This window comes from Pantoea sp. JGM49, from assembly GCF_018257655.1.
In the GTDB taxonomy this organism is placed as follows: Bacteria; Pseudomonadota; Gammaproteobacteria; order Enterobacterales; family Enterobacteriaceae; genus Pantoea; species Pantoea communis.
In genome coordinates this window covers 1-57,671 of the sequence record NZ_JAERJM010000007.1, presented here as the reverse complement: position 1 = coordinate 57,671, position 57,671 = coordinate 1, and the positions used below count along the sequence as shown (strand labels likewise).

General features: G+C 55.0%; 52 protein-coding genes and 4 tRNA genes (1 of these 56 running past the window's edge). 42 read left to right on the top strand and 14 right to left on the bottom strand.

Translation table 11 applies throughout. The annotated features are described in order from the left end of the window. The 9 genes from rffA to JK231_RS13780 form a co-directional block, all read left to right on the top strand. On the top strand, positions 1 to 180 hold the end of the coding sequence (gene rffA, locus JK231_RS13820) for a dTDP-4-amino-4,6-dideoxygalactose transaminase (protein ID WP_211728847.1). The gene continues 951 nt to the left of window position 1, outside the view; the window shows 180 of its 1,131 coding nt (coding positions 952-1,131); its start codon lies beyond the left edge, outside the window; the stop codon is at positions 178 to 180. Continuing rightward, positions 180 to 1,433, top strand: a complete 1,254-nt coding sequence (gene wzxE / locus JK231_RS13815) for a lipid III flippase WzxE (protein WP_211728846.1) — start codon at positions 180 to 182, stop codon at positions 1,431 to 1,433. Before rffA ends, wzxE begins: the two co-directional genes overlap by 1 nt. Then, positions 1,430 to 2,500 carry a TDP-N-acetylfucosamine:lipid II N-acetylfucosaminyltransferase gene (locus JK231_RS13810; protein WP_211728845.1) on the top strand — a complete coding sequence of 357 codons (1,071 nt, stop codon included), beginning with the start codon at positions 1,430 to 1,432 and terminating at the stop codon, positions 2,498 to 2,500. Before wzxE ends, JK231_RS13810 begins: the two co-directional genes overlap by 4 nt. Further along, entirely contained in the window at positions 2,497 to 3,840 is a 1,344-nt protein-coding gene (gene wzyE, locus JK231_RS13805) for an ECA oligosaccharide polymerase (protein ID WP_097118515.1), read from the top strand. The genes JK231_RS13810 and wzyE overlap by 4 nt, the downstream gene beginning before the upstream one ends. Positions 3,841 to 3,858: 18 nt before the next feature. After that, the gene (wecG, locus tag JK231_RS13800; RefSeq protein ID WP_058960371.1) at positions 3,859 to 4,593 is read left to right on the top strand and encodes a lipopolysaccharide N-acetylmannosaminouronosyltransferase; all 735 of its coding nucleotides are present in this window, start codon (positions 3,859 to 3,861) and stop codon (positions 4,591 to 4,593) included. A gap of 158 nt (positions 4,594 to 4,751) precedes the next feature. After that, positions 4,752 to 4,828, top strand: a tRNA-Arg gene (locus JK231_RS13795). Between the two features lie 91 nt (positions 4,829 to 4,919). Continuing rightward, positions 4,920 to 4,995 (top strand) — tRNA-His (locus JK231_RS13790). Positions 4,996 to 5,010: 15 nt separating this feature from the next. Beyond that, positions 5,011 to 5,097, top strand: a tRNA-Leu gene (locus tag JK231_RS13785). Positions 5,098 to 5,142: 45 nt separating this feature from the next. Continuing rightward, positions 5,143 to 5,219 (top strand) — tRNA-Pro (locus JK231_RS13780). Between the two features lie 681 nt (positions 5,220 to 5,900). On the opposite strand, the gene hemY is transcribed toward JK231_RS13780, so the two are convergent. From hemY to hemC, 4 genes are read right to left on the bottom strand one after another with little or no spacing between them, the layout of a single operon-like run. Further along, the gene (hemY, locus tag JK231_RS13775) at positions 5,901 to 7,097 is read right to left on the bottom strand and encodes a protoheme IX biogenesis protein HemY (RefSeq protein WP_211728844.1); all 1,197 of its coding nucleotides are present in this window, start codon (positions 7,095 to 7,097) and stop codon (positions 5,901 to 5,903) included. Between the two features lie 2 nt (positions 7,098 to 7,099). Beyond that, a complete protein-coding gene (gene hemX, locus JK231_RS13770) occupies positions 7,100 to 8,230 on the bottom strand; it encodes a uroporphyrinogen-III C-methyltransferase (RefSeq protein WP_034827857.1) in 1,131 nt (376 codons plus the stop codon). 23 nt (positions 8,231 to 8,253) lie between these two features. Then, positions 8,254 to 8,994, bottom strand: coding sequence for a uroporphyrinogen-III synthase (hemD, locus tag JK231_RS13765; RefSeq protein WP_034827859.1), 741 nt, complete (start codon positions 8,992 to 8,994; stop codon positions 8,254 to 8,256). Next, positions 8,991 to 9,932 (bottom strand): hydroxymethylbilane synthase, encoded by a 942-nt coding sequence (hemC, locus tag JK231_RS13760; protein WP_097118546.1) that lies wholly within the window; start codon positions 9,930 to 9,932, stop codon positions 8,991 to 8,993. The genes hemD and hemC overlap by 4 nt, the downstream gene beginning before the upstream one ends. A gap of 312 nt (positions 9,933 to 10,244) precedes the next feature. On the opposite strand from hemC, the gene JK231_RS13755 reads away from it, so the two are divergent. From JK231_RS13755 to JK231_RS13715, 9 genes are all read left to right on the top strand, one after another. Next, positions 10,245 to 12,806 (top strand): class I adenylate cyclase, encoded by a 2,562-nt coding sequence (locus JK231_RS13755; protein ID WP_097118518.1) that lies wholly within the window; start codon positions 10,245 to 10,247, stop codon positions 12,804 to 12,806. Between the two features lie 135 nt (positions 12,807 to 12,941). Next, entirely contained in the window at positions 12,942 to 13,145 is a 204-nt protein-coding gene (locus JK231_RS13750) for a lipoprotein (protein ID WP_097118519.1), read from the top strand. Positions 13,146 to 13,174: 29 nt separating this feature from the next. Further along, a complete protein-coding gene (dapF, locus tag JK231_RS13745) occupies positions 13,175 to 13,999 on the top strand; it encodes a diaminopimelate epimerase (RefSeq protein WP_058960398.1) in 825 nt (274 codons plus the stop codon). Further along, the gene (locus JK231_RS13740) at positions 13,996 to 14,700 is read left to right on the top strand and encodes a DUF484 domain-containing protein (RefSeq protein WP_034827865.1); all 705 of its coding nucleotides are present in this window, start codon (positions 13,996 to 13,998) and stop codon (positions 14,698 to 14,700) included. The genes dapF and JK231_RS13740 overlap by 4 nt, the downstream gene beginning before the upstream one ends. Continuing rightward, positions 14,697 to 15,608, top strand: coding sequence for a tyrosine recombinase XerC (gene xerC / locus JK231_RS13735; protein ID WP_058960365.1), 912 nt, complete (start codon positions 14,697 to 14,699; stop codon positions 15,606 to 15,608). The genes JK231_RS13740 and xerC overlap by 4 nt, the downstream gene beginning before the upstream one ends. Further along, complete coding sequence (yigB, locus tag JK231_RS13730) at positions 15,605 to 16,321, top strand: 5-amino-6-(5-phospho-D-ribitylamino)uracil phosphatase YigB (protein ID WP_058960364.1); 717 nt, start codon at positions 15,605 to 15,607, stop codon at positions 16,319 to 16,321. Before xerC ends, yigB begins: the two co-directional genes overlap by 4 nt. A gap of 175 nt (positions 16,322 to 16,496) precedes the next feature. Beyond that, a complete protein-coding gene (gene uvrD, locus JK231_RS13725) occupies positions 16,497 to 18,659 on the top strand; it encodes a DNA helicase II (protein ID WP_211728843.1) in 2,163 nt (720 codons plus the stop codon). A 320-nt stretch (positions 18,660 to 18,979) separates the two neighbouring features. Continuing rightward, a complete protein-coding gene (corA, locus tag JK231_RS13720) occupies positions 18,980 to 19,933 on the top strand; it encodes a magnesium/cobalt transporter CorA (RefSeq protein WP_034827871.1) in 954 nt (317 codons plus the stop codon). Positions 19,934 to 20,027: 94 nt separating this feature from the next. After that, on the top strand, positions 20,028 to 21,080 hold the full coding sequence (locus tag JK231_RS13715) for an AbrB family transcriptional regulator (protein WP_058960363.1): 1,053 nt from the start codon (positions 20,028 to 20,030) through the stop codon (positions 21,078 to 21,080). Here the strand turns inward: JK231_RS13715 and rarD are convergent. Together rarD and JK231_RS13705 are read right to left on the bottom strand one after the other, a co-directional pair. After that, positions 21,051 to 21,950 (bottom strand): EamA family transporter RarD, encoded by a 900-nt coding sequence (gene rarD / locus JK231_RS13710; protein ID WP_034827874.1) that lies wholly within the window; start codon positions 21,948 to 21,950, stop codon positions 21,051 to 21,053. The two genes, JK231_RS13715 and rarD, sit on opposite strands and share 30 nt — an antisense overlap. Before the next feature lie 20 nt (positions 21,951 to 21,970). After that, positions 21,971 to 22,441, bottom strand: a complete 471-nt coding sequence (locus JK231_RS13705) for a thioesterase family protein (RefSeq protein ID WP_097118521.1) — start codon at positions 22,439 to 22,441, stop codon at positions 21,971 to 21,973. A gap of 165 nt (positions 22,442 to 22,606) precedes the next feature. Between JK231_RS13705 and pldA the strand changes: the two genes are divergently transcribed. Genes pldA through rhtC form a run of 3 tightly spaced genes read left to right on the top strand, consistent with a single transcriptional unit; the run spans position 22,607 to position 25,968 of the window. Further along, the gene (gene pldA, locus JK231_RS13700) at positions 22,607 to 23,485 is read left to right on the top strand and encodes a phospholipase A (RefSeq protein WP_034827877.1); all 879 of its coding nucleotides are present in this window, start codon (positions 22,607 to 22,609) and stop codon (positions 23,483 to 23,485) included. A 23-nt stretch (positions 23,486 to 23,508) separates the two neighbouring features. Further along, complete coding sequence (gene recQ / locus JK231_RS13695; protein ID WP_058960360.1) at positions 23,509 to 25,332, top strand: ATP-dependent DNA helicase RecQ; 1,824 nt, start codon at positions 23,509 to 23,511, stop codon at positions 25,330 to 25,332. A gap of 12 nt (positions 25,333 to 25,344) precedes the next feature. After that, positions 25,345 to 25,968 carry a threonine export protein RhtC gene (gene rhtC, locus JK231_RS13690; RefSeq protein WP_034827887.1) on the top strand — a complete coding sequence of 208 codons (624 nt, stop codon included), beginning with the start codon at positions 25,345 to 25,347 and terminating at the stop codon, positions 25,966 to 25,968. Positions 25,969 to 26,114: 146 nt separating this feature from the next. On the opposite strand, the gene rhtB is transcribed toward rhtC, so the two are convergent. Then, complete coding sequence (rhtB, locus tag JK231_RS13685) at positions 26,115 to 26,738, bottom strand: homoserine/homoserine lactone efflux protein (RefSeq protein WP_034827889.1); 624 nt, start codon at positions 26,736 to 26,738, stop codon at positions 26,115 to 26,117. Positions 26,739 to 26,842: 104 nt separating this feature from the next. Between rhtB and pldB the strand changes: the two genes are divergently transcribed. Together pldB and yigL are read left to right on the top strand one after the other, a co-directional pair. Next, a complete protein-coding gene (gene pldB / locus JK231_RS13680; protein ID WP_160833382.1) occupies positions 26,843 to 27,835 on the top strand; it encodes a lysophospholipase L2 in 993 nt (330 codons plus the stop codon). Positions 27,836 to 27,867: 32 nt separating this feature from the next. Continuing rightward, positions 27,868 to 28,668 (top strand): sugar/pyridoxal phosphate phosphatase YigL, encoded by an 801-nt coding sequence (gene yigL, locus JK231_RS13675; protein ID WP_034827894.1) that lies wholly within the window; start codon positions 27,868 to 27,870, stop codon positions 28,666 to 28,668. A 32-nt stretch (positions 28,669 to 28,700) separates the two neighbouring features. Here the strand turns inward: yigL and glpT are convergent, their stop codons facing one another. Then, a complete protein-coding gene (gene glpT / locus JK231_RS13670) occupies positions 28,701 to 30,041 on the bottom strand; it encodes a glycerol-3-phosphate transporter (protein ID WP_058960357.1) in 1,341 nt (446 codons plus the stop codon). A gap of 433 nt (positions 30,042 to 30,474) precedes the next feature. Between glpT and JK231_RS13665 the strand changes: the two genes are divergently transcribed. Further along, on the top strand, positions 30,475 to 31,344 hold the full coding sequence (locus JK231_RS13665; protein ID WP_211728842.1) for a carboxylate/amino acid/amine transporter: 870 nt from the start codon (positions 30,475 to 30,477) through the stop codon (positions 31,342 to 31,344). A 205-nt stretch (positions 31,345 to 31,549) separates the two neighbouring features. Here JK231_RS13665 and JK231_RS13660 read toward each other — a convergent pair whose 3' ends face one another. Both JK231_RS13660 and metR read right to left on the bottom strand, forming a co-directional pair. Then, on the bottom strand, positions 31,550 to 32,032 hold the full coding sequence (locus JK231_RS13660; RefSeq protein ID WP_034827905.1) for a DUF1456 family protein: 483 nt from the start codon (positions 32,030 to 32,032) through the stop codon (positions 31,550 to 31,552). 95 nt (positions 32,033 to 32,127) lie between these two features. Beyond that, positions 32,128 to 33,057, bottom strand: coding sequence for an HTH-type transcriptional regulator MetR (gene metR, locus JK231_RS13655; RefSeq protein ID WP_034827906.1), 930 nt, complete (start codon positions 33,055 to 33,057; stop codon positions 32,128 to 32,130). 215 nt (positions 33,058 to 33,272) lie between these two features. Here metR and metE point away from each other — a divergent pair, with 215 nt between their 5' ends. Then, a complete protein-coding gene (gene metE, locus JK231_RS13650) occupies positions 33,273 to 35,543 on the top strand; it encodes a 5-methyltetrahydropteroyltriglutamate--homocysteine S-methyltransferase (RefSeq protein ID WP_211728841.1) in 2,271 nt (756 codons plus the stop codon). Between the two features lie 38 nt (positions 35,544 to 35,581). Here the strand turns inward: metE and JK231_RS13645 are convergent, their stop codons facing one another. Beyond that, the gene (locus JK231_RS13645) at positions 35,582 to 36,418 is read right to left on the bottom strand and encodes a dienelactone hydrolase family protein (RefSeq protein ID WP_211728840.1); all 837 of its coding nucleotides are present in this window, start codon (positions 36,416 to 36,418) and stop codon (positions 35,582 to 35,584) included. 300 nt (positions 36,419 to 36,718) lie between these two features. Here JK231_RS13645 and udp point away from each other — a divergent pair, with 300 nt between their 5' ends. The 10 genes from udp (at position 36,719) to tatD (ending at position 46,180) form a co-directional block, all read left to right on the top strand. Next, a complete protein-coding gene (gene udp / locus JK231_RS13640; RefSeq protein WP_211728839.1) occupies positions 36,719 to 37,480 on the top strand; it encodes a uridine phosphorylase in 762 nt (253 codons plus the stop codon). Between the two features lie 87 nt (positions 37,481 to 37,567). Further along, on the top strand, positions 37,568 to 38,836 hold the full coding sequence (locus JK231_RS13635) for a tetratricopeptide repeat protein (RefSeq protein ID WP_211728838.1): 1,269 nt from the start codon (positions 37,568 to 37,570) through the stop codon (positions 38,834 to 38,836). Positions 38,837 to 38,921: 85 nt separating this feature from the next. After that, entirely contained in the window at positions 38,922 to 40,433 is a 1,512-nt protein-coding gene (gene rmuC, locus JK231_RS13630; RefSeq protein WP_211728837.1) for a DNA recombination protein RmuC, read from the top strand. Positions 40,434 to 40,508: 75 nt separating this feature from the next. Further along, complete coding sequence (ubiE, locus tag JK231_RS13625) at positions 40,509 to 41,267, top strand: bifunctional demethylmenaquinone methyltransferase/2-methoxy-6-polyprenyl-1,4-benzoquinol methylase UbiE (RefSeq protein WP_097118527.1); 759 nt, start codon at positions 40,509 to 40,511, stop codon at positions 41,265 to 41,267. Positions 41,268 to 41,273: 6 nt separating this feature from the next. Continuing rightward, complete coding sequence (locus JK231_RS13620) at positions 41,274 to 41,879, top strand: SCP2 domain-containing protein (RefSeq protein WP_097118528.1); 606 nt, start codon at positions 41,274 to 41,276, stop codon at positions 41,877 to 41,879. Next, the gene (gene ubiB / locus JK231_RS13615; RefSeq protein ID WP_097118529.1) at positions 41,876 to 43,513 is read left to right on the top strand and encodes a ubiquinone biosynthesis regulatory protein kinase UbiB; all 1,638 of its coding nucleotides are present in this window, start codon (positions 41,876 to 41,878) and stop codon (positions 43,511 to 43,513) included. The genes JK231_RS13620 and ubiB overlap by 4 nt, the downstream gene beginning before the upstream one ends. Before the next feature lie 110 nt (positions 43,514 to 43,623). Beyond that, on the top strand, positions 43,624 to 43,869 hold the full coding sequence (gene tatA, locus JK231_RS13610) for a Sec-independent protein translocase subunit TatA (protein ID WP_038643775.1): 246 nt from the start codon (positions 43,624 to 43,626) through the stop codon (positions 43,867 to 43,869). A gap of 9 nt (positions 43,870 to 43,878) precedes the next feature. Then, positions 43,879 to 44,544, top strand: coding sequence for a Sec-independent protein translocase protein TatB (gene tatB, locus JK231_RS13605; RefSeq protein WP_211728836.1), 666 nt, complete (start codon positions 43,879 to 43,881; stop codon positions 44,542 to 44,544). 2 nt (positions 44,545 to 44,546) lie between these two features. Continuing rightward, positions 44,547 to 45,314, top strand: coding sequence for a Sec-independent protein translocase subunit TatC (gene tatC / locus JK231_RS13600; RefSeq protein ID WP_034827926.1), 768 nt, complete (start codon positions 44,547 to 44,549; stop codon positions 45,312 to 45,314). A gap of 83 nt (positions 45,315 to 45,397) precedes the next feature. After that, the gene (gene tatD, locus JK231_RS13595; RefSeq protein WP_211728835.1) at positions 45,398 to 46,180 is read left to right on the top strand and encodes a 3'-5' ssDNA/RNA exonuclease TatD; all 783 of its coding nucleotides are present in this window, start codon (positions 45,398 to 45,400) and stop codon (positions 46,178 to 46,180) included. Here the strand turns inward: tatD and rfaH are convergent. Next, entirely contained in the window at positions 46,177 to 46,665 is a 489-nt protein-coding gene (gene rfaH, locus JK231_RS13590) for a transcription/translation regulatory transformer protein RfaH (protein WP_038643771.1), read from the bottom strand. The two genes, tatD and rfaH, sit on opposite strands and share 4 nt — an antisense overlap. Before the next feature lie 216 nt (positions 46,666 to 46,881). On the opposite strand from rfaH, the gene pepE reads away from it, so the two are divergent. The 3 genes from pepE (at position 46,882) to fre (ending at position 49,905) form a co-directional block, all read left to right on the top strand. After that, entirely contained in the window at positions 46,882 to 47,613 is a 732-nt protein-coding gene (pepE, locus tag JK231_RS13585; RefSeq protein WP_211728834.1) for a dipeptidase PepE, read from the top strand. 74 nt (positions 47,614 to 47,687) lie between these two features. Continuing rightward, positions 47,688 to 49,172 carry a 4-hydroxy-3-polyprenylbenzoate decarboxylase gene (ubiD, locus tag JK231_RS13580; RefSeq protein WP_160833390.1) on the top strand — a complete coding sequence of 495 codons (1,485 nt, stop codon included), beginning with the start codon at positions 47,688 to 47,690 and terminating at the stop codon, positions 49,170 to 49,172. A 31-nt stretch (positions 49,173 to 49,203) separates the two neighbouring features. After that, entirely contained in the window at positions 49,204 to 49,905 is a 702-nt protein-coding gene (fre, locus tag JK231_RS13575) for an NAD(P)H-flavin reductase (protein ID WP_160833391.1), read from the top strand. A gap of 45 nt (positions 49,906 to 49,950) precedes the next feature. On the opposite strand, the gene fadA is transcribed toward fre, so the two are convergent. Continuing rightward, positions 49,951 to 51,114 carry an acetyl-CoA C-acyltransferase FadA gene (fadA, locus tag JK231_RS13570; protein WP_211728833.1) on the bottom strand — a complete coding sequence of 388 codons (1,164 nt, stop codon included), beginning with the start codon at positions 51,112 to 51,114 and terminating at the stop codon, positions 49,951 to 49,953. Between the two features lie 10 nt (positions 51,115 to 51,124). Then, positions 51,125 to 53,308, bottom strand: coding sequence for a fatty acid oxidation complex subunit alpha FadB (gene fadB / locus JK231_RS13565; RefSeq protein WP_211728832.1), 2,184 nt, complete (start codon positions 53,306 to 53,308; stop codon positions 51,125 to 51,127). A gap of 186 nt (positions 53,309 to 53,494) precedes the next feature. On the opposite strand from fadB, the gene pepQ reads away from it, so the two are divergent. From pepQ to hemG, 4 genes are read left to right on the top strand one after another with little or no spacing between them, the layout of a single operon-like run. After that, positions 53,495 to 54,826, top strand: coding sequence for a Xaa-Pro dipeptidase (pepQ, locus tag JK231_RS13560; RefSeq protein WP_034827944.1), 1,332 nt, complete (start codon positions 53,495 to 53,497; stop codon positions 54,824 to 54,826). Next, positions 54,826 to 55,443 carry an IMPACT family protein gene (locus tag JK231_RS13555; RefSeq protein WP_034827946.1) on the top strand — a complete coding sequence of 206 codons (618 nt, stop codon included), beginning with the start codon at positions 54,826 to 54,828 and terminating at the stop codon, positions 55,441 to 55,443. Before pepQ ends, JK231_RS13555 begins: the two co-directional genes overlap by 1 nt. A 26-nt stretch (positions 55,444 to 55,469) precedes the next feature. Next, positions 55,470 to 56,921: a Trk system potassium transporter TrkH gene (trkH, locus tag JK231_RS13550; protein ID WP_034827948.1), complete on the top strand. Its 1,452-nt coding sequence runs from the start codon at positions 55,470 to 55,472 to the stop codon at positions 56,919 to 56,921. Between the two features lie 18 nt (positions 56,922 to 56,939). Further along, a complete protein-coding gene (hemG, locus tag JK231_RS13545; protein ID WP_211728831.1) occupies positions 56,940 to 57,476 on the top strand; it encodes a menaquinone-dependent protoporphyrinogen IX dehydrogenase in 537 nt (178 codons plus the stop codon). Positions 57,477 to 57,671: the final 195 nt, after the last annotated feature.

Here is a 57,671-nt window from a genome sequence, read left to right as displayed (position 1 = left end):
GTGTTCCACTACATCCCCTTGCACTCTTCGCCAGCCGGTGAACGTTTTGGTCGCTTCCACGGTGATGACCGCTTCACCACCAAAGAGAGTGAGCGCCTGCTGCGCCTGCCGCTGTTCTATAACCTGTCGGATAACAATCAGCGCACCGTTATCAGCTCGCTGTTGAGTTTCTTTGCCTGATGTCGTTAGCCAAAGCTTCAGTCTGGACGGCCTCATCGACGTTGGTAAAAATCATTGCCGGACTGCTGGTGGTGAAACTGCTGGCGGTCAGCTTTGGGCCAGAAGGGGTTGGCCAGGCCGGTAACTTTCGCCAGATGATTACCGTATTAGGTGTATTGGCCGGCGCGGGCATTTTCAACGGCGTGACCACCTACATCGCGCAATTTCAGCAGCAACCTGAGCAACTGCGTGCCGTGACGGGTACGGCATCCACCATGGTGATTGGCTTCTCCACGCTGGTGGCGCTGGTGTTCTTGCTGGCAGCGGGGCCGATCAGTCGTGCGCTATTTGGTCACGACGACTATGCCAACGTGGTGCGCATCGTGGCTTTTCTGCAGTTTGGCATTGCCTGGGCCAATCTGACGCTGGCCTTGCTCAAGGGGTTTCGCGATGCGCGCGGCAATGCGCTGGCGCTGATTATCGGTAGTCTGGTGGGCGTGCTGGGTTATGTGTTGTGCTGGTGGCTGGGTGGATATGCCGGAGCGTTAGTCGGCTTAGCGCTAGTGCCTGCACTGTTGGTGTTCCCGGCACTGCTGATGCTGCGCCGTCATCGTCAGGTGCTGCCACTGCGCTGGTTAACACCGAGCTGGCAGCCGGATTTGGCGCGAAATCTGACAAAATTCACCCTGATGGCGCTTATCACCTCCGTGACCCTGCCAGTGGCGTGGGTGATGATGCGTAATCTGCTGGCCGAACAGCAGGGGTGGGCGCAGGTAGGCCTGTGGCAGGGTGTGACCAGTATTTCCGATGCCTATCTGCAATTTATCACGGCGACTTTTAGTGTCTGGTTACTGCCGACGCTGGCGCGACTGGAAAGTAAGCCGCAGATTGCGCGTGAAATTGGGCGTGCGCTGCGTTTTGTGTTACCTGCAGTGGCGGCTGCGAGTTTCTGCGTGTGGTTACTGCGTGACATTGCCATCTGGCTGCTGTTTTCACCGCAGTTTACCGCGATGCGGGACCTGTTTATCTGGCAGTTATGCGGTGACGTCTTTAAAGTTGGCGCCTATGTTTTCGGATATCTGGTGATCGCTAAAGCTTCACTGCGCTTTTATATTTTGACGGAAATCAGCCAATTTGTGCTGTTAACCGCGTTCTCACATTGGCTGATTCCATTACATGGAACCGCCGGAGCCGCACAAGCCTATATGGCGACTTACGTGCTCTACTTCGCCCTTTGCTGTGGCGCCTTTATGATTTATTGCCGAAAAAAATGACTTTATTTCACGTGCTGGGATCGGATATCCCACATCATAACCATACGGTGTTGCGCTTCTTTGATGAGGTGATGAGCACCGAATTGCCGGGTGCTGGACCGCGCCAGTTTATGGTGGTGACTTCAACGCCTGAAGCGATGCAAGCCTATACCGCGCTGCAAATCGAAAGCTATCCCAGCAAGCGCGCACTTGCACAGGCGGTAATGTCCCGTGCGGCTGATCGTGCGCAACGCTTCTTCTTTCATGGACAGTTTAATCCGCAAATCTGGCTGGCTTTGCTCAGTGGTAAATTACGGCGTGAGCAGGCGTTCTGGCATATCTGGGGCGCTGATTTGTATGAAGAAGGGCGTGGCCTGAAGTATCAGTTGTTTTATCTGCTGCGCCGCCTGGCACAGCGTCGCATTGCTCACGTGTTCGCAACGCGTGGGGATTTGCACTTTTTTCAACAACGCCATCCGCGTGTGCCCACTTCACTGCTCTATTTCCCAACACGCATGCCCGATGCCGCAGTGCCGGGCGGTAGCACGAGCGGTGATTTCACCGTGCTGTTGGGTAACTCAGGCGATCGCAGCAACAACCATATTGAAGGCCTGCAGGCGATTCGAGCGCAGTTTGGCGATAGGGTGAAAATACTGATCCCGCTGGGCTACCCGGAAAATAATCATGAGTACATCGAAGAGATCAATACGGCCGCGCAGCGCCTGTTCCCCCAAGGTCAGGTAACCTTATTGCGCGACAAGATAGATTTTGACACCTATCTGCAATTGCTCAGCGACTGTCAGCTCGGCTATTTTATGTTCGAGCGCCAGCAAGGCATTGGCACGTTATGTCTGCTGATTCAGGCCAATATTCCCTTTGTGCTGAACCGAAAAAATCCGTTCTGGCGCGACCTCAGCGAACAAGGGTTGCCGGTTCTTTTTAGTGAAGATGCACTGGATGCGTCGAGTGTGGCTGAAGCTCAGCGTCAGCTGGCACAGTGTGATAAATCCGCGATTGCCTTTTTCGCCCCTGGTTATCTGGCTGGCTGGCGCAACGCGTTGAGCCTGAGTGAAAGGGAGAGAACATGAGCCTGATGCAGTTTAGTGGTCTGCTGGTGGTTTATCTGTTCTCGCTAGGTTTCATTTTGACGCTGACCTGGCGGGAATTTAAACGGGTGCGTTTTAACTTCCACCTGTTCTTCACCATCCTTTTTTTACTGACCTTTTATTTCGGGTTCCCCCTCACCAGTGTGCTGGTATTCCGCTTTAATGTTGAAGTGGTGCCGCCGGAGTACCTGTTACAGGCGTTGCTGGCCGCGACCAGTTTTTATGCGATTTATTACGTCAGTTATAAAGTCCGGTTGAGGCCGATCAACGCTGCACCGCGCAAACCCTGGTTGCAGATGAACCGAGTCGAAACCCATCTTACCTGCCTGTTACTGGCGCTGGTGGCGATTGGCACGGTCACGGTGTTCTTCATGCACAACGGGTTACTGTTGTTCCGACTCTCTGCGTATAACCAGATTTTCTCCAGCGAAGTGTCCGGCGTAGCGCTCAAACGCTTCTTCTACTTCTTTATTCCGGCGATGCTGATTCGTTATTTCCTCAACCCGACGCAGCGCCAGTGGCTGGGGTTTTTGCTGGTGTCGGTGGCATTTGGTTTACTGACCTATGCGCTGGTGGGCGGGACGCGCGCCAATATCATCATCGCCTTCGCCCTGTTCCTGTTCATCGGCATTACGCGCGGCTGGATCACCTTGTGGATGCTGGTGGGCGCAGGCGTGATGGCGATTGCGGGTATGTTCTGGCTGGCGCTGCGCCGCTATAACCTCGATGTGGTGGGCGACGAGGCGTTTTACACCTTCCTGTATCTAACACGTGATACTTTCTCACCCTGGGAAAACCTCGCGCTGTTGTTGCAGAACTACGACAAAATTGATTTCCAGGGCTTAGCACCGATCTGGCGTGACTTTTATGTCTTTATCCCGAGCTGGCTCTGGCCTGGCCGTCCATCGATTGTGCTCAACAGCGCCAATTACTTTACCTGGGAAGTGCTGAACAACCATTCAGGACTGGCGATTTCGCCGACGCTGCTGGGCTCGCTGCTGGTGATGGGCGGCGTGTGGTTTATTCCGCTGGGCGCGATTGCCGTCGGCTGGCTGATGAAAGGGTTCGATAACCTCTATCTGCAAGGCCGTGATGCTTCAAACCGCTATAGCGGGGCGATTCTGCAGAGCTTCTGCTTCGGCGCGGTCTTCAATATGATCGTGCTGGCGCGTGAAGGGCTGGATGCTTTCGGTTCGCGCGTGGTGTTCTTTTGCATTATTTTTGCCGCCTGCATGGCGGTGGCTAAATTGCTGTACTGGCTGTTAGCGCGCGCGGGTTTAATTCGCCCGCGCAGCGAGCCGGTGGTTCACAGCCTGTCTTAACCTTTGGGAAAATGATTCATGAAAACCGATAAGCCGCGCTATAACCTGCGCGGTGTCGATCTTCACGCCTTTAACGACATGGACAGCTTCCTGCACTTCTTGCTGCCGGATGGCAAACCGCGCTGTGGTACGCTGGTGGCGATGAATGCAGAAAAGATGCTGACGCTGGAAGAAGATGCGCAACTGCGTGCACTGATTGCTGAAGCGGAATTTAAATATCCGGATGGCATTAGCATTGTGCGCTCCTTACGCAAAAAATATCCGCAGTTGCAGGTTAGTCGCATCGCTGGCGCCGATCTGTGGGAAGCCCTGATGGAGCGCGCAGGCCGCAGCGGCATTCCGGTGTTTCTGATTGGCGGTCGTCAGGCTGTGCTGGATGAAACCTGTGACAAACTGCGTCGTCAGTGGAATGTGAACATCGTCGGCAGTCAGGATGGCTATTTTGCCCCGGCAGAGCGTGAGGCGTTGTTTGCGCGCATTGCGGCCAGCGGTGCACAGATTGTCACGGTGGCGCAGGGCTCGCCGCGTCAGGAGTTGCTGATGCGTGATTGCCGCGCGCACTGGCCGCATGCGCTCTATATGGGCGTAGGCGGTACCTACGACGTTTTCACCGGCCACGTTGCGCGTGCACCGCGAATCTGGCAGAAATTAGGTCTGGAATGGCTCTATCGTTTGATTCGGCAGCCATCGCGTTGGCGCCGCCAGTTAAAACTGCTGAAATATTTGCGCTATCATTGGCGTGGCGATCTTTGATATCGCCGATTTATTCAGCAATATCATCAGTGCAGGCAGCAAAACTGCATTAATAATCGACGGAATGCACAAAGCGTAATCAAACGCGTTTTTTTTATAAAAAAGCGCTGGACAGTATGAGGTCAAGCCCGTAGTATGCCCATCCGCAACGGCGCTACGCGCCCGTAGCTCAGCTGGATAGAGCGCTGCCCTCCGGAGGCAGAGGTCTCAGGTTCGAATCCTGTCGGGCGCGCCATTTAGTTTGTGCGCAAGAGCTTCGGTGGTTGGTTTTAACCGCGTTATGCAGTGAAAATAGTAAGCAGAGATGCTTACGCACCAGAATTATGGTGGCTATAGCTCAGTTGGTAGAGCCCTGGATTGTGATTCCAGTTGTCGTGGGTTCGAGTCCCATTAGCCACCCCAAATTTTGCTGGGCACGCGATGGTGGCGGAATTGGTAGACGCGCTAGCTTCAGGTGTTAGTGTTCTTACGGACGTGAGGGTTCAAGTCCCTCCCTTCGCACCAGGCAAAATTACGCGGTAGCGTGAAGAAATAAGATACAGAAAAAATCGGCGAGTAGCGCAGCTTGGTAGCGCAACTGGTTTGGGACCAGTGGGTCGGAGGTTCGAATCCTCTCTCGCCGACCATATTCGAAAAGCCTGCTTGAAAAAGCAGGCTTTTTTCGTTTTATCTTTCCCTAAACTGATCTTATCCTTTTCAGCAACTCAGCAACTCAGCAACTCAGCAACTCAGCAACTCAGCAACTCAGCAACTCAGCATCCCGGCTTCTCAACACCATGCGGCTTCTTAAATCACACCACCGGCTGTTGTCGTCATAATGAGACTCATAACCCATTGATATTAAATGGACTGACAGTTCCTTGCATTGGTTGTCGTTGAGAGGAGACAGTAATTGAGGGGAGTGTTGCGAAATAACGACGCACTTCTCAGCCTGAAGTGAGGCCGCACGGTTATCTTTCTGATTTAAAATAACTTATCTCTGAATCTGCAATTCTGGCACGGCTTATGCAATAATAATCCTGTAGATGCTCATTCCACCTCTTATGTTTGCTGATGCTACATAAACCTGGGAATGATGCAGAGCCCCTTACGGTATCCGTTGTCCAGCCTGGCAGTTATTGCGCACGCTTTACTGCAGTAAGAAGGACATTACGTTGAGTCGGATACCATCAGTTGTCTGAACGACCTGATCTTACACCTGCTTATGGCAGGTGTTTTTTTATCTGCGATTAACCCTCACGCCGCTACTCTTCAGGCAAAAAAAAGCCGGGACAAGCCCGGCGTGCACAAAAGTAACAATCGTTAAATTAAGCGTTTGGATTCGTCTTCAAGGTGAGAAGCAGACCTTCACGGCGCATTTGAGCAGCATCCTCGGGGCGATGCAGGCGATCATAGACATCGGCCAACCAGGCATAATCAAAAGCATCAGGGCGTTGTGCCAGTGCCTGCTGGAAAGCTTCAGCGGCCTGTTGCCACTCACCGTGGCGCATCAGCATCTGGCCCAAGGTGCTGTGCAACAGCGGCGTTGCGCCATGTTGTTTGATTTGCTGGCGCAGCGCTTTCTCCAGCGATTGCGGATCGCCACTTTTAATGCGTGGCATTAACAGCACCAGGCGATCGTCATACTGGCGCTTCAATCCTTCCAGCACGATGCTTTGTGCAGTATCAGGGTCATCACACTCAATCAGATGTTCCGCCATCGCCACCTGCAGCGCCGTTTCCTGACGCGTTTTACGGCTCTGGTTTTGCCACCACTTCTTCAGGCCTTCGCTGCCTTGATCGGCCATGGCCTGATTCATCATGCCTAGCCAGGCTTGCTGTTGTAGCGCCTCACGATGGGCTTCATCGTTAACCTGTGATTTCTGCATGGAGGGCAGAATATCCAGCAACGCGGCCCATGCGCCGGTGCGAATATAAGCCTGTTCAGCCAGACGCAGCACTTCCGGATGACGCGGTGCGACTTCCAGCAATCGGTCAATGCCATGACGGGCGGCGTGATCTTCATTACGTGCCAGTTGCAGGCGCACGCGGGTGATTTCAACCGGAATGGTGTCGTTCTCGGACAGCTCAGACGCACGTTCCAGATGTTGATTGGCACGCACTTCGTCACCACGCTGCTGCGCCGCTTCGGCTGCCAGCAGATAGTTAGCCACCGGCTGATCGGCGTGATCGGCATTCTTCGACAGCAGTTTTTCAACTTGCTTGTAATCACCTTCCGCCAGCTTCATCAGAGCGCTCTGCGTGTGACGCTGCGCGCTGCGGCGTTTACGTCCAGTGAACCAACCACGCGTGCGTGCACCGGTGCGGAATACGCGGCGTAAAATCCATTCAATGAACAGAATCACCAGCAGACTGAGAATCAGGATGATTGCCAGTCCCGTGACGCTGGTTTCCACGTTCCAGTTATCGGTCTGAATCAGCACGTAGCCCTGGTGTCCAGCAATCATCGGCCCCAATACCACGCCTGCGATCAGCAGCAGGAAAAGCACCAATACTTTCAGCATGCTTAGCCTCCCTGTTGATCAGCCGGAACCGATGGCTGCGCCAGCAGGTTGCGCACGCGCGTCTGCATCAATTTTTCCAGCAGCGCCTGACTTTCCAGCGTATCCGGCACATCCATTGAGATGTTTTGCTGACTCAGCTCATCCAGCTGTGCGAGGAAGGCTTTGGTGGCAGCGTCGTTGGTGTCATACCAGGCGCGCACCCAGGTTGAGACCGCATCAATCGACTGTTTGTAGATTTCATCCTGATGACGTGGCACAGCCTGGGCGGCAATCAGCAGACGTGAACGAATGTTTTCACGCAGGTAAACGTCCTGATTCGGTGCCAGTAGCGGCTGTGCGGTGTTATCACGGCGGCGGATGGTAATGAAATCATCCATAAAGTTATGCCAGCTCTTCACCAGGTTTTGACGCCATTCGTGCAGCGAGCTGGAAAGCTCTCCGCCATCGGCATCCATCGGTGAATCATCACTGTCATTGTCAGCCAGACGCAGATTATCGACGCCGTTCGACAACTGATTGAGTTTGAGGATGATGCCATCGTAATCGACCTGGCTCACCGTTGAGAGAGAACTGATGTCCTGCGTTAAGGCACGACGCACGTTCATCACGCTCGGGTCATTCATATCGGCCAGGCTGGTATCGGCGCTTTTCAACAGCGCGGCGGCGGTGGTGACATCCTGATCGCTCCACAGCTTGCGGCCCGCCAGTTTTACGAGATAATCCGCTTGCGCCAGCAGCCAGGTGCGGGTGTCATTGCCGGAGATCGTCGCGACTTTATCGCGCAGGGTTTCCAGCTCTTTGGCGCTGTTGTCCTGCTGGGTACGCGCTTCCTGCAACGCTGTGTTCGCGGTGTCCAGTTGTTGCGTCAGCTGTTGTTTGTCGCTGCCCAGTTGCTGCTGCAGGGCGCTCAGCTGTTCACTCAGGTTCTGGTTTGTCTGAGCCTGTAAATCGGCCTGATGTTTCCCATTGAGGTAAAGTCCCGCGCCAATCGCCAGCGCAATCACAATCGCCACCGCGCTCAGTACTTTGCCATCGCTTTTTTTATCGCGAGGCTTTTTACCGTCTGGCGTGGGGGAAGTGTCCGCAGGGGTGGTTTCTTCAACCATGGCGGAGGAGGCTTTTTGTTCCGTCATTATGGCTCATCCCATTGTTAAGTTCAGCGTAACGCGCGCAGCAGCGCATCGTTATCAGCACCATCGGCTACCTCAATATCCTGCCAGCCTAATTCGGCGGCCTGAGTAGCCAAACGTTCACTGACGACCACCAGTCGACAGTGCAATAACCATTCCCGACGATCGATTGGCGGAAACAGTGCAAAGAGTTGTTGTAACATCTCACCGCTGGTGACCACCAGCGTGGTAATTCCGCGATCGCGCCAGCGACGACCCTCAATCGCGCCCTCATAATACTTTTCACACCGTTGATAGCACTCGCAGTATTCCACCTCGGCGCCGCGTTCCAGCAGGGTTTCCGCCAGTAACTCACGGCCTGGGCTGCCGCGCAAAATCAGCGCACGCTTGCCTTTTACCTGCTGCAGACGGTTGAGGCGCACTAACTCTTCGCTGGTCTCCCGCGCATGAGGATAGTCTACTTTCAGATGACTGACGGTATGCAGTGCCAGCGCGGTGCTGCGCCCTATAGCATAGTAGTCGAGTGTTTCGGGCCAGGTGAGGGCACTCTGCTGTAGCGCTGGATGGGCAAACAGCACCACCTGCTGTGACAGCAGAAACACCAGATCGCCCGGCCGTAAAGCCGCCAGTTTTTGCGGCAATTGTTGCAGATCGCGACCCGGCGTGAATTCAATCAGCGGTAGAGTCCACGCCAGTTTTCCCTGGGTTCGCAGACGCGAAACCAGTTCACTGGCAGCGGGTTCCGGGCGGGTCACGAGAATGGTCATGCGGGTGTTTGCCCCTGATAAACGTCGCGCAGAATGTCGCGGGCGCCGCCATCCAGCAGCTCTTCTGCAAGGGAAATCCCCATTTGCACGGCGTTTTCGCGCGGACCACGGCGTTCACCTACCACCATTTGCTGGCCATCCGGTGAGCCGACTAAGCCACGTAACCATAGCTGATTATCTTCCAGCACGGCGAAGCTGCCGATCGGTACCTGACAACCGCCTTCGAGGCGTGTGTTCATCGCGCGTTCAGCGCGCACACAAACATCGGTGTCGTCGTGATTCAGCGCCTGCAATAAGGTAATCAGTTCGTGATCATCAAGGCGACATTCGATGCCGACGGCGCCCTGGCCCACGGCGGGCAGCGAGATTTCAGCGGGCATCGCCTGACGAATGCGGTCGTCGAGGTTCAAGCGCTTCAGGCCTGCCGCGGCCAGAATAATGGCGTCATATTCTCCGGCATCCAGCTTACCTAAACGGGTGCCCACGTTCCCGCGTAACGAACGTATGATCAGATCGGGACGACGCGCGCTGAGCTGACACTGACGACGCAGACTGGACGTCCCCACAATCGCGCCCTGTGGCAGTTCATCAATACTGTTATAAAGATTGGAAACGAAGGCATCACGCGGGTCTTCACGCTCGCAGATGGTGACGAGGCCCAGGCCTTCCGGGAAATCCACCGGCACATCCTTCATGGAGTGCACCGCAAGATCGGCACGGTTTTCCAGCATTGCCAGTTCAAGCTCTTTGACAAACAGGCCTTTTCCACCGACTTTAGCCAGCGGCGTATCGAGAATGATGTCGCCTTTAGTGACCATCGGCACCAGCTCAACCTGCACGCCCGGATGTGCTGCCATCAGGCGTTGTTGGACATATTGTGCCTGCCATAAAGCAAGGGGACTTTGTCTGGTAGCAATTCTGAAAATTTTGTTTAACATGCTGTTAACCATTTTGATCGTTCATCGATTATCCTATCATTGATAGGGGAATGCTGTCAGTTTCAACGGATTGAAAAGGCTTCGATGTCAGTTGTTACGCATTATTGCGTCATTTTCTGACGTCTAAGTCCGAAAAAGCAGGGCTACATGGGGAACGTGCTAAACTGTCATGTAGCGCAACTTTCTTTACGGTCAATCCTCCAGGTGTTAGATTGATCACGTTTCCAGCAATAATTTGCCCAACATCTTTATTATTAAGCGGCAGGTTTTGGAAACAGGGTGCTTAACACTGGGACAATCAGGCGAAACGTCTTGTACCTCTACATTGAGACACTGAAACAGAGACTGGATGCAATTAACCAGCTGCGCGTTGATCGCGCACTGGCTGCTATGGGACCTGCCTTCCAGCAAGTCTACAGTCTGCTGCCAACATTACTGCACTATCATCACCCGCTGATGCCGGGCTACCTTGACGGTAGCGTTCCCCACGGCGTCAGCTTCTTCACGCCTGATGAAAACCAACAGCATTTGTTGCAACAGTTGGCAGGAGATCAGTCTCTGGATCTCAGCACTGCGGTCAAAGGTGAACGTCCGATTACCGGCATTTACTCGATGGGCAGTACCTCGTCCGTCGGTCAGAACAGCGTGTCCGATCTCGACATCTGGGTGTGTCACCAATCCTGGTTAGATAATGAAGAGCGCCTCAATCTGCAGCGCAAGTGTACCCTGTTGCAGAAATGGTGTGTGTCGATGGGTGTGGAAGTCAGTTTCTTCCTGATCGACGAGAATCGTTTCCGCCACAATGAGAGCGGCAGCCTCGGTGGTGAAGACTGCGGTTCTACCCAACATATTTTGCTGCTGGATGAGTTCTACCGTACCGCTGTGCGTATGGCGGGTAAACGCATCCTGTGGAACATGGTGCCCGGCGAAGAAGAGCACCATTACGACGATTACGTGATGTCACTCTATTCACAAGGCGTGTTGACGCCGAATGAGTGGCTGGATCTCGGCGGCCTCGGCACGCTGTCAGCCGAAGAGTACTTCGGGGCCAGCTTGTGGCAGCTGTATAAAAGCATCGATTCACCGTACAAAGCGGTGCTGAAAACCCTGTTGTTAGAAGCGTACAGCTGGGAATACCCAAACACGCAATTGCTGGCGATGGATATCAAACAGCGCCTGCACGATGGCGAAATTGTCTGCTTCGGTCTCGACCCTTATTGCATGATGCTGGAGCGCGTGACGCGCTATCTGACCAGCGTCGATGACATGGCGCGCCTCGATTTGGTGCGTCGATGTTTCTATTTAAAAGTGTGTGAGAAGCTCTCGAGTGACGATCACCACCATCACCGCTCAGGCTGGCGTCGCGAGATTCTTTCGCAGCTGGTGAAAGAGTGGGGTTGGGATGAAGAGAAAATTGCGGTATTGGATAACCGCGCCCAGTGGAAAATTGAGCGTGTGCGTGAAGCGCACAACGAGTTGCTGGATGCGATGATGCAGAGCTATCGCAACCTGATCCGTTTTGCCCGTCGTAACAATTTAAGCGTCAGTGCCAGCCCGCAGGATATCGGCGTGCTGACGCGTAAACTGTATGCCGCGTTTGAAGCGTTGCCGGGCAAAGTGACGCTGGTGAACCCACAGATTTCGCCTGACCTGTCGGAAGATAATCTGACCTTTATTCATGTGCCGGAAGGTCGCGCCAATCGCGCCGGTTGGTATCTTTACAACCAGTCGCCGGACATGAGTTCGATCATCAGCCATCAGCCGCTGGAATATAACCGCTACCTGAACAAGTTAGTGGCGTGGGCGTGGTTCAACGGTTTGCTGACCAGCAAAACGCGTTTACATATGAAGGGCAACGAATTCTGCGATCTGCCGCGTTTGCAGGAGTTGGTGAACGATGTGTCGAGCCACTTCCCGCTGCGTGTACCTGCGCCGACGCCAAAAGCGTTGTACAGCCCGTGCGAAATCCGTCATCTGGCGATTATCGTTAACCTCGAACACGATCCGACCTCCGCCTTCCGCAATCAGGTGGTGCACTTTGATTTCCGCAAGCTGGATGTGTTCAGCTTCGGCCAGCAGCAACAGTGCCTGATTGGTAGCATTGATCTGCTGTACCGCAACTCATGGAATGAAGTGCGTACGCTGCACTTCAGCGGTGAGCAGGCGATGATCGAAGCGCTGAAAACCATTCTCGGCAAAATGCATCAGGACGCCGCACCGCCGGATACGGTGGAAGTGTTCTGCTACAGCCAGCATCTGCGCGGTTTGATTCGTACCCGCGTACAGCAGCTGGTGTCTGAGTGTATTGAGCTGCGTCTGTCGAGTACCCGTCAGGAGCCAGGCCGCTTTAAAGCGCTGCGCATGGCGGGCCAGACGTGGGGCTTGTTCTTCGAACGCATGAGCGTCTCGGTGCAGAAACTGGAAAATGCGGTGGAGTTCTACGGCGCGATTTCCAACAACAAGCTGCACGGTTTATCGATCAAAGTGGAATCGAATCAAACGCCATTACCGCCGGTGGTGAACGGCTATGCCAGCGAAGGCATCATTCAGTTCTTCTTTGAAGACACCAATGACGATCGCGGCTTCAACATCTATATACTCGACGAAACCAATCGCGTTGAGGTTTATCACCATTGTGAAGGCAGCAAAGAAGAGTTGGTGCGTGATGTGAGCCGTTTTTACTCCTCGTCGCATGATCGATTCACCTATGGCTCCAGCTTTATCAACTTCAACCTGCCGCAGTTCTACCAGATTGTGCACGCGGGCGATCGCTTCCAGGTGATTCCATTCCGCAGCCAGACGCTGACACAGCTCTGTGCGACGCAGCCCGATAACGACAACGGCGATTTCCAGCCGCGCTACCAAATGCATTGATCCCGCCTGCGTTCGCGCGGTGGGATTGGCTTTTCCTCTGACATGCGCCCGGATTTGCGGGTATTTCCTGTTGCTTTTACAACGTCAACTGCGATGATAAGCAGCCAAGGCTTAAGGACAGGAAGAGCAGACAGAATGAGACACATGATAAGTCAGCTGGGTATCGCGCTGGCACTGGTCAGCCTCGCAGGCTGTGGCCTGAAAGGACCGCTGTATTTCCCGCCCAAAGATCAGCCGACCAAACAAAACCAGCAGGTCACCCAACAGCAGCAAAAAGCGGCGCAGGATGCTGACGTTAACGGTTTGGTCACCAGCAAATCGGGTTCACAGGCGAACTAATCTCTATGAGTAATCCGGCGGAGCAGAAAATGCAGTTCTCGAAAATGCACGGTCTCGGCAACGATTTCATGGTTGTGGATGCTGTGACGCAAAACGTCTTTTTTTCGCCGGAACTGATTCGCCGTCTGGCGGATCGGCATCTGGGGATCGGTTTCGATCAGCTGCTGATCGTCGAACCGCCTTACGATCCGGATCTCGATTTTCATTACCGAATTTTCAACGCCGATGGCAGCGAAGTGGCTCAGTGCGGTAACGGTGCACGCTGTTTCGCTCGCTTTGTGCGCCTGAAAGGGCTGACCAACAAAAGCGACATCCGCGTGAGTACGCAAACCGGGCGTATGGTGCTGAGCGTGACCAGCGATGAGCTGGTACGTGTCAACATGGGTGAACCCAACTTCGATCCGCAACAGGTGCCGCTGCGCGCCAATAAAGCGGAAAGCCTGTATCTGCAACGTGTTGCGGAGCAGACCGTGATGTTTGGTGCGGTGTCGATGGGCAACCCGCACTGTGTGATTCAGGTTGAGAGTGTGAAAACGGCCGCCGTGGAAACCCTCGGTCCGCTGCTGGAAAGCCACGAACGCTTCCCCGAGCGCGTCAACGTGGGCTTTATGGAAGTGGTTAATCCTGAACACATTCGTCTGCGCGTGTATGAACGCGGCGCGGGTGAAACCCAGGCCTGTGGCAGCGGCGCTTGCGCAGCCGTTGCCTGCGGCATTCAGCAAGGCATTCTGGCGGAAAAAGTTCGCGTTGATTTGCCTGGCGGAACGCTGCATATCGCCTGGAAAGGAGTGGGTCAGCCGCTGTTTATGACCGGGCCAGCCACACACGTCTACGATGGGTTTATTCATCTATGAAAAATGTCGAAGAGCAAACCGACAGCGCGGTTTTGCTGGACGATCAGTCGGTAAGCGCCTTCCTGCGCCAGAACCCCGATTTCTTTATTCGCAATGCGCGCCAGGTTGAACAGATGATGGTGCCGCACCCGGTGCGCGGCAGCGTGTCGCTGGTAGAGTGGCACATGGCGCGTCAGCGCAACCACATCCAGCAGCTGGAAGAGGAAATCACGCTGTTGATGGAGCAGGCTACGGCCAACCATCAACTGTTCGATCGTCTGCTGGGGTTACAAGGCCATCTTGCCGCGGCGGACAGCCTGCAGGAAATGTTAACGCGTCTGCACCGTTGGGCGCGTGAGTTGGGTCTGGCCGGCGCCAATGTGCGGGTGTTCAACGACCATTGGCACATCGGCGCACCTTCTGATTTCACCCAGTTGGGTCTTTCTCGTCAGGCTTTTGAGCCGCTGCGTATTCAACGCTTTGGTGCTGAACATCATTACCTTGGCAGCCTGAATGGCCCGGAGTTACTGCTGTTGTTGCCTCAGGCGAAAGCCATCGGGTCGGTGGCGATGTCGCTGATGGGCGAACGCGGCGAGCTTGGCGTGCTAATTTTCAGCAGCCGCGACAACCAGCATTATCAAGCGGGCATGGGCACTTTGCTGTTACAGCATCTGGCGCAAATGCTGCCGGATCTGCTGTCTCGCTGGATTGAACGCGCATGAGTGACGTCAGCCCGTTGCAGCCAGCCGTTGAGGGCTTTCTGCGTTATCTGAAAGTCGAACGCCAGCTCAGCCCGTTGACGCAAAAGAATTACACCCGCCAGTTGCAGACGATGACCGCGATGGCCGATGAGATGAAGATCGCCTCATGGGCACAACTGGAGCCCGCACAGGTTCGTCAGTTGGCGGCTCGCAGCCGTCGTGCCGGACTCGGGCCCAGCAGTCTGGCATTACGTATGTCAGCACTGCGCAGTTTTCTTGACTGGCAGGTCAGCCAGGGGATGCTAAGCGCCAATCCGGCCAAAGGCATCTCCACGCCGCGCAATGCTCGTCATCTGCCAAAAAATATGGATGTCGACGAGGTTAACCAGCTGCTGGAAATCGACCTGAACGATCCGCTGGCGGTGCGCGACCGCGCGATGCTGGAGACCATGTACGGCGGCGGTTTACGTTTGTCGGAGCTGGTGGGCATGGATTGTCGTCATGTCGATCTCGACGCCGGTGAAGTGTGGGTGTTGGGGAAAGGCAGTAAAGAGCGACGTGTGCCGATTGGTGGCACGGCGGTGACCTGGCTGCAACACTGGCTGCCACTGCGTGCAAGCTTCGCGCCGCAGGATGATGCAATGTTTGTTTCCAGTCGCGGCACGCGTATTTCAGCGCGTAACGTGCAAAAGCGCTTTGCCGAGTGGGGCATTAAGCAGGGCGTGGCCAACCATATTCATCCGCATAAACTGCGTCACTCGTTTGCGACCCATTTGCTCGAATCGAGTGGCGATCTGCGTGCGGTGCAGGAACTGCTCGGGCACGCTAATCTGTCGACCACGCAAATCTATACCCATCTCGATTTCCAGCATCTGGCGACCGTGTACGACGCGGCGCATCCACGTGCTAAACGAGGAAAGTCTGAATGAAGTTCTACCGCCCGCTGGGCCCGATCAAAGCGATCACTTTCGATCTCGACGATACGCTGTATGACAACCATCCGGTGATCCGTAAAACCACTGCCGAATCCCACGCCGCGTTGCAGGCCTTCCATCCGGCATTGCGTGAATTCACCCCCGCTGATTATCAGGCGCTGCGTGACGAACTGCTGGCGCGTGAGCCGGAAATTTACCACGACGTGTCTGAGTGGCGCCGCCGCTCGGTTGAGCTGGCAATGATCAATATCGGCTTATCCGCTGCTGAAGCCCGCGCCGGTGCCAGCGAAGTGATGGGTGTATTCCATCAGTGGCGCAGCGAAGTCGAGATGCCGGATGAAACGCATCAAACGCTAACGTGGCTGGGCGAGCGCGTCCCGCTGGTGGCGATCACTAACGGCAATGCCTGTCCGGAAAAGCTGGGGATCAACCACTACTTCCAGTTCGCCCTGCGCGCCGGCCCGCACGGCCGTGCTAAGCCGTGGCAGGATATGTATCAGCTGGCGGCTGAGCGTTTGAACATCGCACCTGAGCATATTCTTCATGTGGGCGACGATCTCACCACCGATGTGGTCGGTTCAATAAACGCGGGCATGCAAGCCTGCTGGATCAACCTGCGCGATGGCAATCTGATGAAGATTGATGATGCGCGTTTGCTGCCGCACGTCGAAATTCATCAGTTGGCATCGCTGACCTCGCTGCTATAATGCTGTATGTTCATCCAGCTAATGGCTGGATGATGGCAGGCATTTCCTGACGCACAAATCGTAGCGGCACCCTTCATTTTGCGATGAATAGCGCCGCTACAAATGGTGCGTTGACTGAATGCTGAGAAACCGCATTTCTCAATCCTCCTTTTATTATTTTGGCAAAACGGTGCTTATGGACGTTTCTGATCTGCTTAACGGCTTGAATGACAAACAGCGCGAGGCGGTCGCCGCGCCGCGCAGCAATCTGCTGGTGCTGGCCGGGGCAGGCAGTGGCAAAACGCGCGTGCTGGTGCATCGCATTGCCTGGCTGCTGTCGGTAGAGAATTGCTCGCCTTACTCGATCATGGCGGTGACCTTTACCAACAAAGCGGCGGCTGAAATGCGCCATCGTATCGATCAACTGATCGGCACCAGTCAGGGCGGTATGTGGATTGGTACCTTCCACGGCCTGGCGCACCGTTTACTGCGTGCCCATCATCTTGATGCCAATCTGCCGCAGGATTTCCAGATTCTCGATAGCGACGATCAGCTGCGCCTGCTCAAGCGTCTGATCAAAGCCATGAACCTTGATGAGAAACAGTGGCCTGCACGCCAGGGCATGTGGTACATCAACGGCAAAAAAGATGAAGGGCTGCGTCCAAAACACATCGAAAGCTACGGTAATCCGATTGAACAAACCTGGCTGCGCATCTATCAGGCTTATCAGGAGGCTTGCGATCGCGCGGGCTTAGTGGATTTTGCCGAACTGCTGCTGCGTGCGCATGAGCTGTGGCTGAACAAGCCGCATATCCTGAATCATTACCGCGAGCGTTTTAGCAACGTGCTGGTGGACGAATTCCAGGATACGAACAACATCCAGTACGCGTGGATCCGTATGCTGGCGGGCGATACCGGTCGTGTGATTATCGTCGGGGATGACGATCAGTCGATTTACGGCTGGCGTGGCGCGCAGGTCGAGAACATCCAGCGCTTCCTGCAGGATTTCCCTGGCGCGGAAACCATTCGCCTGGAGCAAAACTACCGCTCGACCAATAACATCCTGAAAGCGGCTAACACGCTGATCGCCAATAACAATGGTCGCCTCGGTAAAGAGTTGTGGACCGATGGCAGTGACGGCGAAAAGATATCCCTCTACTGCGCGTTTAACGAATTAGACGAAGCGCGCTTCGTGGTCAACCGTATCAAAACCTGGCATGAGAACGGCAATGCGCTGCAGGATTGCGCCATTCTCTACCGCAGCAACGCCCAGTCGCGCGTGCTGGAGGAGGCGCTGTTGCAAGGCAGCATGCCGTACCGTATTTACGGCGGCATGCGCTTCTTCGAACGCCAGGAGATCAAAGATGCGCTGGCGTATCTGCGTCTGATGGTGAACCGCAATGACGATGCCGCGTTTGAGCGCGTGGTGAACACGCCAGTGCGCGGCGTGGGCGATCGCACATTGGATGTGGTGCGCCAGACCGCGCGCGAACAGCAATTAACGCTGTGGCAAGCGACGCGTGAACTGCTGCAAAACAAAGCCCTGGCGGGACGTGCGGCTTCCGCGCTGCAGCGCTTCTGCGAGCTGGTGGATTCGCTGGCCACGGAAACCGCCGATATGCCACTGCACGTGCAGACCGATCGCGTGATCAAGGATTCCGGCCTGTGGATCATGTACGAGCAGGAAAAGGGCGAAAAAGGCCAGGCACGTATCGAAAACTTAGAGGAGCTGGTGACGGCAACGCGTCAGTTCAGCTATCAGGACGAGGACGAAGATCTGATGCCGCTGCAGGCGTTTCTGTCGCATGCGGCGCTGGAGGCCGGTGAAGGTCAGGCCGACAAATGGCAGGATGCGGTACAGCTGATGACCATGCACTCGGCGAAAGGTCTTGAGTTCACTCAGGTCTTTATTGTGGGTATGGAAGAGGGCATGTTCCCCAGCCAGATGTCGCTGGATGAAGGTGGCCGCCTCGAAGAAGAACGTCGTCTTGCCTACGTTGGCGTCACGCGCGCGATGGAGAAGCTCACGCTGACCTACGCCGAAACTCGCCGCCTTTATGGTAAAGAAGTGTATCACCGTCCATCGCGTTTTATCGGCGAATTGCCGGAAGAGTGCGTCGAGGAAGTGCGTCTGCGCGCCAGTGTCAGCCGTCCGGTGAGCCATCAACGCATGGGCACGCCAATCACGGAAAACGACAGTGGATTCGCGCTGGGCCAGCGTGTACGCCATGCCAAATTCGGTGAAGGCACCATCATCAACCTCGAAGGCAGCGGTGAACACAGCCGCTTGCAGGTGGCATTTCAGGGCCAGGGCATCAAGTGGCTGGTGGCGGCGTACGCGCGTCTGGAAACGGTGTAGCGCCGTTGCGTTACCTTGACGACTTTTTCGTCTCAGCGTAACATGCGCGCACTATTATCATGAGAGGACAATGCCTTGGACGCGCCCAGTCGATGCTGGCTCAACCGCCTGTTTAACAGGAATAACATCTAAGGCTACCTCTATACGCGGGTAGCCTTAGCGGTTATCAGCGACCTCCCTTTACACTCTCGTCGCACGAGTCAGCACTGATTTACCCTTGAAGCGAAAGTTTCCGCGTTCAGGCTTTGCCGTGCCCGTTTTGCCTTCGGCATCACGGTGTGCCGCCTTGTCCCATTACGTCTGCAATGGGGAGTATTGCTATGCTGAGCGCTTTTAAACTCGAACGCGATCGCCTGACGCGCATCGAACTGGAAGACAACAACGACACACTCAACACCTCGGTGTGGGTCGATCTCATCGAGCCCGACGACACTGAGCGTGATCGTGTGCAATCTGAGCTGGGTCAAAGCCTGGCGACGCGTCCGGAGCTGGAAGACATCGAGGCCTCCGCACGTTTCTTCGAAGATGAAGATGGACTGCACATTCACTCCTTCTTCTTCTTTGAAGATGCGGAAGACCACGCTGGCAACTCCACCGTGGCGTTCACCATCCGTGAAGATCGCCTCTATACATTACGCGAGCGCGAACTGCCGGCTTTTCGTCTGTATCGTATGCGTGCGCGCAACCAGACGCTGACCGATGGCAACGCCTACGAGCTGTTGCTGGATCTGTTTGAGACGAAAATCGAACAGCTGGCGGATGAGATCGAGAACATCTACAGCGCGCTGGAAAAACTCAGCCGCGTGATCATGGAAGGGCAACAGGGCGAAGAGTACGATCAGGCGCTGTCGCGTCTGGCGGAGCTGGAGGATATCGGCTGGAAAGTGCGTTTGTGTCTTATGGATACCCAACGTGCATTGAACTTCCTGGTGCGTAAAGCTCGCCTGCCGGGCAATCAGCTGGAGCAGGCGCGTGAAATCCTGCGCGATATCGAATCCCTGCTGCCGCATAACGAATCGCTGTTCCAGAAGGTCAACTTCCTGATGCAGGCGGCGATGGGCTTTATCAACATCGAGCAGAACCGCATCATTAAGATCTTCTCAGTGGTGTCGGTGGTATTCCTGCCACCCACGCTAGTGGCATCCAGCTACGGGATGAACTTCGAGTTTATGCCTGAGCTGAAATGGAGTTTTGGTTATCCTGGCGCGATTACGCTGATGATCCTTGCCGGTCTGGCGCCGTACCTCTATTTCAAACGGAAAAACTGGTTGTAACGCTTTCGGGGCCGCATTTGCGGCCCTTTAAACTGGCGCTGCATCACAATTCTGCGTAGGCTGTTGTCACTTCTCACTTTCTGATTTCCACCCTATGGCGCGTTTTTCTTTGCGACAGCAGTGGACCATTCTGCTGATTGCTTCGTTAGTACTGGGGATCATTCTCCAGCTGTTTCACCTTCCTGCTGCACTGCTTTTAGGTCCGATGATCGTCGGAACCGTCATGGGCCTTTCTGGCGCCACCGTACGCATCGACAAACGTTTGTTTGTGCTCGCACAAGCCGTGTTGGGTTGCATGATCGGGCAAACGCTGTCACCGGCTATTCTCTCACCGCTGTTAGCGGATTGGCCGGTGGTGCTGGCGGTGTTGGTGCTTACGCTGGCGGCCAGCGGTTTGTCAGGTTTTCTACTGGTGCGCTTTAGCAACCTTCCAGGGCCAACCGGTGCGTGGGGATCGTCTCCCGGCGGCGCTTCGGCGATGGTGGCGATGGCCGGTGATTTCGGTGCGGACGTGCGCTTAGTGGCGTTTATGCAGTATCTGCGCGTGCTATTTGTGGCGACTGCAGCGGCAGTGGTGGCGCGCATTGGGCTGGGCACCAACGGTGGTGCAGTGGAGCTGGTATGGTTCCCTGCTTTACAAAGCAGCTTCATCCTGACATTGGTGGTGATGTTCGCGGGCGCCTGGCTGGGACAAAAACTGCGTATCCCTTCGGGTGCGCTGCTGCTGCCCGCGCTGATTGGTGCGACGCTCCACGGCACCGATGTCGCCACTTTGCAGGTGCCGGAGTGGTTGCTGGCGCTGGCCTATGCGTTGATTGGCTGGAGCGTGGGTTTGCGCTTTACGCGCCCGATCTTCCTGCTGGCGCTGCGCACCCTTCCGCAAATGCTGGTGTCGATTTTCGGCTTGATGCTGCTGTGTGGTGGATTGGCGTGGATGCTGACGCAGGTGCTGCACGTCGATCTGATGACGGCGTATCTGGCAACCAGCCCGGGCGGGCTGGATACCGTGGCGATTATTGCGGCGGGCAGCCGGGTCGATATCGCGTTTGTGATGGCGTTGCAGACCTTACGCCTGTTCACCATCCTGCTGACCGGCCCGGCTATCGCGCGCTTTATCTCACGCTACGCGCACGCGGGTGCGAGCTGAGAACGCGATTGCATCAACGATAAATACGGCGAGTGCCAGCCAGATAAAGCCGAAGGTGACCATCTTGTCCGGCGTCAGGCTCTCGCCGTAGAACAGCACGGCCAAAAGGAACATCAACGTGGGACCGAGGTATTGGAAAAAGCCCACGGTCGACAAACGCAGACGCGCACAGGCGGCGGCAAACAGCATCAGCGGAATCGTGGTGACGATGCCCGCCGCGATCAGCTTGAAATTGAGGCTCATTGGATTGGCGCTGAGGTGGCTGGTGGCGCTGTCAGCAAAGCCAAACAAATAGATGGCCGCCAGCGGGAATAACCATGCGGTCTCGATCAGCATGCCGCTCTGCGCATCCACCTGGATTTTTTTCCTCAGCAGACCGTAGACGGCAAAACTTAGCGCCAGCCCCAGGCCAATAATCGGCAGCGAGCCAAATTGCCACAGCTGCACCAGCACGCCAATCGTTGCCAGCAACACCGCCAGCCACTGCAAGCGGCGGAAGCGCTCGCGCAGGAACAGCATGCCAAACACTACGTTGATCAGCGGGTTGATAAAGTAGCCGAGGCTGGCTTCCAGCATGTGCTGATTATTCACTGCCCAGATAAACAGCAGCCAGTTGCCGCCAATGGTGACGGCAGTGACGGCCAGCAACAGCACTTTCTTTGGCTGAGCGAGCACCGTGCGCACCTGCTGCCAGCTCCGGCTCAGGGTAATCAGTACCAGCATAAACAGTGCCGACCAAATCACGCGATGCGTCATGATTTCTGTTGGCGGGACTTCTTTCACCAGCTTGAAGTAGGCTGGCGCAATGCCCCAGATAAAATAAGCGCCGAGCGCATAGCCAATGCCCTGACGCGTTTGTTGCGTATCCATCATGCTTTCCAAAAAGCTAACTAGCCAATCAAATAGGTGGCGGTTGCTGTGGCGATATAATCGCCCTGCTGGTTGTGCAGTTCCACTCGCGCTACCGCCACTTTATTGCCGGCGCGCAGCAGGCTGCTGGTAGCGACAAAGCGTTCGCCGCGTCCGGGGCGCAGATAGTCAACGCGCATATCGATAGTGCCCATGCGCGACAGACGCTGACGCAACTCCTCTTCGCTGATGCTCTCCTGACGCGACAGCGCATGGCTGACGCACACCAGCCCGGCAGCGACATCCAGCACTGAGGCAATCACGCCACCGTGCAAAATATTTTGGGCCGCATTGCCAACCAGCATGGTTTTGTTGGCAAAGCCCAATTCGGCGTAATCGGCTTCGAGGCGGTCCAGCTCCAAACCGAGCGCCTGATTGAAGGGCATGTGATAGACAAAGATTTCGCCAATCAGACGGCGAGCTTCCTGCTGTGACAGCAACGGGGATGACATGTTTTCTGCCTTAAGATGTTAAAGAGTTGTGTATATTATGCCGCGTTCGCGCGGCTTTCCAGTTTCAGAAATCGGCACTGATCAACCTGTCTCTTTGCGTGTAGAATGGCGTGCTTTTTGAACATGGGCCTAATAATGACAACACGCAGTTCCCTGGAGAATGTTATGCGTAAGCTATACGCGTTGCTGACCGCAGCTTTGATGATACCTGCGCTGGCACAGGCTGATGAAGCCACCATAAAAGAGGTGCATGACGCCCCGGCAGTGAAGGGCAGTATTATTGCGAACCTGTTGGAGAAACACGATAACCCGTTCGTGCTTTATCCTTACGAAAACAACTATTTGCTCTACACCTACACCAGCGACATGAACAAAGAGGCGATCTCTTCGTACAACTGGGCGGACAAAGCAAAAAACGATGAAGTAAAATTCCAGCTCAGTCTGGCGTTCCCGCTGTGGCGTGGCATTCTGGGTGATAATTCGGTACTGGCCGCATCCTATACGCAACGTTCGTGGTGGCAGCTCTCTAACCGTGGAGCCTCATCGCCGTTCCGTGAAACCAACTATGAGCCGCAGATTTTCCTTGGCTGGGCAACGGATTATACCTTTGCTGGCTGGACTCTGCGCGACATCGAAACCGGTCTTAACCACGAGTCGAACGGCCGCAGCGATCCGACTTCACGCAGCTGGAACCGCGTCTATGCGCGCCTGATGGCGCAGAACGGTAACTTCCTGGCGGAAATCAAACCCTGGTATCGCATTCCAGAAAATGAAAATAATGATGATAACCCCGACATCACCAAGTACATGGGCTACTATCGCGCCAAGCTCGGTTATGAAATGGGTGAAAGTATTTTCAGCGTGGAAGGTAATTACAACTGGAACAGCGGCTATGGCGGCGCGACTTTTGCCTGGAGCTATCCTATCTCTGAACATGTGCGCTTTTACACCCAGCTGTTCAGCGGGTATGGTGAATCACTTATCGACTATAACCACCGCCAGACCCGTTTTGGCGTGGGCGTAACGCTTAACGATCTGTTCTAACCAGTCAGAAAAACAGGATTACCGTGGCAACATCGGCAGTGCTTAATCAGGAAATGCTGGCGCAGCAGGTATTACAAGATACCTTCGGCTACCAGCAATTTCGTCCCGGTCAGCAAACCATCATCGAAACCGCTCTTGCCGGGCGTGATTGTCTGGTGGTGATGCCGACTGGCGGCGGGAAATCGCTGTGCTATCAAATCCCGGCGCTGGTGCGCGAAGGGTTGACGCTGGTGGTTTCACCGCTGATCTCACTGATGAAAGATCAGGTCGATCAATTGCTGGCCAACGGCGTGGCAGCGGCGTGTCTTAACTCGACGCAAACGCGTGAGCAGCAGCAGCAAGTGTTTGCGGATTGTCGTACCGGCAAGCTGAAGCTGCTGTATATCGCGCCTGAACGTCTGATGATGGATAACTTCCTCGACAGCCTGCACCAGTGGAATCCGGTGATGCTGGCGGTGGATGAAGCACACTGTATCTCGCAATGGGGCCATGATTTCCGCCCGGAATATGGCTCGATTGGTCAACTGCGTCAGCGTTTCCCGGATCTGCCGGTGATGGCGCTGACGGCAACCGCTGACGAAACCACGCGTAATGACATCGCTCATCTGTTGCAGATGGACGATCCGCTGATTCAAATCAGCAGCTTTGACCGCCCGAATATTCGCTACACGCTGGTGGAGAAATTCAAACCCACCGATCAGCTGTTGCGCTACGTGCAAGAGCAGCGCGGTAAGAGCGGCATTATTTACTGTAACAGCCGTGCCAAGGTGGAAGACACGGCTGCGCGTCTGCAAAGCCGTGGGCTGAGTGTCGGCGCGTATCACGCCGGTATCGACAGCGCTCAGCGTGCGCACGTGCAGGAAGCCTTCCAGCGCGATGACTTACAAATCGTGGTCGCCACCGTGGCGTTTGGTATGGGCATTAACAAACCTAACGTGCGTTTCGTGGTGCACTTCGATATTCCGCGCAATATCGAATCCTACTATCAGGAAACCGGTCGCGCCGGGCGTGATGGCCTGCCCGCAGAAGCGATGATGCTTTACGATCCGGCGGATATGGCGTGGCTCCGTAAATGTCTGGAGGAGAAAGCGCCCGGCCCGTTACAGGATATTGAGCGTCACAAGCTCAATGCGATGGGCGCGTTTGCCGAAGCGCAAACCTGCCGTCGTTTAGTGCTGCTCAACTACTTTGGTGAAGGGCGTCAGCAGCAGTGCGGCAACTGCGATATCTGCCTTGATCCTCCGCGTCGCTATGATGGTTTGGTGGAGGCGCAGAAGGCGCTTTCCAGCATCTATCGTACCGGCCAGCGCTTCGGTATGGGCTATATTGTCGACGTGCTGCGCGGTTCCACTAACCACCGCGTTCGCGATAACGGGCACGACAAATTGCCGGTGTACGGCATTGGTCGTGAGCAGAGCCAGGAGCATTGGGTCAGCGTGCTGCGTCAGCTGATCCATCTTGGTATGGTGACGCAAAATATCGCCATGCACTCCGCTTTACAGCTAACGGAAGCGGCGCGTCCGGTATTGCGTGCCGAAGTGCCATTGATGCTGGCGGTGCCGCGTATCGTCACGGTGAAGAGCCGCAGCAGCTCGCCGAAAGTGCACAGCGGCAATTACGATCGCACGCTATTTGGCAAACTGCGTAAATTGCGTAAGGCGATTGCCGACGAATCCAACATTCCGCCGTATGTGGTGTTTAACGATGCCACATTGATTGAGATGGCGGAGCAAATGCCGATTACCGCGTCAGAAATGTTGAGCGTGAACGGTGTCGGTCATCGCAAGCTGGAACGTTTTGGTAAACCGTTCCTGGTGATGATCAAAGAACATGTCGATGAAGAGTAAAGGAAAGAAACCATGTTGATGTTATTCGCCACCGTCGCGCTGGTGCATTTGGTTGCGCTGATGAGTCCCGGCCCGGACTTCTTCTTTGTGTCGCAAACGGCGGCCAGCCGTTCACGTAAAGAGGCGATGATGGGCGTGTTGGGCATTACGCTGGGAATCGTGATCTGGGCCGGTGTGGCGCTGATGGGCTTGCATCTGATCCTGCAAAAAATGGCCTGGCTGCATGAAATCATCATGGTGGGCGGTGGTTTGTACCTGCTGTGGATGGGTTGGCAACTCCTGCGCTCGGCACGTCAGCAGCATAAAGCCCCGCAGGTTGATGCGCCGGTGGTGGAGCTGCCAAAAAAAGGCATGAGCTTCCTGAAAGGTTTTCTGACTAATCTGTCGAACCCGAAAGCGATTATCTATTTCGGCAGCGTGTTCTCACTGTTTGTTGGCAACGATGTGGGCGCGATGGAACGCTGGGGCCTGTTTCTGCTGATTATCGGCGAGACCTTTGCCTGGTTCACGCTGGTCGCGGCGATTTTTGCACTACCGTGGATGCGTGATAAGTATCAGCGTATGGCGAAGTGGGTCGATGGGATGGCGGGTGTGCTGTTTGCCGGATTCGGCATCCACCTGATTATCTCGCGTTAAATCGGGTTTACTTGCCATTTCGCCACCGGGCAGTGCTCGCGCGCTTTACGTTCAGCATCTGTGCTTCAGAACTTGCGCACTGACTACCTTGAAATAGCTGCGGCACTGACGGTTATCACCTCGGTGCCGCGGTTTTTTAAAACGTCTTAAGCAATTCTGCGCGCACTTGCCAGCAACGCACCGACGGCCATAAACAGCCCACCAAAGGTGCGGTTCATCAGCTTCATCTGCTTAGGCCCTTTAATCCACCCCGCAATACGGGTTGCCAGCGTGGCGTAACCAATCATCACGATAATATCGACCACGATGGTGGTGACACCGAGCACCAGATACTGCATCAACTGCGGCTGGTGTGGCTGAATAAACTGCGGGAACAGTGCGGCGAGAAACACGATGCTTTTCGGGTTGGTGAGATTCACCAGAATGGCGCGTTTGAACAGGCGACGACGCGGCATCGCTTTTGCCACGGCATCCAAATCAATACCCCCTGCGGAACGCCACTGCTGAATGCCCAGCCACACCAAATAGGCGGCGCCTGCCCACTTCAGCACTTCAAACGCCATGATCGATTGTGAAAATAGCGCACCCAAACCGGCACCCACCAGCACAATGTGAATCGCCAGCCCAAGCTGTAAGCCAGTGATGGAAGCCGCCGCGCCGCGATAGCCATGGCTAATGCCGGTGCTCATGGTGTTGATGGCACCAGAACCGGGTGAAAGACTGAGGATAGTTGTGGTCAACAGGTAGGTTAACCACCATTCAATGGTCATGCGTGACATTCCCTGAAGTGAACGAAGTGTGACACAATACGCCAGAATATCGCGGTGCGCTATGGCGTACAGACGCGCGATGAGGCTTTTTTTCAGGGGGACGGATGCAGCATCACAAACAGCGTTGGCTCGGGCGAGAGAAAGGCTTTTCCGCCTTTGCTACCGGTCCGCTGCTCGACTTCTGGCGTCGTCGTGAAGAGTGCGAATTCACCGGCGTCGGTAACCTGAAGATTCGCTATGTTCGTTTCACCTCACCGCAACATCGCCGTGTCATCCTGATTGTTCCCGGCCGCATCGAAAGCTATATCAAATACCCGGAACTGGCTTACGATCTGTTCCACTGCGGCTATGACGTGGTGATCATTGACCATCGCGGGCAGGGCCGCTCCGATCGCTTGCTGGCGGATTCGCATCGCGGCCATGTGGTTGAGTTCAGCCACTATGTTGACGACTTAGAAACGCTGTATCTGAAAGAGATGGTCAGCAACCATTATCAGCAACGCTACGTGCTGGCGCATTCGATGGGCGGTGCGATTTTAGCGCTGTTTCTGGCGCGTCAACCGCAGGCTTTTCATGCGGCGGTATTCTCGGCACCGATGTTTGGCATTGTGCTGCCGTTGCCTGACTGGATGGCGCACCCGATTTTGGACTGGGCGGAAAAACTGCCGGCGATTCGCGAACGCTATGCGCTTGGCACCGGCCGCTGGCGCGCCAGCCCGTTTGGCATTAATCGCCTGACGCACAGTCGGGAGCGCTATCGGCGCAACCTGCGTTTTTACGCGGACGATCCGGGACTGCGCGTCGGTGGCCCGACCTATCATTGGGTGCGCGAAGGCGTCTATGCCGGACGCAGTATCATCAGCCAGGCAGCGAAAATCACCACGCCTTCCCTGGTGTTACAGGCCAGCGAAGACGATGTGGTGGATAACCGCGCACAAGATATTTTTTGTACGGCGATGGCTGACGCGGGACATCCCTGCGAAGGTACCGTGCCGTATGTGATTCAAGGCGCGCGTCACGAGATTTTGTTTGAAACAGACGCTATGCGCGCTGAAGCGCTCAACCTGGTGGTCGATTTTTTCGAGCGCCACGTTTAACTCATTTTCCGACATCAATACCAGAGGTTTACATGTACCACATCGTCGCATCCGACCTGGATGGCACGCTGCTCTCACCGGAACACCGCCTGACGCCTTTTGCCCGTACCACGCTGCAGGAACTGGTGGCGCAAGATGTCCACTTCGTTTTCGCCACCGGCCGCCACTATATCGACGTAGGCCAGATGCGCGATAACCTTGGCATTCCGGCGTACATGATTACTTCCAACGGGGCTCGCGTGCACAACGCAGACGGTGAACTGGTGTTTAGCCATAACCTCGACGCCGATATCGCCAGCGAGCTTTACGGTCTGCAGTACCACGATGAGCATATCCTGACGCACGTGTATCGTGACGATGAGTGGTACATGAGCCGTCATCGCCCGGAGGAGCAGGACTACTTCCGTGAGTCGGTGTTTAACTATCAGGTTTATCAGCCGGGCATGCTTGAAACCGACGGCATCAGCAAGGTTTTCTTTACTTGCGACGATCCCGAACGTCTGGTGCCGCTGGAGCTGGCGATCGAAGCGCGCTGGGGCGATCGCGTTAACGTCAGCTTCTCACTGCCGACCTGTCTGGAAGTGATGGCGGGTGGCGTATCGAAAGGTCACGCGCTGGAGGCGGTATCAAAGCAGCTTGGCTTCTCATTGAAAGAGTGCATCGCTTTTGGTGATGGCATGAATGACGTGGAAATGCTGAGCATGGCGGGTAAAGGCTGCATTATGCGCAATGCGCAGCAGCGGTTGAAAGATACCTTGCCGACGCTGGAAGTGATTGGCAGCAACGCTGAAGATGCGGTGCCGCACACGTTGCGTAAGTTGTTCCTTGCTTAAAAAAATGGGCCGGTGATACCGGCCCATTTTTGTTATGCCATCTGTTTCTTATGTTTATGCTCGCTGACCATGGTGAGCAGCAACAAAATCACCGCCAACACCGATCCCGCAATCATCACCATGAATCCACCATCCCAGCCGAAGTAATCCACGGTGTAACCGACAATCGCACTGGCTGCCACCGATCCTCCGAGATAACCAAACAAACCGGTAAAGCCTGCTGCCGTGCCAGCCGCTTTCTTCGGCGCTAACTCCAGCGCATGCAGACCAATTAACATTACCGGACCGTAGATCAGGAAGCCGATGACGATCATGCACAGCATATCGAGACCTGGATTGCCGGGTGGGTTAAGCCAGTACACCACGGTGGCGATGGTTACCAGCGTCATAAAGAACACGCCGGTGGCGCCACGATTGCCTCTGAACACCTTGTCCGACATCCAGCCGCACAGCAAGGTGCCGGGAATGCCCGCATATTCATAGAAGAAGTAAGCCCACGAAGATTTATCCAGCGTGAAATGCTTTACCTCTTTCAGGTAGGTCGGTGACCAGTCGAGAATGCCGTAGCGCAGCAGGTAAACGAACACGTTGGCCAGCGCGATATACCACAGCAGCTTATTAGGCAGGATGTACTGCATAAAAATCTGCTTCGCCGTCAACTCCTCCTCATGATCCTCGCTGTAGTCTGGCGGATAATCATTCTTGTACGCCTCAATCGGCGGCAAACCACAAGACTGCGGCGTATCGCGCATCAGGGCAAAGGCAATAATCGCGATGAGGATGGCACCAAACGCCGGCATGTAGAGCGCGGCTTTCCAGTCGTTAAACCATGCCATACCCAGCAGAAACAGTAAGGGCGGAATACCACCACCCACGTTATGGGCGCAGTTCCATACTGAGACAATCCCGCCGCGTTCCTTCTGCGACCACCAGTGCACCATAGTGCGACCGCACGGTGGCCAGCCCATGCCCTGGAACCAACCGCACAGGAACAGCAGCACAAACATCACCATGATGCTGGAGGTGGCCCAGGGTACAAAGCCCATAAACAGCATCACCGCAGCGGCCAGAATCAGTCCGGCAGGTAAAAAGACACGCGGGTTTGAACGGTCAGAGACGGAACCCATGATGAACTTGGAAAAACCGTAGGCGATGGAGATTCCGGACAGCGCAAAGCCAAGATCGCCACGCGAAAAGCCCTGCTCAACCAAATAGGGCATCGCCAGCGCAAAGTTTTTACGGACCAGGTAATAGGCGGCATAGCCAAAGAAAATGCCGATGAAGATTTGCCAGCGTAGCCGACGATAGAGTGGATCGACACGATCGTCAGCGACTTGCGGCTGATGCGGTGCCGGTTTGAAGATACTTAACATGAAGGTGGCCCTCCAGGGCGCAATATTTTTATAAATTCCCAGCAGGTTGGGTTAAAAGCCCTCTGGCGTAACAACAAAACCAAAGTTCCATTTCGCGCAAAGGATAGTGATGGTTGCGCCACGTTACTGTGATGTGTGACACAATTGTTACAGTTTGATGACATTAAAGAGCGATATAAACCAGGAAATGTTGGTATTCGCGCATGAGGCGTCGGGGCTTTTGGGTTTGTAAGGGGAATCCGTTGCCGTGTCGAATCAGATTCACTGCATCTGCAACCAGCGACCTGATTTCAGCAATGGACCTTATCTCAATGAGTGACGGGGATACGGCGATTTGTTTGATTTTAATTTGACCACTCGTCAACCAGATATTTCAGCCCGTCCACGACAGTTTGTTTACACTAGCGCCACTGTTCATTTTGGGATCAATACCGTGCTGTTACTGATCGTTACCACCATTTTGTGGGCTTTTTCCTTTAGTTTGATAGGGGAATACCTTGCGGGCCAGGTTGACTCCTGGTTCTCTGTACTGATGCGCCTTGGGTTAGCTGCGCTCGTTTTTTTACCCTTCCTGCGCTGGAAGGGCTATCGCGCCTCAACCATCCTGCTGTATATGCTGGTGGGGATGCTGCAACTTGGCGTCATGTATCTGCTGAGTTTTGAGGCTTATACCTACCTCAGCGTGACAGAATTCCTGTTGTTTACCGTGATGACGCCGCTCTACGTCACGCTGATTTACGATTTGCTCAGCAGACGTCGGCTGCGAATCGGCTATGCCTTCAGCGCGCTGTTGGCGGTAGCCGGTGCGGCCATCATTCGCTATGACAAAGTCAGCGATCATTTCTGGTTCGGTTTGCTGCTGGTTCAGGCGGCTAACATCTGCTTCGCCATTGGTATGGTTGGTTACAAGCGCTTGCAGGAAACCCGCCCAATGCCGCAACACACGGCCTTCTCGTGGTTCTATCTTGGCGCGGTGATCATCGCCATCATTGCGTGGAGCCTGTGGGGTAACCCGAACAAACTGCCAACCACCTCACTGCAGTGGGGCATTCTGGTCTGGCTGGGCGTGGCGGCTTCCGGGCTGGGCTACTTTATGTGGAACTACGGTGCGACGCAGGTCGATGCCGGTACGCTGGGCATTATGAACAACATGCACGTGCCAGCGGGCTTGCTGGTCAATCTGGCGATCTGGCAAGAGAAACCGCACTGGCCGAGCTTTATTGCCGGGGCGATTGTCATTTTCGCTTCGCTATACGTGCATAAGCGCTGGGTAGTGGGACATGCGTCCAAAAGCGATGCCTAACTGAGACGATCCTTGATCTGGTTTCGTTGAACTTGCAGAAGCGCTATGTGCTGGGAAAAAGCAGCACCTAAGCCAAAGGGAAGATACAGGCCGCTACGAAGAGCGAAGCGTCTGAGCCATGGATGGCGAGGCCGATCCACAGGGATGTGAGATTCCTTCGTGATCGGAGCGGCCTGTATCTGACCTAACTCCGATCAAAAAGCGATTACACCTTCTTGGCTGGCGCCGCAGGACGATTCATCATCGTCAATCCCTTCAAAAAGTTACGCAGAATCTGGTCACCGCACTCGCGGTAGTTTTTATGATCCGGATTGCGGAAAATCGCACCGACTTCCGCCTGGGAAATCTTAAAGTTTGCCTTCTCCAGCACCACCGGAATATCCGTGGTCTTCAGCGCAAACGCGATACGCAGCTTCTTAATGAAAATATTATTATTCATACGACGTTCGACTGACGGCGCTGGCGCATCTTCACTCTTACCGCGACGGAAGAAAATCAAACCGTTGAGGAAATAGCCCATCAGCACGTCCGGCAACTTACGGAACGCCGCATCCTCATCCTTCTTCATCCACGCCTGCACATCCTCCAGCGGCACTTCACTGCCCGCTAAGGCAAAAATCTCCACCACTTTGCTATCGCTTAAATCAAGCATATAGCGCACGCTGCGCAGAACATCGTTACTCGTCATGGTGAAACTCTCTTGGTCGCGGATTGAGGCGGCGCATTATAGAGCAGGCCGGGCAGGGATAACAGCACGGGCGACACAGGTCGCCCGTGGGATGATCAAGAAATTGACTGCAATGAACCCGGGCGAGCGGCATCACGTACAAACGGCAGATGGTCACAGGCGTGCTGGCGGGCGAAGCGTACAAAGGCTTCTAACACCGGCTGACGCTGCTCACCATCGCGCACGGCGGCATATAAACGGCTCCACAAACCCTCACCCAATGTCTTGGTCACCACCAGACCCTGCTTTTCAAAACTCTCCACCACCCAATGCGGAAGGGCCGCAATACCCATCTGTGCTGACACCATCTGAATCAGCAACAGCGTATTATCCACACTCTTCAGCGCCGGGCTGATGCCTGCAGGCTGCAGGAAATGACGCCAGATATCGAGACGCTGACGCTGCACCGGATAGATCATCAGTACCTCATCGGCCAAATCTTCCGGTGAGATATGTTCCAGCTTCGCCAGCGGATGGTCCGGGGCCAGCACCAGACGTACCTCAAAATCAAACATCGGCGTATAGAACAAACCGCTGCGCGGCAGGATATCGGAGGTCAACACCACATCCAGTTCGCCCTGTTGCAGGGCGGGCTGGGGATCAAAAGTCACGCCCGATTTAAAATCGACCACCACTTGCGGCCAGCTCTGGCGGAAATTATTGAGGGCTGGCGTCAGCCACTGAATGCAGCTGTGGCACTCAATGGCAATGCGTAACGTGGTCTGATGCGGCTCGTGGCATGCCTGCAACGCTTGCTGAATCTGCGGCAAAATCTGCTCGGCCAACTGCAGCATGATTTCCCCCTGCGGCGTAAACCGCAACGGCTGGCTCTTGCGCACAAACAGGCGAAAGCCCAGCCGCTGTTCCAGATCGCTGAACTGATGCGATAACGCTGATTGTGTCTGATGAAGCTGAGCGGCGGCAGCGGCCAACGAGCCGGTATTTTGCAACGCCTGCAGCGTTCTCAGATGTTTGAGTTCGATCATGAGAGTCCTTCACATCGAGATTGAACAAATTGCGCTTGAGGAACATACAGTACCCGCAGATTATGGCGGTGTAAACATCTGGACGGCTAAACATCTCAAGCAAGCGCCACCGCCACATGACTTTCGTCCAGTTCAGGCGTTCAGCGGACGGCAATGTCACTCGCTGGATGAACGTAAACGGGCTCGACCCGTTAAGCATATCTGGAGATCACTAAATGACCATTCTGAACCATACGCTCGGTTTCCCTCGTGTCGGTCTGCGTCGTGAACTGAAAAAAGCACAGGAAAGCTACTGGGCAGGTAACAGCTCACAGGAAACGCTGCTGGCCGTGGGGCGCGAGCTGCGCGCTCGCCACTGGCAACAGCAGAAAGACGCGGGGGTGGATCTGCTGCCCGTGGGCGATTTCGCCTGGTATGATCATGTGCTGACCACCAGCCTGATGCTGGGCAATGTGCCGGCGCGCCATCGGAACCAGGATGGATCGGTCGATCTCGATACGCTGTTCCGTCTGGGACGTGGCCGTGCCCCCAGCGGCAATCCTGCCGCCGCCGCTGAAATGACCAAATGGTTCAACACCAACTATCACTATATGGTGCCGGAATTCACTCAGGGCCAGCAGTTCTCACTAAGCTGGACACAGCTCCTTGAAGAAGTGGACGAAGCATTGGCGCTGGGTCACCCGATCAAACCGGTGCTGCTGGGACCGGTCACTTACCTGTGGTTGGGCAAAGTCAAAGGTGAGCCGTTTGACCGCCTGTCGTTGCTGAAAGCGATACTGCCGGTCTATCAGCAAGTGCTGGCTGAACTGCATCAGCGCGGTATTGAATGGGTGCAGATCGATGAACCCGCGCTGGTGCTGGAGCTGCCACAGGAATGGCGTGATGCGTTCAAGCCTGCCTACGATGCGCTGCAAGGTCATGTAAAACTGCTACTGACGACCTACTTTGACAGCATCGGTCAAAATCTCGACGTGATTAAGACGCTACCGGTTCAAGGTTTACACGTTGACCTGGTGCATGGCAAAGATGACATCCAGCATATCCACCAACAGCTCCCCGCCGACTGGCTGCTCTCAGTCGGGGTGATCAACGGCCGCAATGTCTGGCGTGCCGAGCTCAGCTGCTGGTTCGATCGCCTGCAACCGCTGGTCGGGCAGCGTGAAAATCTGTGGATTGGTTCCTCCTGCTCGCTGCTGCACAGCCCGATCGATCTCAGTGTCGAAACCCGGCTCGATGCGGAAGTGAAAAGCTGGTTTGCCTTTGCTTTACAGAAGTGTGCTGAGCTGAGGTTGTTGAGCCAGGCGCTCAATAATAACGATGCGGCCTCGCTGACGGAGTGGAGCGCGCCGATTCGTGCCCGTTCTCATTCTTCGCGCGTGCACAATGCCGCAGTGGGCGCACGTCTGGCGAATATTCAGGCCAAAGACGTTGAGCGCGTCAGCCACTATGACGAACGCGCCAAAGCGCAGCGCCATCGCTTTAATCTGCCTGCCTGGCCGACCACCACGATTGGATCCTTCCCGCAAACCACCGAAATTCGCGGCCTGCGACTCGACTTCAAAAAAGGCAATATCGATGGAGGCCACTATCGCACCGGCATCGCGGAGCACATCAAGCAGGCGATTGCCGAACAGGAACGGCTCGGGCTGGATGTGCTGGTGCACGGCGAAGCAGAGCGTAATGACATGGTGGAATACTTTGGCGAAAACCTCGATGGCTTCGTGTTTACGCAAAATGGCTGGGTGCAAAGCTATGGCTCTCGCTGTGTGAAGCCGCCGGTGATCATCGGTGATGTCAGTCGTCCGCAGCCGATTACCGTTGAGTGGGCGAAGTACGCGCAATCGCTGACTGAAAAGCCAGTGAAAGGCATGCTCACCGGCCCGGTCACGATTTTGTGCTGGTCATTCCCGCGTGAAGACGTGACGCGGGAAACCCTTGCTAAACAGATTGCACTGGCGCTGCGTGATGAAGTGGAAGACCTGGAAAAAGCCGGGATCGGGATCATCCAGATTGATGAACCCGCGCTGCGCGAAGGCTTACCCTTGCACCAGTCGGAGTGGGCGGCGTACCTGTCCTGGGCAGTGGATGCCTTCCGCCTCAACGCGGCTGTGGCGCAGGATGAAACGCAGATCCACACGCACATGTGTTATTGCGAGTTCAATGACATCATGGAATCGATAGCGGCACTGGACGCGGACGTGATTACCATCGAAACCTCACGCTCGGATATGGAATTGCTGGATGCGTTTAAAGCGTTCGAATACCCGAACGAAATTGGGCCAGGTGTGTATGACATTCATTCCCCGAACGTACCCAGCGTCGAATGGATTGAAGATCTGCTGCACAAAGCGGCGCAAAGCATTCCGCCCGCACGTTTGTGGGTCAACCCGGACTGCGGTCTGAAAACCCGTGGCTGGAGTGAAACCCGGCAGGCGCTGGCGAACATGGTGACCGCCGCGAAAAAGCTGCGCGCGGAATCGGCTTAATCGTGAGAAACAGGGGCGCCTTGCAGCGCCCCTTGTTATTACGCGTTGGGTGCAACGCCATACTGCTTAAACCAGGCCAACATTCGTACCCAGCCATCAGCGGCTGAGTCAGCATGGTAGCTTGGGCGATAATCGGCATTAAACGCGTGTCCCGCTTCCGGATACACCACGATTTCCGCTTTGGCATTGGCGGCATGCAGTGCCTGACGCATCTTATCAATGGTCTCTAACGGGATGCTCTCATCCTGACCGCCGTACAATCCGAGCACCGGTGCGTTAAGATCGACGGCTACATCGATAGGATGTTTTTGTTGTTTGAGGGTTTTCTCACCCTCTAACCGACCATACCAGGCCGCTGCCGCCCGCACCTGCGGATTGTGCGCGGCGAACAGCCAACTGATGCGTCCGCCCCAGCAGAAGCCCGTGATGGCCATGCGACGAATATCGCCATCGTGGCGTGCGGCCCAGTTGGCAACGTGATCGAGATCGGACAGCACCTGAGAATCGGGCACCTTGCTGACCAGTTCTTTGAACAGTGTCGGGATATCACTGTAGTCACCGGGATCGCCTTCACGGAAGTAGAGTTCAGGTGCGACCGCCAGATAGCCTTCCAGCGCCAGACGACGGCAGATATCTTTAATATGTTCGTGAACGCCAAAAATCTCCTGCACCACCAGAATCACCGGTAGTTTGCCTTCATAGGATTTGGGGCGAGCATAATAAGCCGGAAGGTTTTCTCCCTGGCTGGGAACAGAAGTTTCACCGGTGTGAATAGCGTCACTGACGGTGGTAATGGTGCTGCTGGCGATGGGCTGAACGGCAGGGGCAAAGCCACCGGCTACTGATTTTTGTGCCATATTGTCTTCGGTTTTCATGGTTCTCTCCGTGCTAGCAAATGCGCAATCACGTAACTATAGCCTGCTTCAGGAGCAAGGCTGACGTAGGGTTCAGAGGGATGTGTATTTATGTTCTTCTTCTCTATTAACACTGCCACCCGAACTTACACAGCACCGCTTGTAGCAATTCAGAATTGCCGAGCTGCAATGTGTGATGTGAATCACATAATAATTTTCTGATAATGTAAGTTTCATTGTCGATGGTGAAATAAATCACATATTTATATGGCGCTCTGGCGTAGAGTGACACGCATATCCCTTATCTATCAGGAGTCTGTTATGGCCCAGTCTGACGTTTTCCACCTTGGTATCACTAAAGCCGATCTGAAAGGAGCCACACTGGCTATCGTTCCCGGCGATCCGGAGCGTGTGAAAAAAATCGCTGCGCTGATGGATAATCCGCAGCATCTGGCTTCGCACCGTGAATTCACCACTTACCGGGCGGAAGTGGATGGCAAGCCGGTGGTGGTCTGTTCTACCGGGATCGGCGGTCCATCGACCTCTATTGCCGTGGAAGAACTGGCGCAGCTCGGCGTGCGCACTTTCCTGCGTGTGGGCACGACCGGGGCGATCCAGCCGAATATCAATGTAGGCGACGTGCTGGTGACTACTGCTTCGGTGCGTCTTGACGGTGCCAGCCTGCACTTTGCGCCGATGGAGTTCCCGGCAGTGGCCGATTTCACCTGCACCACCGCGCTGGTGGCCGCAGCAGAAGCCTGCGGTGCCAAAACGCACATTGGTATCACCGCTTCATCTGACACCTTCTATCCGGGGCAGGAACGTTACGACACGTTCTCAGGACGTGTGGTGAATCGCTTCCAGGGCTCAATGCAAGAGTGGCAGCAAATGGGGGTTCTTAACTATGAGATGGAATCCGCTACACTGTTAACCATGTGCGCCAGTCAGGGGCTGCGAGCGGGCATGGTGGCGGGTGTTATCGTTAACCGTACGCAAAAAGAGATCCCGGATGCCGCGACCATGAAACAGACCGAAAGCGATGCGGTAAAAATTGTTGTAGAAGCCGCGCGTCGCTTAATTTAGTGCGCAAGGCAGCAGGTATTACGGATAAGGAATTCCCTGCTGCCATCACATTGCGCACGTTTTTCAGCTGATACTGAGAAAACAACTATGCGCAAAACGGTTTCTGCTCCGCGTCCTGCCTTTAATCATCCTTCCACGGCTGCTCAGTCTCGCATTGAGAGCGTGGCAGCGCGTTTCCGCCAGGCGATGGCGGCCTCTGATTTCCCCGTGGCACGTCAGTGCTGTGAAGAGGTTTTGCGCGTCATGCCGCAAAACATGCAGGTACTGAGTGACTATGCGCTGACGCTAATGCGCGTGGGGGAGTACAAAAAATCCTACAAAACTTACCAAAAGATCTATCAGGCATCGGCAGCGCAGCGTGCGCAGGCTTCCGACACCTGGCTCGATGGCTTAACCGAAGTGTGTGGCTGGCTGGAAAAGTACGATGAAGTGGCACGTTACGGCCGTGAGTCGCTGGAGAAGTCTGACGCGATCTTTCGTCAGGGCCACACAGTGGCGTATCCCGCAGAAGCACCGCCGTCTTTCAATCCCACCAATCCAACTGAAAATATCATCTCTTTCAGTCTGTATGGTGGCCAACCACGCTACTGTGAAACGCTGATCAAAAATATCGACGTTGCGCGCGAGTTCTATCCCGGTTGGATGTGTCGCATCTATCTTGACGACAGCGTGCCGCAACACGTCTGGCAGCGTCTGAAGCAGTCAAATGTCCAGTTAGTGGATATGTCACATGAGAAGACCATATTCCCGACGCTGTGGCGCTTTCTGGTGATGGATGATCCATGCGTAAAGCGTTATATCGTGCGAGATGCGGACTCCCTGCTGTCGGAGCGTGAAGTGGCGGCGGTAGAAGCCTGGCTGCAATCGCCCTGCTGGTTCCATCACATGCGTGACTACTTTACGCATACCGAACTGCTGCTGGCAGGCATGTGGGGCGGCTGTCATGGCGTATTCCACAACGTTGAACAGCAGATACGCGACTTTATCGCCCAGTACAGCGGCAGTGAACGCTTCACCGATCAATACTTCCTCAAAGTGGCGTTGTGGCCGACGGTGCGCGAAAGCCTGCTGAATCATGACGGCATCTTCCGATTCCATCATGCCCAGGCGTGGCCCGCACATCCGCCAATTCGCTGGCAAACCGAGCGTTTTCACGTCGGCAGCAACGCAGGGTATTCCAGCATGGCGGGCAAGGTGGAGAATGTTGATAACGGCTGGCAGCAGGTTGAACTCACTCACAACGGACAAAGCTGGTGCTATCCCGCCAAAGTGAAAGGCAGTGAATGGCTGTTGCCGATGCCTTTTTTCCTGATTGATGCGTGGAAGGCGGGTGATTTGACGGTGAAAGCGCTGTAAATGATCTGCCAGCTACACAACAGTCTGGACATTCATACAGTAGCGACTTACCTTTTCCCTCAGCGAAACGATCCGCGGGGGGATTATGGATCAGCAACTTATCATTAACGGCGCACTGGCGCTGGCCGGACTGGGTCTCGGCTGGATTTTGGCCCAGTTGCGGGCCGGGCACCAGCACGCCAGCTTCACTACCGAACGCCGCCTGCTGGAAGAGGCGCAACAGCGTCAGCAGCAGCAGCTCGAACGGTTACAACAACAAATTCAGCAGCGCGAGCAAGAACTGCGGCAGCTTCATGGCACGCTTAGCGGTGCACAGGAACGGCTGCAACAGCTCGATTACTGGCGTGGGGAGAGCGAACAACTTAGCCGGGAATTGCGTAATCAGCTGGAAGTGAACAGTGCGCAAGAAGCTGAACTGCGTGAAGTCACCATCCGTTTAGAAGAGACGCGTTTTGGCGCAGAAGAGAAGCAGCGCCTGCTCACTAACAGCGAACAGCGTCTCAGCGCACAGTTTGAGAATCTGGCCAACCGCATCTTTGAAAACAGCGGACGTCGGGTGGATGAGCAGAATCGGCAAAGCCTTAACGGGCTGATTGGTCCGCTGCGTGAACAGCTGGATGGTTTCCGTCGCCAGGTGACGGATAGCTTTGGCCAGGAAGCCCGCGAACGCCACACGCTGGCCCATGAAATTCGTCAACTGCAGCAGCTGAACGCGCAAATGGCGCAGGAAGCGGTCAACCTCACCAAAGCGCTAAAAGGCGACAATAAAATCCAGGGCAATTGGGGCGAAGTGGTGCTGGCGCGGGTGCTGGAAGCCTCCGGTCTGCGCGAAGGTTATGAATATCAGACGCAGGTCAGCGTGCAGCTGGAGCAGCAGGGCAGGATGCAACCGGATGTGATCGTGCGGTTACCGCAGGGCAAGGATGTGGTGATTGACGCCAAAATGACGCTGGTGGCTTACGAACGCTATTTCAACGCGGAAGATGAAGCCACGCGCGAGCAGGCGATCCAGGAGCACGTTAACGCCATGCGCGGCCATATTCGGCTGCTGGGGCGAAAAGATTATCAACAATTGCCCGGTTTACGCTCTCTGGATTATGTGTTGATGTTTATTCCGGTCGAGCCCGCGTTCTTGTTGGCGATTGATCGGCAGCCAGAGCTGATCAGCGAAGCGCTGCAGCAGAACATCATGCTGGTAAGCCCTACGACATTATTGGTGGCGTTGCGCACCATCAACAACCTCTGGCGTTATGAGCATCAGAGTCGCAATGCGCAACGCATCGCTGACCGAGCTACGCGGTTGTACGATAAAATGCGGCTGTTTGTGGATGATATGAGCGGTATCGGTCACAGCCTCGATAAAGCGCAGCAGAGTTATCATCAGGCGATGAAAAAGCTGTCAGAAGGGCGCGGCAATTTGATTGCGCAAAGCGAATCCTTCCGCGCGTTAGGCGTAGAGATTAAACGGCCGATCAATCCCCAATTGGTCGAACAAGCGCAGCCGGAAGAAGCGGGCGAAGATTGGGCGGACGATCCCGAGCCCAATGAAAATGTGGCAGATTCTCCCACCGCTTCACTGCGCCGCATCAACGAATAGCACGGTGGTCGCGTGCTCGCGTAGCGCGACTCTGATACACTTCGGCAAGAATTGTTTGTGGAACAGGTAAACCCGATGGCAGATGAATCACAGCAGGAAACTACCCATTTTGGCTTTCAGACCGTCGCGAAAAGCGAAAAGGCCGATAAAGTCGCGGACGTGTTTCATTCCGTAGCGGCAAAATATGACCTGATGAACGATTTGATGTCGTTTGGCATCCATCGTGTCTGGAAGCGTTTTACTATCGACAGCAGCGGCGTGCGTCGTGGTCAGCGTGTGCTGGATCTGGCTGGCGGTACCGGCGATTTGACAGCAAAATTCTCTCGCCTGGTGGGCGAGACGGGTCAGGTCGTTTTGGCGGATATCAACAGCTCGATGCTGAAGATGGGCCGCGAGAAGCTGCGCAATATGGGCGTGTCAGGCAACGTCAGCTATGTGCAGGCCAACGCCGAAGCGCTGCCGTTCCCGGATAACTATTTCGATTGCATCACCATCTCTTTCGGTTTGCGTAACGTCACCGAAAAAGAGAAGGCGCTGGCCTCGATGTTCCGGGTGCTGAAACCAGGCGGACGCTTGCTGGTGCTGGAGTTTTCCAAACCGCTGCTGGAACCGCTGAGCAAAGCCTACGATACCTATTCCTTCCACATCCTGCCGCGTATTGGGCAGCTGGTGGCGCAGGATGCCGATAGCTATCGCTATCTGGCAGAATCGATTCGTATGCATCCCGATCAGGAAACCCTGAAGGCGATGATGAACGATGTGGGTTTTGAAAATACCACTTACTTCAACATGACCGGCGGTATTGTGGCGTTGCATCGCGGCTTTAAGTTCTGATTGATCATGACTTTTACCCCGCTAATCACGGGCGGCCTTGAAACCGCCCTCAATCGTGTTCTGTATCGTGATCGTAGCCTGAAAGCCGCGCGTCAACGTCTGGCAGGTAAAGTGCTGATGCTGCGCCTGCAGGAGCTGGATTTCCCGCTGGTGCTGGTGTTTAGCGAATCGCAGCTGGATGTGCTGAGTGACTGGCAGGACAGCAGCGACTGTAGCGTGAGCCTGCGCCTCAGCACCTTGCCGAAACTGCGCGATCGCCAGCAGCTGACCAGTTTGATCCGTAGCGGTGAGCTGGACGTGGAAGGCGATCTGCAAGTGGTTCAGCAATTCTCTGCGCTAATGGATCTCGCTGAGCTCGATCCAGCCGAGTATCTGGCGCCGTGGATCGGCGACATTGCCGCGCAGGGTGTCAGTCAGGCTGCTCAGCAGGCGCTGAAATTTGTGCAGCGACAGGTGACACGTCGGCAGGATTATCTCGGTCAGGTGCTGACGGAAGAGTGGCGGGTTGCGCCCGGTGCACTGGAGCTGGCGTGGTTCTGTGAAGAGGTTGAAGCGATGGAACGTTCGCTTAATGCGCTCGAAGCGCGTTTAGCACAGCTGGAGGCGAAATGACGCTGGGAGAAATTCGGCGCTTATACTTCATCATCAAGGTCTTTCTGACTTACGGGCTTGATGAACTGATTCCTCACATGCGCATCACGTTGCCGCTTCGTATCTGGCGACGTTGTATTTTCTGGATCCCTAACAAGCACAAAAATGAATCGACGGGCGTGCGCATTCGTCTGGCAATGGAGCAACTTGGTCCAGTGTGGATCAAATTTGGTCAGATGCTTTCGACGCGCCGCGATCTCTTCCCACCGGCCATCGCCGATGAACTGGCGGTGTTGCAGGATCGCGTGGCGCCTTTTGATGGGCTGAAAGCCCAGCAGCAGATTGAACAATCCATTGGCGGTCCTGTCGACACCTGGTTTGACGATTTTGATATTAAGCCGCTGGCTTCTGCTTCGATTGCGCAGGTTCACACTGCTACGCTTAAGTCTAACGGCCGTGACGTCGTGATCAAAGTGATTCGCCCGGACATCCTGCCGGTGATCAAAGCGGATATGAAGCTGATTTACCGCATGGCGCATTGGGTTCCTCGTCTGTTGCCGGATGGTCGTCGTCTGCGCCCGGTTGAAGTGGTGCGCGATTACGAAAAGACCCTGATTGATGAACTCAATCTGCTGCGTGAATCGGCGAACGCCATTCAGCTGCGTCGTAACTTTGAGCAGAGCCCGATGCTGTATGTGCCGGAAGTGTTCTCGGATTACTGCAGCGAATCGATGATGGTGATGGAACGTATTTACGGCATTCCCATTTCTGATGTGGCGACGCTGGAGAAGCATGGTGTCAACATGAAGCTGCTGGCAGAACGCGGCGTGCAGGTGTTCTTCACCCAGGTGTTCCGCGATAGCTTCTTCCATGCTGACATGCACCCCGGCAACATCTTCGTTAGCTATGACCATCCAGAAGATCCGCAGTACATCGCGATTGACTGCGGCATTGTCGGCTCGTTGAATAAAGAAGATAAGCGCTATCTGGCGGAAAACTTCATCGCCTTCTTTAACCGTGATTACCGTAAAGTGGCAGAACTGCATGTGGATTCAGGCTGGGTACCGCCGGATACCAATGTGGAAGATTTTGAGTTCGCCATTCGTACCGTCTGCGAGCCGATTTTCGAGAAGCCGCTGGCTGAGATCTCTTTTGGCCACGTGCTGCTTAACCTGTTTAACACCGCGCGTCGCTTCAATATGGAAGTGCAGCCGCAACTGGTGCTGTTACAGAAAACGCTGCTCTACATTGAGGGCATTGGCCGTCAGCTTTATCCGCAGCTCGATCTGTGGAAAACCGCGAAGCCGTTCCTCGAAGACTGGATCAAAGATCAGATCGGCATTCCTGCGATTCTGCGCGCAGTGAAAGAGAAGGCGCCATTCTGGGCTGAAAAACTGCCGGAGTTGCCTGAACTGTTCTACGACAGCATGCGTCAGCATAAATTATTGCAGCACAGCGTCGATAAACTGGTCAGCGATATGAATGCGCAACGTACGCGCCATCACAAGGCACGTTATCTGTTTGGCGTAGGGGCTACACTGTTATTAAGTGGCACTGCGGTGCTGTTAAGTCGACCCGACTGGGATTTCTTCCCCGCCTTATTAATGGCCGCTGGCATCGTCACCTGGCTGATAGGCTGGCGCAAGACAAACTGATTGTTTGCCTGGTGCAAATCGCGTAATGTCGCAGGCTAAAGCCCGAATTCATACGGGCTTTCTGTGCGTTTCAATTCAAAGTTTTTCACAGAATATTAGAGGCATATCTCATGGGCGGTATCAGTATTTGGCAATTGTTAATCATTGCCGTCATTGTTGTTCTTCTGTTCGGTACCAATAAACTTCGTAACCTGGGTTCGGATTTAGGTTCTTCCATTCGTGGTTTCAAAAAAGCCATGGGCGATGAGGACGATAAAAAGGATCAACCGAAAGAGCAGGACGCTGACTTCAACGCCAAGACTCTGGCAGACAAACAGCAAACCTCGGCGAGTAAAGACGACGCCCGGGACAAGTAAGGGTTAACTGTGTTCGATATTGGTTTTAGTGAACTGGTATTGGTGTTCGTTATCGGGCTGATCGTTCTTGGCCCGCAACGATTACCGGTTGCGGTGAAAACCGTCGTGGGCTGGATTCGGGCGATTCGCTCCCTGGCTGCTAACGTGCAAAACGAACTGGCGCAGGAGCTGAAACTGCAGGAATTGCAGGACAGCCTGAAAAAGGTTGAGGAAGCGGGCCGTGGCTCACTGTCACCGGAACTGAAAGAGTCGATGGAAGAGTTGCGTAAAACCGCCGATTCGATGAAGCGTTCTGTGCAGCAGAGCATCGATATCGAAAAAGCGGAAGATGAAGCGAACACCATTCATCAACCGTCGTCTGCAGGCACATCTTCTGAATCGGTAAGCCAGCTTCCGGTCACCCCCGCGGCGGCAGAGCATCAGGCTAGCGCACCGGCTCAGGCACCTCAGGCGGTGACGGCAGAGCACAAGGCCAGCGCACCGGCTCAGGCACCTCAGGCGGTGGCGGCAGAGCATCAGGCCAGCGCACCGGCTCAGGCACCTCAGGCGGTGGCGGCAGAGCACCCGGCCAGCGCACCGGCTCAGAAACCTCAACCGGTAACAGCAGAGGCTGCGGCATCTGTTAATACCGCGCAGAATGCGACGCCCACCCCCACCATAAAAGATGAAAGATAAACATGGCCGTTGAAGATACCCAACCGCTCATCAGCCACCTGATTGAGCTGCGTAAGCGTTTGCTGAACTGCATTATTGCGGTGTTTGCTATCTTTTTGTGCCTGGTTTATTTCGCCAACGACATCTATCACTTAGTGGCTTCGCCGCTGATTAGCCAGATGCCGGCCGGTGCCAGCATGATCGCCACTGACGTGGCTTCACCGTTCTTCACCCCCATAAAGCTCACCATCATTGTTTCGGTGTTCCTTGCGGTGCCGGTGATCTTGTATCAGGTGTGGGCTTTTGTGGCGCCTGCGCTGTATCGCCATGAGCGTAAGCTAGTGATGCCGCTGCTGTTCTCCAGTACGCTGCTGTTCTACGTTGGCGTGGCTTTCGCTTACTTCATCGTGTTCCCGCTGGCGTTTGGCTTCTTTGCCAAAACCGCGCCACAGGGCGTCACCATTGCTACTGATATCACCAATTATCTCGACTTCGTCATGACTCTCTTCATGGCATTTGGCGTAGCGTTTGAGGTACCGATTGCGATTGTTCTGCTGTGCTGGACCGGCATTACCTCGCCAGAGGATTTGAAAAAGAAACGCCCCTACATTCTGGTTGGCGCGTTCGTTGTTGGGATGCTGCTCACACCGCCGGATGTTTTCTCGCAAACTTTGCTCGCTATTCCGATGTACTGCCTGTTTGAAGTCGGCGTATTCTTCTCCCGTTACTATGTGGGTAAAGGGCGCAAGGCGTCAGATTCAGAGGATGAGGAACAGAATACCGAATCCTGACAAGGCATTCCCGCACGCGAGCGGGATGAGCGTTAAGAATCTAAACCGCCCACACATTGGGCGGTTTTTATTTGGGAGAAGACATGTTTGATATCGGTGTAAACCTGACCAGCACGCAATTCGCAAAAGATCGCGATCAGGTGGTTATACGCGCGCGCGAAGCAGGCGTCACCGGCCTGCTGATTACCGGCACCAATGCGCTGGAGAGCCAGCAGGCGCGTCAGCTCGCGGCACAGCATCCTGGCTACTGCTGGTCTACAGCCGGCGTGCATCCGCATCACGCCAGTGAATGGTCGGCGGAGACGGCGAACACGCTGCGCCGTCTGGCAGAGAGTGAGCAAGTGGTGGCCATCGGTGAATGCGGCCTCGATTTTAACCGCAATCTCTCGGCGCACGACCAGCAGGAGTATGCCTTTGATGCACAGCTGGCGCTGGCAGCAGAGTTACAACTGCCGGTGTTCCTCCACTGCCGCGAAGCACACGATCGTTTTGTTGCAGTGCTGGAGCCGTGGCTGCCGAAATTGACGGGCGCGGTGGCACACTGTTTTACCGGCACGCGTGATGAACTGGAATCGTGCCTGGCCTTGGGCTTATCGGTGGGCATTACCGGCTGGGTGTGCGATGAACGTCGTGGCCTGGAATTGCGTGAGATGCTGCCATTGATTCCAGCCGAGCGTCTGCTGCTGGAAACCGATGCGCCTTATCTGCTCCCGCGTGATATGCATCCACGGCCGCCTTCGCGTCGAAACGAGCCCTGTTTCCTGCCGCATATTGTGCAGCAGGTGGCGAACTGGCGTGGGGAAGAGGCTGAAGCGCTGGGTGCGCAGGTCAATCACAACGCACGTCAGCTGTTTAAACTGGTTTAAAGCTTACGGAACTGTTTGTTGTCGACGCTGCGCATCACTTGTTTGTTGAGCAGGTTTAGCAGTAACACCGAGCGGGTTTCGCCATCAGGCTCGGCAAAAATAGCGCGCAGCCCCTCAAAAGTCCCTTCGGTGATGATCACTTCATCACCGCTTTGTGGCGTTTCTGGATCCAGCATAATTTGCGGCACATCGGTTTGCAGCGCTTCAATCACTTCGCTGGAGACCGTTGCCGGTTGCGCGCCAAAGCGCACAAAGTGGCTGACGCCGCGCGTGCTACTGATGGTGGTGGTGTGAATCGCTTCCGGATCGAATTCGATAAACAGATAGTTGGGAAAAAGCGGCTCACTCACCGTGGTGCGTTTGCCGCGCACAATCTTTTCCAGAGCGATCATCGGGCTGAGGCAATTCACCTCCTGCCGCTCAAGATGCTCTTTCGCGCGCAACAGCTGTCCACGTTTGCAATAGAGTAAGTACCAGGATTCCATAACTGCTCCCAAATATTGGACGCTAAGAATAACAAACCTGCTGTCAGAGTTATAGCGCATCGGCCAGTGGAAACGCGGCTGTGAAATAAAAATCACTACGAATTTTCCGATTGGTGCGGCTTATTAACGCTTTCTTGCAAGAAAATTGACGGCTGATGACCATCTGTATCAGACTCCTTCCCCATCCTTCGCTCTCATTTGAAAAAGGACTGGCTGATGGAACTGTTCTTATTAAGTAATGGCAAAGTGGCCGAAGACGCGCCACTGTTGAGCTACGCTCACCCACAACTGCACGCAATGATCGCCCAACGCGGTATCACCTCGGCCGTACTGGTACCCTATGCCATCATTCGTGGTGACCATGCGCAGCGTGCACAAGACCTGTCTGACTCATTGGGTATTCAGGTGCGCACCGTGCATGAGTTTGACTCCCCGGTGGCGGCGATTGAACAGGCGGAGTTGATCCTGGTGAGCGGCGGCAACACCTGGTTCCTCAATCAGATGCTGCATGAGCACGGACTGATCGTGGCGATTCAGCGTGCCGTGCGTGAGCGAGATGTGCCTTACATCGGCTGGAGCGCCGGTTGCAATGTGGCTACGCCATCGATCCGTACCACCAACGATATGCCGGTGCGCAGCAGCGTGGTCTTGCCTGCATTAGGCCTGTTCCCGGTGCAGATCAATCCGCACTATCTGGATGCTCACGTCAGCGGGCATATGGGGGAAACGCGTGATGAGCGTCTGGCGGAGTTCTGCGCCGTCAATCCACATGAGTCGGTGATCGCCCTGCGAGAAGCCAGTTTCCTGCACGTCAGTGAAAACCGCCTGCGTTACTACAGCGCGCGCGGCGAAGACTTTAAAGTGTTCGGTCATGGTGAGCCAATCGCCGCACATCACGATGTGCTGGCCATTCAATCGCTGGTGCCTTTCTCCTGTCAGCCAGCTTGAACCACAAACCACAACACGCCGGCGTGAATCAGACCTATAATGGCCAATTCACCCTGGCTGGAAGCTAACGCCGCATGAAATATCAGGATTTACGAGACTTCCTCGCGTTGCTGGAGCAGCGCGGCGAGTTAAAGCGCATCACTCAGGAGATCGATCCTGAGTTGGAGATGACCGAAATTGCCGATCGCACCCTGCGTGCCGGCGGTCCGGCGCTGCTGTTTGAGAACCCGAAAGGGTACGACATGCCCGTATTGTGTAACCTGTTTGGCACACCTAAGCGTGTGGCGATGGGCATGGGACAGGAAGAGGTCAGCGCGCTGCGTGAAGTGGGCAAGCTGCTGGCGTTTCTGAAAGAACCCGAGCCGCCAAAAGGTTTCCGCGATCTGTTCGATAAAATGCCGCAGTTCAAACAAGTGCTGAACATGCCGACCAAGCGCCTGCGCAATGCACCGTGTCAGGAAGAGGTCTTCAGTGGTGATGATGTCGATCTGTCGCGCATCCCGGTAATGAAGTGCTGGCCGGGCGATGCCGCGCCGTTGATTACCTGGGGCTTAACCGTCACGCGTGGTCCGCATAAGGAACGTCAGAATCTGGGTATTTATCGCCAGCAGGTGATCGGCAAAAACCGCGTGATCATGCGCTGGCTGTCGCATCGCGGCGGCGCGCTGGATTTCCAGGAGTGGTGCAAAGCCCATCCGGGCGAACGCTTCCCGGTGTCCGTGGCGCTGGGTGCCGATCCGGCCACGATTCTGGGCGCCGTGACGCCGGTACCCGATACGTTGTCGGAATATGCTTTTGCTGGCTTGCTGCGCGGTAATAAAACCGAGGTGGTGAAGTGCCTGTCTAACGATCTTGAAGTGCCAGCCAGCGCAGAGATCGTTTTAGAAGGTTACATCGAACCGGGTGACATGGCGCCAGAAGGCCCTTACGGCGACCACACAGGCTACTACAATGAAATAGACAGCTTCCCGGTATTTACCGTGACGCACGTAACGCAACGTCGCAACCCGATTTATCATTCAACGTATACCGGTCGTCCACCGGATGAACCTGCGGTATTGGGTGTGGCGCTGAATGAAGTGCTGGTGCCGATTCTGATCAAGCAGTTCCCGGAAATTGTCGATTTCTATCTGCCGCCGGAAGGCTGTTCTTATCGCCTCGCGGTGGTGACGATCAAGAAGCAATATGCCGGGCATGCCAAGCGCGTAATGTTTGGCGTCTGGTCTTTCCTGCGCCAGTTTATGTATACCAAGTTTGTGATCGTATGCGATGACGACGTCAACGCACGAGACTGGAACGATGTGATTTGGGCGATCACCACGCGTATGGATCCGGCGCGCGATACCGTGATGGTGGAGAATACGCCAATTGACTATCTCGACTTCGCCTCTCCGGTTTCCGGCCTGGGCTCGAAGATGGGACTTGATGCCACCAATAAGTGGCCGGGCGAAACCACTCGCGAATGGGGCACACCGATTGTGAAAGATCCGGCGGTGACCGCGCGTATTGACGCCATTTGGGATGAGTTAGCTATCTTTGCCGAGCCGCCGCAGCGCTAAAGGCGGCAGAAAACCATAAAAAAGGGCACGTATGACGACGTTAAACTGCAAGGTGACTTCGGTCGAAGCGATTACGGATACCGTTTACCGCGTTCGTTTGATTCCGGCGGCGGAGTTTACTTTCCGCGCGGGGCAATATCTGATGGTGGTGATGGATGAGCGTGATAAGCGCCCCTTCTCACTGGCTTCAACCCCGATGGAAAAAGACATCATTGAGCTGCACATTGGCGCATCTGACCTCAATCTCTACGCGATGGCGGTGATGGATCGCATCAAAGACGATCGTCAAATCACGGTGGATATGCCGCATGGCGATGCCTGGCTGCGTGAAGACAGCGATCGCCCCATTATTCTGATCGCGGGCGGCACCGGTTTCTCCTATGCACGTTCGATTCTGCTGACGGCACTGGCGCAGCAGCCAGACCGCGATATCGCCATCTACTGGGGCGGCCGGGAATTGATGCATTTGTACGATCTGGATGAGTTGAACGCGTTGGCGGTCAAGCATCCTCATCTCAAGGTGATTCCGGTGGTAGAACAACCCGCAGAGGGTTGGGATGGACGTAGTGGCACGGTGTTGACCGCCGTGATGCAGGACTATGAAACTCTCAGCGAGCACGATATCTATATTGCGGGTCGCTTTGAGATGGCAAAGATTGCACGTGAGCGTTTTTGTGCGGAACGTGGTGCAGTTGAAGCGCAGATGTTTGGCGATGCGTTTGCCTTTATCTGAGTAAAAAAGCCCGCCCGAAAGGGCGGGAACACGTGCTTCAACGTATTAAACGCGTTCGAACACCGTCGCGATCCCCTGGCCTAAGCCAATGCACATGGTCGCCAGACCAAATTGCGCATCACGACGTTCCATCAGATTGAGCAGCGTCGTGCTGATACGCGCCCCCGAACATCCCAGCGGATGCCCCAGCGCAATCGCGCCGCCATTCAAATTCACTTTCTCATCAAGCTGATCCAGCAATCCCAAATCCTTAATGCACGGCAGTGTCTGCGCGGCAAAGGCTTCGTTAAGCTCAAACAGATCAATATCCTGCACGTTTAATCCGGCACGCTTCAGTGCCAGTTTGCTGGCTGGCACTGGACCGTAACCCATGATGGAAGGATCACAGCCGACCACCGCCATGCTGCGAATACGTGCACGCGGGGTCAGGCCGAGTTCGCGCGCGCGGCTTTCACTCATGATCAACATGGCAGCCGCGCCATCGGAGAGTGCCGATGATGTACCCGCCGTAACGGTGCCGTTGACCGGATCAAACGCGGGACGCAGCGCAGCCAACCCTTCCAGCGTGGTATCTTCGCGGATCACTTCATCCGTTTCATAGCGTTTCAATACGCCATCGGCATCGTGGCCATAGGTCGGCACGATTTCGCGTTTGAAATCGCCGCGTTGAGTCGCAGCCCAGGCGCGCTGATGTGAACGCAGCGCAAAGGCATCCTGTTGCTCACGGGTGATGTGATGCATGCGCGCCAGCATTTCAGCGGTTAATCCCATCATGCCAGCGGCTTTTGCCACGGTGCGGCCCAAACCCGGATGGAAATCAACGCCGTGGCTCATGGGCACATGGCCCATATGTTCGACGCCGCCAATCAAACAGCTGTGCGCATCGCCCACCATAATGGCGCGTGCCGCATCGTGCAGCGCCTGCATTGACGAACCGCATAAGCGATTCACCGTGCTGGCGGGCACGCGGTGCGGAATTTCGGTCAGCAGTGCTGCGTTACGCGCAATGTTGAAGCCCTGTTCCAGCGTCTGCTGCACGCATCCCCAAATGATGTCATCCAGAGAGGCCGGATCAACGCCGGGGTTGCGGCTCAGCAGTTCGCGCATCAGATGCGCCGAGAGATCTTCCGCGCGTACCTGGCGAAATGCTCCGCCTTTTGAGCGTCCCATTGGTGTGCGCACTGCATCAACTATGACTACCTTTTCCATATTCATTACCTCAGGCACTTTGCAGTGTCGCTTCGTCAATCGGTTGGGCTGCGGGATACCAGCTTTGCTGTTGATGCGCTTTATGCACTAACAGTTCGGGTAACGCATACAGCGGGCCAAGGGAGAGATATCGTTTGGCCTTGTCGACCAGATTGCTGTTGCCGAGCGTGTCCATATAACGGCAGGCACCGCCACGGAATGGAGGGAAACCGAGGCCGTACACTAGCGCCATATCGGCTTCAGCCGGTGAGGCGATAATCTTCTCTTCGAGGCAGCGCACCACTTCATTGAGCATTGGCAGCATCATACGGTTAGCAATGTCCTCATCACTGAACACGCGTTTCGGCTCGCAAATCGGTTCCAGCAGCGCATCAACAGCCGGATCGGTTTTCTTCTGGGCTTTGCCTTTTTTATCTTGCTCCCAGCTGTAAAAGCCCAGGCCGTTTTTCTGGCCGTAGCGTTTGGCTTCAAACAGCACATCAATCGCGTCGCGGTAATCTTTCTGCATGCGGGAAGGGAAGCCTTGCGCCATCACCTGTTGTGCGTGATGGGCGGTATCAATGCCCACCACATCCAGCAACCAGGCCGGGCCCATAGGCCAGCCGAACTGTTTCTCCATCACCTTATCGATCTGACGGAAATCAGCGCCATCGCGTAGCAGCAGGCTGAAAGCGGCAAAGTAGGGGAACAACACACGGTTCACAAAGAAACCTGGGCAGTCATTCACCACGATCGGCGTTTTGCCCATCTTGCTGGCCCAGGCCACTACTTTACTGATGGTGGCTTCTGAGGTCTGCTCGCCACGGATGACCTCAACCAGTGGCATGCGTGGTACGGGATTAAAGAAGTGCATGCCGCAGAAGTTTTCTGGACGCTGCAGCGATTGCGCCAGCTGGCTAATCGGAATGGTCGATGTGTTGGAGGCGAGTACGGCATCATCGCGCAGATGTTGCTCGGTTTCTGCCAACACTTTGGCCTTGATTTGCGGGTTCTCGACCACGGCCTCGACCACCACATCGGCACGTTCGAAACCGGCGTAATCCAGCGTGGGCTGAATCGTCGTGAGGACGCTCGCCAGTTTGGCACCGTTAATCTTGCCGCGTTCCAGTTGCTTGTTAAGAAGGTTGCTAGCTTCCGTCATCCCCAGCGTCAGCGCCTGCGGATTAATATCTTTCATTTTCACCGGCACGCCTTTACATGCCGACTGATAAGCAATCCCACCCCCCATAATGCCTGCGCCTAACACGGCGGCCTGCTGCGGTGCACCGGCTGTGTTGCTGTGCTTTTTCGCCAGGCCTTTGACATATTGATCGTTCAGGAAGATACCGACCAGCGCGCGCGCCACATCGCTTTGTGCCAGCGGCACGAATGCAGCGGTTTCCAGTTTCAATGCATCGTCACGACGTAAACCGGATGCCGCTTCAATGGTTTTCACCGCGATGATAGGCGCGGGATAATGCTTGCCTGCGGTTTGCATCACCATGCTTTTGGCAATGGTGAAGCTCATCGCCGCTTCAATCGGGCTTAATTTCAGTGGGGCCAGCTTAGGTGCCCGACGCGCCTGCCAGCTGCCTTGCGCAACGGCATCCTGTAACATTGTGAGTGCTGCAGCGCGTAGCTTTTCGCTGCTCACGACCGCATCGACCAGGCCGAGTTGCAGGGCGCTGGTGCCATCAACATCTTTTCCTGCGGCAATGATTTCCAGTGCGCTATCAGCGCCGAGCAAACGTGGCAAGCGCACGCTGCCGCCAAACCCCGGCATGATGCCCAGTTTGGTTTCCGGTAAGCCGATGCGTGCAGCAGGCGTCGCGACGCGGAAATCTGTCGCCAGCACACACTCGCAGCCGCCGCCCAGCGCGTAGCCGTCAATCGCAGCGACAGTCGGCACCGGCAAATCTTCCAGGCGATTGAAGATGCTGTTGGCAAACGCCAGCCATTGGCTCAGCTTCTCTTCTGGCGCATCAAATAGCGACAGGAATTCGGTGATATCGGCACCGACAATGAATGCCGGTTTGGCCGAGGTGAGCAGCAGGCCACGCAACTCGGGCTGTTGCTCCAGCACGCTGAGTGCATCGCCCAATGAGGCAACTGTTTTGGTGTCGAGTTTGTTCACTGAACCGGGGGCATCGAAAATCAGCTCGGCAATGCCGTCATCAAGCCAGTGAACTGAAAGGGTATCGCCTTGGTAGAGCATGTCCGTCTCCTGAAACCGCGAAAGGTGATCTGGTCATACCAGATGAGTTGGAGTGTGGGCGGCATGTTAATTTTTTGCAAACGAGTCTTTGCTTATTTGATACGCCGATCACAGCGAGTGCAGCACGGCAACAGACTTGAGGCTGTGCTACACTGCGGCCAATTTCGCGATATCGGAGACAAGTCCATGGATTCACTGAAAACCCTGTATCACGCGCATATCAATACGCTGCAACAGCGAGCGCAACAGGTGCTGGCACGCTTTAAACTTGATGCGATGTTGATTCACTCTGGCGAGCTGTTAACCGTTTTTCTCGACGATCACGACTACCCGTTTAAGGTGAATCCGCAATTCAAGGCTTGGGTTCCTGTCACACAAGTGCCTAACTGCTGGTTATGGATCGATGGCGTTAACAAGCCAAAGTTGTGGTTCTACTCACCTGTGGATTACTGGCATAACGTCGAGCCATTGCCCAACAGCTTCTGGACTCAGGATGTTGAGGTGGTGGGCCTGAAAGATGCCGATGAGATTGGGCAACTGCTGCCGGCTCAGCGCGACAATGTGGCTTATATCGGACCTGTGCCCTCCCGCGCCACGCAACTCGGCATCAATAGCGATCGCGTGAATCCCAAAGGCGTGATCGACTTCCTTCATTACCATCGCAGCATCAAAACGGATTACGAACTGGCCTGTATGCGCGAAGCGCAGAAGCTGGCGGTTGCAGGACATCGCGCGGCGAAAGAAGCCTTCTTCTCAGGTATGAGTGAGTTCGATATCAACCAGGCGTATCTGACGGCGACTGGCCATCGTGATACGGATGTGCCCTACGGCAATATTATCGCGCTTAACGAACATGCTGCGGTGCTGCACTACACCAGGCTCGACCATCAGCCACCGGCGAAGCGCCACAGTTTCCTGATTGATGCGGGTGCGGAATACCTTGGTTACGCCGCCGACCTGACGCGCAGCTATGCAGCCCAAAGCAAATCGCGTTATGCCGAAATGGTAGAGGCGATGAATAAAGAAGAGCTGGCGCTGATTGCGACGTTGAAAGCGGGCGTGCGTTACACCGATTACCATTTGCAAATGCATCAGCGTATTGCCCGTCTATTGTTAAAATTCGATTTGGTGAAAGGTCTGACCGAAGAGACGCTGGTGGCGGAAGACCTGACCGGTCCGTTTATGCCGCACGGTTTGGGCCATCCGCTGGGCTTGCAGGTGCATGACGTCGCAGGCTTTATGCAGGATGACAATGGCACGCACCTGGCGGCACCATCACAGTATCCTTATCTGCGTTGTACCCGCGTACTGGAGCCGGGCATGGTGCTGACCATCGAGCCAGGCTTCTACATTATCGATTCACTACTGGCAAAACTGCGTGGCGGCAAATACAGCCAGTACTTTGACTGGCAGGCGATCGACGCATTGAAACCGTACGGTGGTATTCGTATCGAAGATAATGTGGTGATTCATGCCAATCGCGTTGAAAACATGACGCGCGATCTGCATCTGGCCTGATGGATGCGTACGATATTCCCGCTGAGGCTGTGAGCCTCAGTGAGGAAACCATTAAGAAAAGCCGCTTTATGACTTATCTGGCGCATACCGTTGGCGTTGAGGCGGCGCGTGCTTTTGTCCAGCAGGTGAAGTTGGAACATCCTGCGGCGCGCCATCACTGCTGGGCGTGGGTTGCCGGTGCGCCGGATGATTCGCAGCAGCTGGGTTTCTCCGATGATGGTGAGCCTTCTGGCACGGCGGGCAAACCGATGCTGGCACAGTTGATGGGTAGCGGCGTCGGTGAAATTACAGCAGTGGTAGTGCGCTATTATGGCGGCATCATGCTGGGTACCGGTGGATTAGTGAAAGCGTATGGCGGCGGCGTGCAGCAGGGGCTGAAGCAACTGATGCGTGCGCGTAAAGTGCCGATGCAATCTTTTACCTTGCAATGTGATTATGCCCAGTTGAGTGATATCGAGCGTCTGTTGCAACGCTTTGACGGCATCATTGAAGAGAGCCATTATCAGGATCGTATCGCGCTACGTCTGGCGTTGCCGCATCCGCAAATTGATGGCTTTCGGCAAAACCTTTCTGATTACAGCCGGGGCGCGCTGACGCTCATCCCGCTGGACAACTAAAAGCATCTGTTTAAAGGAACGGCTGAATGCATTTTCGCGCCATTACCCGCATCGTGGGACTGTTGGTAATTTTATTCTCGGTGACGATGATCCTACCGGGGCTGGTGGCCTTAATTTATCGCGATGGCGCCGGACGCGCGTTTAGCCAGACCTTTATGATGGCGATTGTGATTGGTTCGCTGCTGTGGTGGCCTAATCGCAAAAAGAAAACCGAACTTAAACCGCGCGAAGGGTTTCTGATCGTCGTGCTGTTCTGGACGGTGCTGGGTAGTGTGGGTGCGATGCCTTTCATTTTTGCCGAACAGCCGCACCTTTCGGTTACCGATGCTTTCTTCGAATCCTTCTCTGGGCTGACCACCACGGGCGCCACTACGTTGGTGGGCCTTGATACCTTACCGAAAGCGATTTTGTTCTATCGTCAGATGCTGCAATGGCTGGGCGGTATGGGGATCATTGTACTGGCGGTGGCCATCTTGCCGATTCTGGGCGTGGGTGGCATGCAGCTTTATCGTGCTGAGATGCCGGGGCCGTTAAAAGATAACAAGATGCGCCCGCGTATTGCGGAAACGGCTAAAACGCTGTGGCTAATCTATGTCTTACTTACCGTGGCCTGTGCGGTGGCGCTGTGGCTGGCGGGCATGCCGGTGTTTGATGCCATCGGTCACAGCTTCTCGACCATCGCGATTGGTGGCTTTTCTACACATGATGCGAGTATCGGCTACTTCAACAGTCCTACCATCAATACCATCGTGGCGGTGTTCCTGCTGATCTCGGGCTGTAACTATGGCTTGCACTTCTCTTTATTGAGCGGCCGCAGCCTCAAAGTTTACTGGCGCGATCCCGAATTTCGCATGTTTATTGGCGTACAGCTGACGTTAGTGCTGATCTGTACGGTAGTGCTGTGGTTCCACAACGTCTATGCCAGCGGTTGGCAAACATTGAACCAGGCCTTTTTCCAGGTGGTGTCGATGGCAACGACTGCTGGCTTTACCACCGATAGTATTGCGCGCTGGCCATTATTCCTGCCTGTACTGTTGCTCTGTTCGGCTTTTATCGGCGGTATGGCGGGATCGACTGGCGGTGGCTTGAAGGTGATTCGTATTCTGCTGCTGTTTAAGCAGGGGTCGCGTGAGCTTAAGCGTTTGGTGCATCCGAACGCGGTCTACACCATCAAGTTGGGTAATCGCGCACTGCCGGAGCGTATCCTTGAAGCGGTATGGGGATTCTTCTCTGCTTATGCGCTGGTGTTCTTACTCAGCATGCTGGCGATTATCGCGACGGGCGTCGATGACTTCTCCGCTTTCGCTGCGGTTGCCGCAACGCTGAATAACCTCGGCCCAGGCTTAGGTGTTGTAGCGGATAACTTCACGTCTATGAATGACGTCGCTAAGTGGATTTTGATTTTAACCATGCTGTTTGGACGCCTTGAGGTGTTCACACTGCTGGTCCTGTTCACCCCGACCTTCTGGCGTGAATAAGAGAAACAGGATTATCTAATGAAAGCATTGATTCTATATTCCAGCCGTGATGGGCAAGCCCGTGAGATCGCAGCGCGTATTGCACAGACGCTAGCGCCGCAGCAGCTGTGTGACGTGATTGATTTACTGGAAGTACAGCAGGTTGAGTGGTCGCAGTATGATCGCGTGCTGATTGGCGCTTCAATTCGTTACGGACATTTCCATCCGGCATTAATGAAGTTTGTTACTCAGCATAAGGCTGAGCTGCATCAGCGCGTCAGTGGCTTCTTCAGCGTCAATCTTACGGCGCGTAAAGCGGATAAGTGCACGCCAGTAACCAACGCCTATACGCATAAGTTCCTGGAGCAGTCACCCTGGCAGCCAGATTGCTGTGCGGTGTTTGCCGGCGCGTTGCGTTATCCCCACTATCGCTGGTTTGACCGTGTCATGATTCAACTGATTATGCGTATGACGGGCGGTGAGACCGATACCTCTAAAGAAGTGGAATACACCGATTGGAATAAAGTGGCGGTTTTTGCCCAGGATTTTGTGCAGTTACCAGGCAAATCGTTGTGAAATAAAGCGTTGTGGCTAAATTTAGGTCGAACGATCATTTTTTTGCAATAAACCCTTGTCAGCTCCGAATAACTCCCTATAATGCGCCACCACTGAGACGGCAAAGCGGCAACGCAGACGGCTCAGCAGGGAGTGAAGAAATTCATCCCGCCGGAGAAAAACGCTGAAAAAAGTGTTTGACTCTGAAGGAGGAAA

Bases quoted from the DNA above. Each gene is read 5' to 3' on its own strand.
- ubiB (WP_097118529.1), top strand. From the start codon at position 41,876: ATGACGCTGGGAGAAATTCGGCGCTTATACTTCATCATCAAGGTCTTT.
- ubiE (WP_097118527.1), top strand. From the start codon at position 40,509: ATGGCAGATGAATCACAGCAGGAAACTACCCATTTTGGCTTTCAGACC.
- JK231_RS13645 (WP_211728840.1), bottom strand. From the start codon at position 36,418: ATGAAAACCGAAGACAATATGGCACAAAAATCAGTAGCCGGTGGCTTT.
- wecG (WP_058960371.1), top strand. From the start codon at position 3,859: ATGAAAACCGATAAGCCGCGCTATAACCTGCGCGGTGTCGATCTTCAC.
- JK231_RS13620 (WP_097118528.1), top strand. From the start codon at position 41,274: ATGACTTTTACCCCGCTAATCACGGGCGGCCTTGAAACCGCCCTCAAT.
- JK231_RS13705 (WP_097118521.1), bottom strand. From the start codon at position 22,441: ATGTCATCCCCGTTGCTGTCACAGCAGGAAGCTCGCCGTCTGATTGGC.
- tatD (WP_211728835.1), top strand. From the start codon at position 45,398: ATGTTTGATATCGGTGTAAACCTGACCAGCACGCAATTCGCAAAAGAT.
- yigB (WP_058960364.1), top strand. From the start codon at position 15,605: ATGAAGTTCTACCGCCCGCTGGGCCCGATCAAAGCGATCACTTTCGAT.
- JK231_RS13715 (WP_058960363.1), top strand. From the start codon at position 20,028: ATGGCGCGTTTTTCTTTGCGACAGCAGTGGACCATTCTGCTGATTGCT.
- xerC (WP_058960365.1), top strand. From the start codon at position 14,697: ATGAGTGACGTCAGCCCGTTGCAGCCAGCCGTTGAGGGCTTTCTGCGT.
- metR (WP_034827906.1), bottom strand. From the start codon at position 33,057: ATGATCGAACTCAAACATCTGAGAACGCTGCAGGCGTTGCAAAATACC.
- tatC (WP_034827926.1), top strand. From the start codon at position 44,547: ATGGCCGTTGAAGATACCCAACCGCTCATCAGCCACCTGATTGAGCTG.
- rmuC (WP_211728837.1), top strand. From the start codon at position 38,922: ATGGATCAGCAACTTATCATTAACGGCGCACTGGCGCTGGCCGGACTG.
- fre (WP_160833391.1), top strand. From the start codon at position 49,204: ATGACGACGTTAAACTGCAAGGTGACTTCGGTCGAAGCGATTACGGAT.
- pldB (WP_160833382.1), top strand. From the start codon at position 26,843: ATGCAGCATCACAAACAGCGTTGGCTCGGGCGAGAGAAAGGCTTTTCC.
- hemG (WP_211728831.1), top strand. From the start codon at position 56,940: ATGAAAGCATTGATTCTATATTCCAGCCGTGATGGGCAAGCCCGTGAG.
- fadA (WP_211728833.1), bottom strand. From the start codon at position 51,114: ATGGAAAAGGTAGTCATAGTTGATGCAGTGCGCACACCAATGGGACGC.
- corA (WP_034827871.1), top strand. From the start codon at position 18,980: ATGCTGAGCGCTTTTAAACTCGAACGCGATCGCCTGACGCGCATCGAA.
- wzxE (WP_211728846.1), top strand. From the start codon at position 180: ATGTCGTTAGCCAAAGCTTCAGTCTGGACGGCCTCATCGACGTTGGTA.
- glpT (WP_058960357.1), bottom strand. From the start codon at position 30,041: ATGTTAAGTATCTTCAAACCGGCACCGCATCAGCCGCAAGTCGCTGAC.
- pepE (WP_211728834.1), top strand. From the start codon at position 46,882: ATGGAACTGTTCTTATTAAGTAATGGCAAAGTGGCCGAAGACGCGCCA.
- pepQ (WP_034827944.1), top strand. From the start codon at position 53,495: ATGGATTCACTGAAAACCCTGTATCACGCGCATATCAATACGCTGCAA.
- JK231_RS13750 (WP_097118519.1), top strand. From the start codon at position 12,942: ATGAGACACATGATAAGTCAGCTGGGTATCGCGCTGGCACTGGTCAGC.
- pldA (WP_034827877.1), top strand. From the start codon at position 22,607: ATGCGTAAGCTATACGCGTTGCTGACCGCAGCTTTGATGATACCTGCG.
- rarD (WP_034827874.1), bottom strand. From the start codon at position 21,950: ATGGATACGCAACAAACGCGTCAGGGCATTGGCTATGCGCTCGGCGCT.
- metE (WP_211728841.1), top strand. From the start codon at position 33,273: ATGACCATTCTGAACCATACGCTCGGTTTCCCTCGTGTCGGTCTGCGT.
- dapF (WP_058960398.1), top strand. From the start codon at position 13,175: ATGCAGTTCTCGAAAATGCACGGTCTCGGCAACGATTTCATGGTTGTG.
- rhtC (WP_034827887.1), top strand. From the start codon at position 25,345: ATGTTGATGTTATTCGCCACCGTCGCGCTGGTGCATTTGGTTGCGCTG.
- hemY (WP_211728844.1), bottom strand. From the start codon at position 7,097: ATGCTGAAAGTATTGGTGCTTTTCCTGCTGCTGATCGCAGGCGTGGTA.
- yigL (WP_034827894.1), top strand. From the start codon at position 27,868: ATGTACCACATCGTCGCATCCGACCTGGATGGCACGCTGCTCTCACCG.
- JK231_RS13555 (WP_034827946.1), top strand. From the start codon at position 54,826: ATGGATGCGTACGATATTCCCGCTGAGGCTGTGAGCCTCAGTGAGGAA.
- uvrD (WP_211728843.1), top strand. From the start codon at position 16,497: ATGGACGTTTCTGATCTGCTTAACGGCTTGAATGACAAACAGCGCGAG.
- hemC (WP_097118546.1), bottom strand. From the start codon at position 9,932: ATGTTAAACAAAATTTTCAGAATTGCTACCAGACAAAGTCCCCTTGCT.
- JK231_RS13635 (WP_211728838.1), top strand. From the start codon at position 37,568: ATGCGCAAAACGGTTTCTGCTCCGCGTCCTGCCTTTAATCATCCTTCC.
- JK231_RS13810 (WP_211728845.1), top strand. From the start codon at position 1,430: ATGACTTTATTTCACGTGCTGGGATCGGATATCCCACATCATAACCAT.
- rfaH (WP_038643771.1), bottom strand. From the start codon at position 46,665: ATGGAATCCTGGTACTTACTCTATTGCAAACGTGGACAGCTGTTGCGC.
- hemD (WP_034827859.1), bottom strand. From the start codon at position 8,994: ATGACCATTCTCGTGACCCGCCCGGAACCCGCTGCCAGTGAACTGGTT.
- tatA (WP_038643775.1), top strand. From the start codon at position 43,624: ATGGGCGGTATCAGTATTTGGCAATTGTTAATCATTGCCGTCATTGTT.
- hemX (WP_034827857.1), bottom strand. From the start codon at position 8,230: ATGACGGAACAAAAAGCCTCCTCCGCCATGGTTGAAGAAACCACCCCT.
- fadB (WP_211728832.1), bottom strand. From the start codon at position 53,308: ATGCTCTACCAAGGCGATACCCTTTCAGTTCACTGGCTTGATGACGGC.
- ubiD (WP_160833390.1), top strand. From the start codon at position 47,688: ATGAAATATCAGGATTTACGAGACTTCCTCGCGTTGCTGGAGCAGCGC.
- trkH (WP_034827948.1), top strand. From the start codon at position 55,470: ATGCATTTTCGCGCCATTACCCGCATCGTGGGACTGTTGGTAATTTTA.
- udp (WP_211728839.1), top strand. From the start codon at position 36,719: ATGGCCCAGTCTGACGTTTTCCACCTTGGTATCACTAAAGCCGATCTG.
- wzyE (WP_097118515.1), top strand. From the start codon at position 2,497: ATGAGCCTGATGCAGTTTAGTGGTCTGCTGGTGGTTTATCTGTTCTCG.
- rhtB (WP_034827889.1), bottom strand. From the start codon at position 26,738: ATGACCATTGAATGGTGGTTAACCTACCTGTTGACCACAACTATCCTC.
- JK231_RS13660 (WP_034827905.1), bottom strand. From the start codon at position 32,032: ATGACGAGTAACGATGTTCTGCGCAGCGTGCGCTATATGCTTGATTTA.
- JK231_RS13740 (WP_034827865.1), top strand. From the start codon at position 13,996: ATGAAAAATGTCGAAGAGCAAACCGACAGCGCGGTTTTGCTGGACGAT.